We start from the raw sequence: 55,198 nt of genomic DNA, 5'->3' as shown, positions 1-55,198 counted from the left end.
AAGCAGCTGCCGAACCTGCCGCGCGAGAGTGGCCAGACCACTGTGGCGACGCCGGTCTTCGACGGTGCGCGTGAAGAGGAAATCACGGGCCTGCTCGATTCCACCAACGTCACCCGCGACGGCGACCGCCTGATCAACTCTTCCGGCAAGACCCGTCTGTTCGACGGCCGCTCCGGCGAGCCGTTCCCGGATCCGATCTCGGTCGGCTACATGTACATCCTGAAGCTCCACCACCTGGTGGACGACAAGATCCACGCCCGCTCCACCGGCCCGTACTCCATGATCACGCAGCAGCCGCTGGGTGGTAAGGCACAGTTCGGTGGCCAGCGCTTCGGTGAGATGGAAGTGTGGGCGCTCGAAGCTTACGGCGCCGCGTACACGCTCCAGGAACTGCTGACGATCAAGTCGGATGATATCCACGGTCGTGTGAAGGTCTACGAAGCCATCGTCAAGGGCGAGAACATCCCCGAGCCGGGCGTTCCTGAGTCCTTCAAGGTCTTGATCAAGGAAATGCAGTCGCTGTGCCTGAACGTGGAAGTGCTTTCCACGGACGGAACCACAATTGAAATGCGTGACTCTGATGACGCAGTCTTCACGGCTGCGGAAGAACTGGGCATCGATCTGTCTCGTGCAGAGCCCAGTTCCGTAGAAGAGGTTTAGCAGGGGGTTTACGACGGCGGGTTCGCACTCGCCGTCGTAAGCCACCTCCCTCTTCCCGTAACCCAAGACTTCAGAATTTAGAGAACAAGAGAGAACAGGGACCATATGTCCAGCGAATCCTCCTTCGGCCTCATGCAGATCGGCCTCGCCACCGCGGAAGACATCCGTGGCTGGTCGTACGGCGAGGTTAAGAAGCCGGAAACCATCAACTACCGCACGCTCAAGCCCGAGAAGGACGGCCTCTTCTGCGAGAAGATCTTCGGCCCGTCCCGCGACTGGGAATGCTACTGCGGTAAGTACAAGCGCGTGCGCTTCAAGGGCATCATCTGCGAGCGGTGTGGCGTTGAGGTCACCCGTGCGAAGGTCCGCCGTGAGCGCATGGGCCACATCGAACTCGCCGCCCCGGTCACGCACATCTGGTACTTCAAGGGTGTTCCCTCCCGCCTGGGCTACCTCCTTGACCTGGCACCGAAGGACCTCGAAAAGGTCATCTACTTCGCCGCCTACATGATCACGAGCGTCGACGCCGACAGCCGCCACGAAGAACTGCCCAACCTCCAGGTTGAGCACGACATCGAGAAGAAGCAGCTGATCGACAACCGCGACTCGGACATCGCCACGATCGCCCGCGACCTTGAGAACGAGCTTGCCCGTCTCGAAGGCGAAGGCGCGAAGGCTGCCGACAAGAAGAAGGCCCGCGACTCCGCTGACCGCCAGATGGCGAACGTCCGCAAGCGTGCCGACGCCGAAATCGAGCGCCTCGAGCAGGTCTGGGACCGCTTCAAGAACCTCAAGGTCGCCGACCTCGAAGGTGACGAAGGCCTGTACCGCGAACTGCGCGACCGCTACGGCATGTACTTCGAAGGCTCCATGGGTGCCGAGGCCATCAAGAAGCGTCTTGAGAACTTCGACATGCAGGCCGAGTCGGACATGCTGCGCGACATCATCGCCAACGGCAAGGGCCAGCGCAAGACCCGTGCCCTGAAGCGGCTCAAGGTGGTCAACGCGTTCCTGACGACCAACAACAGCCCGCTCGGCATGGTGCTGGACGCCGTCCCGGTGATCCCGCCGGAACTGCGCCCGATGGTCCAGCTGGACGGTGGCCGCTTCGCGACCTCCGACCTCAACGACCTCTACCGCCGCGTGATCAACCGCAACAACCGCCTCAAGCGCCTGCTTGACCTCGGTGCTCCGGAGATCATCGTCAACAACGAGAAGCGCATGCTTCAGGAAGCTGTTGACAGCCTCTTCGACAACGGCCGCCGCGGCCGTCCGGTCACCGGACCGGGCAACCGTCCGCTGAAGTCCCTGAGCGACATGCTCAAGGGCAAGCAGGGCCGTTTCCGCCAGAACCTCCTCGGCAAGCGCGTCGACTACTCCGGCCGTTCGGTCATCGTCGTCGGCCCGCAGCTGAAGCTGCACCAGTGTGGTCTGCCCAAGCAGATGGCCCTGGAGCTCTTCAAGCCGTTCGTGATGAAGCGCCTGGTGGACCTCAACCACGCCCAGAACATCAAGTCGGCCAAGCGCATGGTGGAGCGTTACCGTCCGCAGGTCTGGGACGTCCTCGAAGAGATCATCACCGAGCACCCCGTGCTGCTGAACCGTGCACCTACCCTGCACCGTCTCGGTATCCAGGCGTTCGAGCCGCAGCTTGTTGAAGGCAAGGCAATCCAGCTGCACCCGCTGGTTTGTGGCGCTTTCAACGCCGACTTCGACGGCGACCAGATGGCAGTCCACCTGCCGCTGAGCCCCGAGGCCCAGGCCGAGGCCCGCATCCTGATGCTCTCCTCGAACAACATCCTGAAGCCGTCTGACGGCCGCCCGGTGACCCTGCCGTCGCAGGATATGATCATCGGTCTCTACCACCTGACCACCAAGCGTGTCGGTTCAGCTGGCGAAGGCCGGATCTTCTCCTCGGTCGCGGAAGCCATCATGGCCTACGACCTTCACGAGCTGCACCTGAACTCCAAGGTCAAGATCCGGCTCGAGGGCTTCGTGCCCTACGCCGGCTGGGAAGCCCCGGAGGGCTGGGAGCCCGGTCAGATGGCACTGGTCGAGACCTCCCTCGGCCAGGTCATCTTCAACCAGACGCTGCCCGCGGATTACCCGTGGGTTGAGGATGTTGCCGACAAGGGCGAGCTGTCCCGGATCGTCAACGACCTCGCCGAGCGCTACCCGAAGGTGATCACGGCGGCAACGCTGGACAACCTGAAGGATGCCGGTTTCTACTGGGCCACCCGCTCCGGCGTGACCGTTGCCATCTCCGACATCGAGGTGCCCACGGACAAGCCGCGGATCCTCGCCGGTTACGAGACCATGGCCGCCAAGATCCAGGGCCAGTACGACAAGGGCCTGATCGACGACGACGAGCGTCGCCAGGAACTGATCGAGATCTGGAACAAGGCAACGAACGAGATCGCCCAGGCGATGCGTGACAGCCTGTCCCCGATGAACACGATCAACCGCATGGTGTCCTCGGGCGCACGTGGTAACTGGATGCAGGTCCGTCAGATCGCGGGTATCCGTGGCCTGGTGGCCAACCCTAAGGGTGAAATCATCCCGCGTCCGATCAAGTCCTCCTACCGCGAGGGCCTCTCGGTGCTGGAATACTTCATCGCCACGCACGGTGCCCGTAAGGGTCTGGCTGACACCGCCCTGCGTACCGCCAACTCGGGTTACCTGACCCGTCGTCTGGTGGACGTGTCGCAGGACGTCATTGTCCGCGAAGAGGACTGCGGTACCGAGCGCGGCCTGATGACCGCCATCGCGGTGGCCGACGCCAACGGCGTCCTCGTCCTGGACGAGAACGTCGAGAACAGCGCCTACGCCCGCACCCTGGCCGTCGACGTCGTCGACTCCAAGGGCAAGGTTCTGGCAGCTGCCGGCACCGACTGCGGCGACGTCGTCATTGCCGAACTGTTCGCAGCCGGCATCACCGAGGTCAAGGTCCGCTCCGTACTCACCTGTGAGTCCAGCGTCGGCACCTGCGCCCTGTGCTACGGCCGTTCGCTGGCCACTGGCAAGACCGTCGACATCGGTGAGGCCGTGGGCATCATTGCCGCGCAGTCCATCGGTGAGCCGGGTACCCAGCTGACCATGCGTACGTTCCACACCGGTGGTGCTGTTTCCGCCAGCGGTGGCGACGACATCACCCAGGGTCTGCCCCGTATCCAGGAGCTCTTCGAAGCCCGTACTCCGAAGGGTGTCGCACCGATTGCTGAAGCAGCCGGCCGCATCACCATCGAAGAGTCCGAGCGCCAGATGCGCCTGGTCATCACCCCGGATGACGGATCTGAAGAGATCGCCTACCCGGTGCTGCGCCGTTCACGTCTTCTCATCGAAGACGGCGATCACGTCAGCGTTGGCCAGAAGCTCATCAACGGCCCGGTCGACCCCAAGCAGGTGCTGCGCATCATGGGTCCCCGTGCCGCGCAGAAGTTCCTGGTGGACGAAGTCCAGGGCGTGTACCGCAGCCAGGGCATCGGTATCCACGACAAGCACGTCGAGGTTATCGTCCGCCAGATGCTGCGCCGCGTCACGGTCATCGAGTCCGGCGAATCGGACCTGCTGCCCGGCGAGCTCGCCGAACGCAGCCGTTTCGAAGAGGCCAACCGCCGCGTTGTGTCCGAGGGCAAGACGCCGGCATCCGGGCGTCCCGAGCTCATGGGCATCACCAAGGCGTCCCTGGCGACCGAGTCCTGGCTGTCCGCAGCTTCCTTCCAGGAGACCACCCGCGTCCTGACGCAGGCGGCCATGGAAGGCAAGAGCGATCCGCTGCTCGGCCTCAAGGAAAACGTCATCATCGGTAAGCTCATCCCGGCCGGCACGGGTCTCCCGCGCTACACCGAGGTCACCGTGGAACCCACTGAAGAAGCAAAGGCCAACCTGTTCACCGGCCCCAGCGCATTCAGTGACTTCTCCTACGACTCGCTGGGCGGCGACGGAGCTCCCGAGTTCCACGCCATCCCGCTGGATGACTACGATCTCGGCAGCGACTTCCGCTGAGCTGAGTGACTGACAGGCCCCGTTCCCACCTCGGTGGGGGCGGGGCCTTTCCAGTGGTAAAACCCCGCCGATTAAGGGCTGGGACCGGTCCGTGTTAGACTTGAGACTAATTGTTATTGTGGCAGTGGATGAGTGCGCCGGTTTGAGCCAGACAGCTTGCAGCTGAAAGGTTCAACCAGGACGACGTTTCCGGTTTGCAGGGTTCTTGTGCAACGTATGCCACATTTTCGCATGCCTAGGGGCAGTTCGGGTCGAAAGTCCTTGGACCCCGGCGTGCGGTCCGACTATTAAGGCTTCGCCTCAGCTGCTCTGGAGAGAACTTCAAAGCTCGGGCGGCGAGGCGCAGCGACAAGAGAGCGGCCGCCAACGGCCGCTCCGGATAAAACGGAGAACACGAGAGTGCCTACGATTAACCAGCTGGTCCGCAAGGGCCGCACGCCTAAGGTCAAAAAGACCAAGGCTCCCGCGCTTAACGGCAGCCCGATGCGCCGCGGTGTTTGCACCCGCGTTTACACGACGACCCCGAAGAAGCCGAACTCGGCTCTGCGTAAGGTTGCTCGCGTACGCCTCAACGGCGGCATTGAAGTCACCGCATACATCCCCGGTGTGGGCCACAACCTGCAGGAGCACTCCATTGTGCTCGTCCGCGGCGGCCGCGTGAAGGACCTTCCGGGTGTCCGCTACAAGATCGTCCGTGGCGCCCTCGATACCCAGGGTGTCAAGAACCGTAAGCAGGCTCGCAGCCGCTACGGCGCAAAGATGGAGAAGAAGTAATATGCCTCGCAAGGGTCCGGCCCCCAAGCGGCCGCTAGTTCTAGATCCCGTTTACGGCTCCCCACTGGTCACCCAGCTCATCAACAAGGTGCTGGTTGACGGCAAGAAGTCCACCGCAGAGCGCATCGTTTACGGTGCGCTCGAGGGTGCTCGCGCCAAGTCCGGCGGCGACCCCGTTGCAGCCCTCAAGAAGGCCATGGAGAACGTCAAGCCTTCGCTTGAGGTCCGCTCCCGCCGTGTTGGTGGCGCCACCTACCAGGTCCCCGTTGAGGTCAAGCCGGGCCGTTCCACGGCCCTCGCCCTCCGCTGGCTGGTTGGCTACTCCAAGGCCCGCCGCGAAAAGACCATGACCGAGCGCCTCCAGAACGAAATCCTGGATGCCTCGAACGGTCTCGGTGCCGCTGTGAAGCGTCGCGAAGACACCCACAAGATGGCCGAGTCCAACAAGGCCTTCGCACACTACCGCTGGTAATACTTCCCGGACGCCGCCGGCTCGACTGAGCCGGCGGCGAACGTGCAGTCCATCCGAAAGGGAGACACCGTGGCACAGGACGTGCTTACCGACCTTAGCAAGGTCCGCAATATCGGCATCATGGCCCACATCGATGCCGGCAAGACCACTACTACCGAGCGCATCCTCTTCTACACGGGTGTGAACCACAAGATCGGCGAAACGCACGACGGCGCTTCGACGACTGACTGGATGGAACAGGAAAAGGAACGCGGCATCACCATCACGTCTGCCGCCGTGACCTGCTTCTGGGAAAACAACCAGATCAACATCATCGACACCCCCGGCCACGTGGACTTCACGGTCGAGGTTGAGCGCTCCCTGCGCGTCCTCGACGGCGCAGTCGCCGTGTTCGACGGCAAGGAAGGCGTGGAGCCGCAGTCCGAGACTGTTTGGCGCCAGGCTGACAAGTACAACGTTCCGCGCATCTGCTTCGTCAACAAGATGGACAAGCTCGGCGCTGACTTCTACTTCACCGTCGACACCATCATCAGCCGCCTCGGTGCCAAGCCGCTCGTCATGCAGCTGCCGATCGGCGCCGAGAACGACTTCATCGGCGTCGTCGACCTCCTTTACATGCGTTCGCTGGTCTGGCCCGGCGACGCCAAGGGTGACGTCACCATGGGTGCCAAGTACGAGATCCGCGAGATCCCGGCTGACCTCCAGGCGAAGGCCGAAGAGTACCGCGCAACGCTCATTGAGACCGTTGCCGAGTCCTCCGAGGAACTCATGGAGAAGTACCTTGAGGGCGAAGAGATCAGCATCGATGAGCTCAAGGCCGGCATCCGCAAGATGACGATCAACTCTGAGATCTACCCGGTCTTCTGTGGTTCTGCATTCAAGAACCGCGGCGTTCAGCCCATGCTTGACGCTGTGGTGGACTACCTGCCGAACCCGCTCGACGTCCCGCCGATGATCGGTCACGATCCCCGCGACGAAGAGAAGGAGCTTACCCGTAAGCCCTCCTCTGAAGAGCCCTTCTCCGCACTGGCGTTCAAGATCGCCGCGCACCCCTTCTTCGGCCAGCTGACCTTCGTCCGCGTGTACTCCGGTCACGTGGAAGCAGGCTCGCAGGTGGTCAACTCCACCAAGGGCAAGAAGGAGCGCATCGGCAAGCTGTTCCAGATGCACGCCAACAAGGAAATGCCCGTCGAGGGCGCTACCGCCGGCCACATCTACGCAGCGATCGGCCTCAAGGACACCACCACGGGCGACACCCTGTGCGATCCGGCCAACCAGATTGTCCTCGAGTCCATGAGCTTCCCGGAGCCCGTGATCTCGGTTGCGATCGAGCCGAACACGAAGGGTGACCAGGAGAAGCTCTCCACGGCCATCCAGAAGCTCTCCGCTGAGGACCCGACCTTCCAGGTCTCCCTCAACGAGGACACCGGCCAGACCATCATCGCCGGCATGGGCGAGCTCCACCTGGACATCCTGGTGGACCGCATGCGCCGCGAATTCAAGGTCGAGGCAAACGTTGGCAAGCCGCAGGTTGCTTACCGCGAAACCATCAAGCGTGCTGTAGAGCGTCACGACTACACGCACAAGAAGCAGACCGGTGGTTCCGGCCAGTTCGCAAAGATCCAGATCGCGATCGAGCCGCTGGACACCTCAGGTGGCGAGCTGTACGAGTTCGAGAACAAGGTCACCGGTGGCCGCGTTCCGCGCGAGTACATCCCGTCGGTCGACGCCGGCATCCAGGATGCGCTTAACGACGGCGTCCTGGCCGGTTACCCGGTTGTCGGCATCAAGGCGACGCTGATTGACGGCGCTTACCACGATGTTGACTCCTCGGAAATGGCGTTCAAGATCGCCGGCCGTATGGCTTTCAAGGAAGCCGCACGCAAGGCGAACCCTGTCCTGCTCGAACCGCTGATGGATGTCGAGGTCCGCACCCCTGAGGAATACATGGGTGAAGTTATCGGTGACCTCAACTCCCGCCGTGGCCAGATGCAGTCCATGGAAGATGCCCAGGGCGTCAAGGTTATTCGCGCACACGTCCCGCTGTCCGGCATGTTCGGCTACATCGGTGACCTGCGCTCGAAGACCCAGGGCCGCGCTGTGTACTCCATGACGTTCAACAGCTACGCCGAGGTCCCGAAGGCAGTCGCCGACGAGATCATCCAGAAGAACCGCGGCGAGTAGTCTTCTAGACGCCTCGCAGCAACAAGAAACTCGGGTGCGTCTCCGCCAGCGGAGACACATCTGGTGCAAGTGGCCGGACTCCGGTCAGCTGTAGTCCGGCCCGGCCGGAGTTCGGCCGCCTGCACGAACAGGCTCTAGGCACTAGCATTAGTACCTGAATCTGCAATTTCATCAATCCAAAGCCCCCCAAGTAGACTTACTGGAGTTTCTGCCGCGACAAGCGCGGCCGAAGGGTAAGTCAATTTGAAAACGTTCTAGGAGGAACCTGTGGCAAAGGCAAAGTTCGAGCGGACTAAGCCGCACGTTAACATCGGTACCATTGGTCACGTTGACCACGGTAAGACGACGCTGACGGCCGCCATTTCCAAGGTGCTGTACGACAAGTACCCGACTCTCAACGAGAAGCGTGACTTCGCGTCGATTGACTCTGCTCCCGAAGAGCGTCAGCGCGGCATTACCATCAACATCTCCCACGTTGAGTACCAGACCGAGAAGCGCCACTACGCACACGTAGACGCTCCGGGTCACGCTGACTACATCAAGAACATGATCACCGGCGCTGCTCAGATGGACGGTGCAATCCTCGTGGTTGCCGCCACTGACGGCCCGATGGCTCAGACCCGCGAGCACGTTCTGCTCGCCCGCCAGGTTGGCGTTCCCTACCTGCTGGTCGCGCTGAACAAGGCTGACATGGTTGACGACGAAGAGCTCCTCGACCTCGTTGAAATGGAAGTTCGCGAGCTGCTCAGCTCGCAGGGCTTCGATGGCGACGAGGCTCCGGTTGTTCGCGTTTCCGGCCTGAAGGCCCTCGAAGGCGACCCCGTCTGGGTCAAGTCCGTTGAGGACCTCATGGCTGCTGTCGACGAGTCCGTTCCGGACCCCGTACGTGACCGTGACAAGCCCTTCCTGATGCCGATCGAAGATGTCTTCACGATCACCGGCCGTGGCACCGTTGTTACGGGCCGCGCCGAGCGTGGAACTCTCGCCATCAACTCCGAGGTCGAGATCGTCGGCATCCGCCCGGTCCAGAAGACTACGGTTACCGGTATCGAGATGTTCCACAAGCAGCTCGACGAAGCATGGGCCGGCGAGAACTGTGGCCTCCTGCTCCGCGGTCTGAAGCGCGACGATGTCGAGCGTGGCCAGGTTGTCGTCAAGCCGGGTTCCATCACCCCGCACACCGACTTCGAGGCTAACGTCTACATCCTCTCCAAGGACGAAGGCGGACGTCACAACCCGTTCTACTCCAACTACCGCCCGCAGTTCTACTTCCGCACCACGGACGTAACCGGCGTTATCACCCTGCCGGAAGGCACGGAAATGGTTATGCCCGGCGACAACACTGAGATGACCGTTGCGCTCATCCAGCCGATCGCAATGGAAGAGGGCCTCGGCTTCGCTATCCGCGAAGGCGGCCGCACCGTTGGTTCAGGACGCGTCACCAAGATCATCAAGTAATTACTTGCCGATCTGATGCTTTGCCCCTGATCAGCCAGCCGTCTGGCAGCTGAGAAGAGGATCGGGAACAGCCCCGCTGCACTTGCAGCGGGGCTGTTCCTTTTAAGTTCCTGATACCTTTGCAGGAAGGGAAGGGAGCTCACCATGGGCTGGTTCATTTTTCTGTTGATCGCCGCCGCGGTCGTCGTCGCGTTCTTTTGGGCGAAGAGGCACTTCCGCCAGGAGATCGAGCGCGCCAAGCGCATCAATAGGTCCAACCGCAACCAGTAGCAGCGGCCGGGCGGGGCTCAGGCCCGGCGTGCCCGCGCGAGGGCCTGGTACCAGTAGTACGAGTCTTTCGGCGTGCGCTTGAGGCTCGTGAAATCGACGTGCACCAGGCCGAAGCGCTGCGAGTAGCCGGCCGCCCATTCGAAGTTGTCCATCAGCGTCCAGACGTAATAGCCGAGCAGTTCGACGTCGTGGGCCACGCCCCCGGGGGAGGTCGCCTCCACCGCCTGGCTGAGGTGTGCGGCGAGGTAGCTGATCCGGCCGGCATCGGGAATGGGGCCGGTGACGTGGTCCGGTTCGGGGAAGCTCGCCCCGCTCTCGGTGATGTAGAGCGGCGGCAGCGAGGACCCGTACCGGTCCTTCAGCTCCCGGAGCAGGATCCCCAGATGGTCCGGAGCGACCGGCCAGCCGAATCCTGTGCGTTCATACTCCGGGAACGCGGCCATGTGGAACGGGACTTTCAGCATCGCCTCCGCGGTTGCCGAGGGGCTGTCAACGCCGCGTCCCGTGGCCACCTTCACGGGGTAGTAATAGTTCAGGCCGTAGAAATCCAGCGGCTGGTGGATCGTGGCCAGGTCCGCGTCGCTGATGCTCCGCATTGAACGGAACCACGGCCGGGCGATCAGCGGCAGCCGGGGAAAGCGGCCCAGGAGGATCGGGTCAGCGTAGAGCCGGTTCAGCACGAAGTCGAACACCCTGGCCAGCATCCTGTCTGTTGGCGAACCGGAAGCAGGCCGGACGGGGGAATGCAGGTTCGTGACGCCGACGGCGCCGGCGACGCCCTCCGCGCGCAGCGCCTGAACCGCCAGCCCGTGCCCCAGGAGCTGATGCCGCACCGACGGCAGGGCATCGAAGAGCAGGCCGCGGCCGGGTGCGTGGACGCCCAGGGCGTAGCCGTTCAGGGTAACCGAGGCGGGCTCGTTCAGCGTCACCCACTGCGCCACGCGGTCGCCGAACCGCTTGCCGGCGGCCGCGCTGTACTCGGCGAACCGTTCCGCCGTCGAACGGTTCATCCAGCCGCCCCGGTGCTCGAGGGGCAGCGGCGTATCCCAGTGGTAGAGAGTGGCCATGGGGGAGATGCCGGCGGCGAGGAGCCGGTCGATCAGGCGGTCGTAGAAGTCCAGCCCGGCCGCATTGAAGCGGCCGCTGCCCTCGGGCTGGACCCGCGGCCACGAGATCGAAAAGCGGTAGGAATCGATCCCGAGATCCCGCATCAGTTCGATGTCTTCCTCGGCGCGGTTGTAGTGGTCGCAGGCCACGGCGGGGGAGTGCCCGTGCAGGATGTTGCCGGGCTTTTCGGCAAAGGCGTCCCAGCCGGAGGGGCCGCGGCCGCCGGCGGCAAGGCTGCCCTCGATCTGGAAGGCCGCGGAGGAAACACCCAGGGTGAATCCCGGGCTCAGGCGTGCGGCGAGGGCCTGAACTGCTACAGAGTCCTGCACAGTCATGCCCCTATCATCCATTCGACGGCGATTCAGGACAATGGCCCTCCGGCAGTGATTGCACCGCCGTGCAGAGGGCTGATTCGCTTCTGCCCGCAAATTCCGGCATACTAGATGAGTTGTTCAAGCGCTCTTTCGCGTCCCGATCCGGATAATGCCGGATGCCAGGGTCCAAGTGAGAGACCAAACATAACCCACTCCCCATGGAATTGCGGACGCGTACGTGTGAAAACATGCGACACGCCCGACCGCGGGGGTCGGTTGCGTCGGCAGGTTGAGGAACCCGGATCCTTCCGGATTCAGCTTGTGCGGCGGGTGGTAGTCACGACTTCAAATGCTTCGGCAGCCATACAACTAGTAAGTGAACAGGGCAGCCCTAATCAGGGGAAGCACAGACTGAAAGAGAGTCAGGCGACATGGCGGGACAAAAAATCCGCATCCGGCTGAAGTCATATGACCACGAGGTCATTGACGTTTCAGCACGGAAGATCGTTGAGACGGTCACGCGCGCAGGCGCAACTGTAGTTGGCCCCGTGCCGCTGCCGACGGAGAAGAACGTTTACTGCGTTATTCGCTCTCCGCACAAGTACAAGGACAGCCGCGAGCACTTCGAAATGCGCACGCACAAGCGTCTTATCGACATCATCGACCCCACGCCCAAGGCTGTTGATTCGCTCATGCGTCTCGACCTGCCGGCCGACGTGAACATCGAAATCAAGCTGTAGGGAGGTGCTGAGAGACTATGACCGCAACCCGTAACGTAAAGGGCCTGCTGGGCACGAAGCTCGGCATGACCCAGGTCTGGGACGAGAACAACAAGCTCATCCCCGTCACTGTGGTCCAGGCTGACTCGAACGTCATCACGCAGCTGCGCAACGCAGAAACTGATGGCTATGTCGCCGTTCAGATCGGCTACGGCCAGATCGATCCCCGCAAGGTCACCAAGCCGCTGGCTGGTCACTTTGAAAAGGCAGGCGTCACGCCTCGCCGCCACGTCGTAGAACTGCGCACTGCAGATGCTGACTCTTACGAGCTGGGCCAGGAGCTCTCCGTAGAGCTCTTCGAAGCCGGCCAGAAGATCGACGTCGTTGGCACCACCAAGGGTAAGGGCTTCGCCGGTGTTATGAAGCGTCACGGCTTCCACGGCGTTGGAGCTTCCCACGGTGCCCACAAGAACCACCGTAAGCCCGGTTCAATCGGTGGCGCATCCACCCCGAGCCGCGTCTTCAAGGGCATGAAAATGGCCGGCCGCATGGGCGCCGTTCGTCACACCACGCTGAACCTCACGGTCCACGCGGTTGACGTCGAGAAGTCGCTGCTCCTGATCAAGGGCGCCGTTCCCGGCGCCCGCGGCCAGGTCGTACTCGTACGCACCGCCGTGAAGGGAGCCTAGTTCAATGACTAGCACTGTCAAGGTTGACCTGCCTGCAGAGATCTTCGACGTACAGACCAACGTGCCGCTGCTGCACCAGGTCGTCGTTGCCCAGCTCGCTGCTGCTCGCCAGGGTACCCACAAGACCAAGACCCGCGCCGAGGTTTCCGGTGCAGGTCGCAAGCCGTTCAAGCAGAAGGGCACCGGCCGCGCCCGTCAGGGTTCCATCCGTGCTCCTCACATGACCGGTGGTGGCGTTGTCCACGGCCCCACGCCGCGTGACTACAGCCAGCGCACCCCCAAGAAGATGATTGCTGCTGCACTGCGCGGCGCACTCTCGGACCGCGCCCGCAACGGCCGCGTCCACGTCGTTGCTGACCTGGTTGCCGGCTCCACGCCGTCCTCCAAGGAAGCACTGGCAACCCTGCGCGGAGTTTCCGAGCGCAAGAACCTGCTCGTTGTCATTGAGCGCGCCAACGATGTTGCTGCACTGTCCGTGCGCAACCTCGAGGAAGTTCACGTTCTGTACGCAGACCAGCTGAACACCTACGACGTTCTCGTTTCCGACGACGTAGTCTTCACCAAGGCTGCCTACGAAGCATTCGTTGCTGACAAGGTTGCAAAGAACGAGGAGGATGCCAAGTGAGTGCAGCCACCATCAAAGACCCGCGCGACGTCGTGCTTGCACCCGTTGTCTCGGAAAAGAGCTACGGCCTGATCGACGAGGGCAAGTACACCTTCCTGGTGGACCCCCGCTCGAACAAGACCGAGATCAAGCTGGCCGTGGAGAAGATTTTCTCCGTCAAGGTCGAATCGATCAACACCATCAACCGTGCCGGTAAGCGCAAGCGCACCAAATTCGGCTGGGGTACCCGCAAGAACACCAAGCGTGCAATTGTGAGCCTCAAAGAAGGCACTATCGACATCTTCGGCGGTCCGCTTTCATAGCGGAGACCACTTTAACGAGGAAATAAATTATGGGAATCCGTAAATACAAGCCGACTACCCCGGGCCGTCGCGGCTCGAGCGTAGCGGACTTCACTGAAATCACGCGGTCGACGCCGGAAAAGTCGTTGGTACGTCCCCTCCCGAAAAAGGGTGGCCGTAACAACTCCGGTAAGATCACGACCCGTCACAAGGGTGGTGGACACAAGCGCCAGTACCGTCTGATCGACTTCCGTCGCCACGACAAGGACGGCGTCAACGCCCGCGTTGCCGAAATCGAGTACGACCCGAACCGCACGGCTCGGATCGCCCTCCTGCACTACGTTGATGGCACCAAGCGTTACATCATCGCCCCGAACAAGCTGTCCCAGGGCGACTTCGTAGAGGCCGGCGCCGACGCTGACATCAAGCCCGGCAACAACCTTCCGCTGCGCAACATCCCGGTCGGTACCGTAATCCACGCAGTCGAACTGCGTCCGGGTGGCGGCGCCAAGATGGGCCGCTCCGCCGGCGCATCGATCCAGCTCGTTGCAAAGGAAGGCCGTTTCGCCCAGCTGCGTCTGCCTTCCGGCGAAATCCGCAACGTTGACGTGCGCTGCCGCGCAACCGTCGGCGAGGTCGGCAACGCCGAGCAGTCGAACATCAACTGGGGCAAGGCCGGCCGTATGCGGTGGAAGGGCGTTCGCCCGACCGTCCGTGGTGTCGCCATGAACCCGGTTGACCACCCCCACGGTGGTGGCGAGGGTAAGACGTCCGGTGGACGTCACCCCGTCAACCCGAACGGTAAGCGCGAAGGCCGCACCCGCCGTCCCAACAAAGAGAGCGACAAGCTTATTGTTCGTCGCCGTCGTACTGGCAAGAACAAGCGATAGGAGCCTGGACACATGCCACGCAGCCTGAAAAAAGGTCCTTTCGTTGACCAGCACCTCTTTGTAAAGGTAGCCAGGGAAAACGAAAAGGGCACCAAGAACGTCATCAAGACCTGGTCCCGCCGTTCGATGATCGTCCCCGACATGCTCGGCCACACGATCGCCGTACACGACGGACGCAAGCACATCCCCGTGTTTGTCACTGAGTCGATGGTCGGGCACAAGCTCGGCGAATTCGCTCCCACGCGGACATTCCGCGGCCATGTCAAGGACGACCGTAAGGGCAAGCGCCGCTAGGCGCCTGCACTTACGTCAAAGACGAGAGAAGGAAAGCAATGGAAGCCAAGGCAATTGCGCGTCACATCCGCGTAACGCCTATGAAGGCCCGGCGCGTCGTCAACCTTGTTCGTGGTAAGCAAGCGAATGAGGCTCTGGCAATTCTGAAGTTTGCCCCCCAGGCAGCTTCGGAGCCGGTATTCAAGGTAGTTCAGTCGGCAATCTCCAACGCCCGGGTCCTCGCGGACCGCGACGGCGTGGCGTTTGACGAAGGTGACCTCATCATCAGCGAAGCGTTTGTTGATGAAGGCCCGACCATGAAGCGGTTCCAGCCGCGAGCCCAGGGTCGTGCATTTCAGATCAAGAAGCGCACGAGCCACATCACCGTGGTAGTCGCTACCCCGGAGAAAGAGGAGGCTCGCTAAGTGGGACAGAAAGTTAACCCGCACGGGTTCCGACTCGGCATCACCACCGATCACGTATCGCACTGGTTCGCCGACAGCACCAAGGCCGGCCAGCGGTACAAGGACTTCGTTCGCGAAGACATCCGTATCCGCCAGCTCATGTCCACGGGCATGGAGCGCGCCGGTATCGCCAAGGTCGAAATCGAGCGCACCCGCGACCGTGTCCGCGTGGATATCCACACGGCACGTCCGGGCATCGTCATCGGCCGCCGCGGCGCTGAAGCAGACCGCATCCGCGGCGAGCTTGAGAAGCTCACGGGCAAGCAGGTTCAGCTGAACATCCTCGAGGTCAAGAACCCCGAGATGGAAGCCCAGCTTGTTGCCCAGGGCGTTGCAGAGCAGCTGACTTCCCGCGTGGCTTTCCGCCGTGCGATGAAGAAGGCCATGCAGTCCGCACAGCGCGCCGGTGCCAAGGGCATCCGGATCGCTTGCTCGGGTCGACTGGGCGGCGCAGAAATGTCCCGCTCGGAGTTCTACCGCGAAGGCCGTGTGCCCCTGCACACCCTGCGTGCGAACATCGACTACGGCTTCTACGAGGCCAAGACCACCTTCGGCCGCATCGGCGTGAAGGTCTGGATCTACAAGGGCGACGTCACTGCCAAGGAACTGGCTCAGCAGGCAGCTGCTGCTCCGTCCCGTGGCCGTGCCGGCGACCGCCCGGGCCGCCCGGGTGGCGCCGACCGTGGTGACCGCCGCCGTCGTCCCGACCGCCCCGCAGCCGAGGCAGCACCTGCCGCCGAAGCTCCGGCTGTCGAAGCCGGTGCCGCAGGCACGGCACAGTCAGTAGAAGGAGGACAGGCTTAAATGCTTATCCCACGTCGAGTCAAGCACCGTAAGCAGCACCACCCGGGTCGTTCCGGCGCTGCTACGGGCGGCACCCAGGTCTCCTTCGGTGAGTGGGGCATCCAGGCGCTGAGCCCGGCCTACGTCACGAACCGTCAGATCGAGTCTGCCCGTATCGCGATGACCCGCCACATCAAGCGTGGCGGAAAGGTCTGGATCAACATTTACCCGGACCGTCCGCTGACGAAGAAGCCGGCCGAAACCCGCATGGGTTCCGGTAAGGGTTCTCCGGAATGGTGGGTCTCAAACGTCAAGCCGGGCCGGGTTCTCTTCGAACTCTCCGGTGTCAGTGAAGAGGTAGCTCGCGAGGCCCTGCGCCTGGCAATCCACAAGCTGCCGTTGAAGGCACGCATTGTGCGTCGCGAAGGTGGTGAGTAGAAATGGCAGTAGGATCCAAGGAACTTGCATCCGCACAGCTGGACGGTTTCGACAACGAGCGTCTCGTTGAAGAACTCCGCAAGGCCAAGGAAGAGCTGTTCAACCTGCGTTTCCAGTCCGCCACCGGTCAGCTGGAGAACCACGGTCGTTTGCGCGCGGTAAAGAAGGACATCGCCCGCATCTACACCGTTCTCCGTGAGCGCGAACTCGGCATTCGTGCCGAGGTTGCCGCACCGGTTGTGGAAGCCAAGGAAGAGAAGAAGTCCAAGAAGGCTGCAACCAAGAAGGCTGAGAAGGCTGAAACGGTTGAATCCGAGGAGGATGCCAAGTGAGTGAAAAGGACGAGAACGTGACGGAAACTGTTTCCGACGCAGCCAAGGCTGACGAGCGCGGTTACCGTAAGACGAAGCGCGGCTACGTCGTCTCGGACAAGATGGAAAAGACCATCACTGTCCAGGTCGAAGACCGCGTGAAGCACGCCCTCTACGGCAAGGTCATCCGCCGCAACGCCAAGATCAAGGCTCACGACGAAGAGAACAGCGCCGGCATCGGCGACCTGGTGCTCCTCGCCGAGACCCGCCCGCTGTCCGCTACCAAGCGGTGGCGTCTGGTCGAGATCCTCGAGAAGGCCAAGTAACACCTGCACCTTTTTGTCTGGTGATACAGCGGAAGCCCTCGTTCCCCTTTGGGGGAGCGGGGGCTTCTGCGCTGCCGGCAGCCGCCGCAGCCGGCAGCCTGCGACCGGCGGCAGCCGTCTACCGTGCTCGTCACGCGAAGCAGCCTTTGGGGGGCTTACGACTGGGGGGCTTACGACGCCGGCGGGCCGGGTTCCCGGGGTGCGCGGCGGCGGGCGGGCCCAAAGCCTGTCCGGCGTGGCGGCGTGGCGGCTGCGCGGGAGGGGTGTGCGGGCTCCCTGGCTGTGATATGGGGATACGCCCAAAACGTGCTAAGATTTTGAGTTTGTATGGCGCCTTTTGCGCGCCGTCATCAACCTCGTAAACAATCGTGCCACGGCATAGTGCCCCCTTGCGCCCCGACTCGTCGGGAACCGCCTGGGAAGCAAATGTTTTTGGCACGGGCGTTTAGGCCTGGTCTGGCAAAATCCAGGCAGGTCAAGAGACACCCCGATCAACCGTTCCGCAAGGCTCATTCCGTAGGAAGATTTTCGGTCTGAGAACCAGCGCGACGCAAGGAGTAAATAGTGATTCAGCAGGAGTCGCGACTCAAGGTCGCCGACAACACGGGTGCTAAGGAAATCCTTACCATTCGCGTTCTCGGTGGATCTGGCCGTCGCTACGCAGGCATTGGCGACGTAATCGTCGCTACCGTCAAGGACGCAATTCCGGGCGGCAACGTAAAGAAGGGCGACGTCGTCAAGGCTGTCATCGTCCGTACCAAGAAGGAACGCCGCCGTGCGGATGGTTCCTACATCAAGTTTGACGAGAACGCAGCCGTCATCCTGAAGAACGACGGTGACCCCCGCGGTACCCGTATCTTCGGACCGGTTGGTCGTGAACTTCGCGACAAGAAGTTCATGAAGATCGTTTCTCTGGCTCCGGAGGTGCTCTAGTCCATGGCTAAGATCAAAAAGGGTGACCTCGTTCAGGTCATCACTGGCGCCAAGGCTGAGCGCGGCGGCGACAAGGGTAAGCAGGGCAAGGTTCTGCGCGTGTACCCGGAGACCAACCGCGTGTTGGTTGAAGGCATTAACCGCGTAACCAAGCACACCAAGGTCGGTCAGTCGCAGCGCGGCACCAAGACCGGTGGCATCGAGGTCGTCGAGGCTTCGATCCACATCTCCAACGTGGCTCTGGTTGACCCGTCCACCAAGAAGCCCACCCGCGTCGGTTTCCGCACCGAGACCGTTGAGCGCGATGGCGTGAAGCGTGACGTGCGCGTCCGCGTGGCCAAGAGCTCAGGGAAGGACATCTAATGACTGAGACTCTCGAGACTCCGGCAAGCAAGATCGTTCCTCGTCTGAAGACCAAGTACGCCGATTCCATCAAGAACACGCTGACTGAGGAATTCAAGTACCAGAACGTCAACCAGGTTCCCCGCCTGGTGAAGGTCGTTGTGAACATGGGTGTTGGAGATGCCGCCAAGGACTCCAAGCTGATCGACGGCGCTGTCCGCGATCTGACCCTGATCACCGGCCAGAAGCCGCAGGTAACCAAGGCCCGCAAGTCGATCGCACAGTTCAAGCTGCGCGAAGGCATGCCGATCGGTGCACACGCAACTCTGCGTGGGGACCGCATGTGGGAATTCCTGGACCGTCTGGTCACGCTGGCCCTGCCGCGTATCCGCGACTTCCGTGGCCTCAGCGGCAAGCAGTTCGATGGCAACGGCAACTACACCTTCGGTCTGACCGAGCAGGTTATGTTCCACGAGATCGACCAGGATTCCATTGACCGCGTTCGCGGTATGGACATCACCGTCGTGACCACTGCCAAGACCGACGACGAAGGCCGCGCGCTGCTGAAGGCGCTTGGCTTCCCGTTCAAGACCGAAGACTAATCTAGCTACGTAAAAGGTCCGCCCGCGCTCCTTTCCGAATTCTGTTCGGGACAACCAGCACGGCGGAAACCGTTATGAGGAAGGGCAAGAGCCCACATGACAATGACAGATCCCGTCGCAGACATGCTTACGCGTCTGCGCAACGCTAACTCGGCATACCACGATTCCGTGACCATGCCGTACAGCAAGCTCAAGGCACGCGTTGCCGACATCCTGAAGGCTGAAGGTTACATCGCCTCCTGGAAAGAAGAAGACGCTGAGGTTGGCAAGAAGCTGACCCTCGAGCTCAAGTTCGGTCCGAACCGCGAGCGTTCAATCGCTGGCGTTCGTCGTATTTCCAAGCCGGGACTGCGCGTTTACGCAAAGTCCACCAACCTGCCGCACGTGCTCGGTGGCCTGGGTGTCGCAATCCTGTCCACCTCTTCCGGCCTCTTGACTGACAAGCAGGCCGGCAAGAAGGGCGTGGGCGGCGAAGTCCTCGCTTACGTCTGGTAACGGGAAAGGAAGAGAATAATGTCACGTATTGGACGTCTCCCCATCACCGTTCCTGCCGGCGTTGAGGTCAAGGTTGACGGCTCTGTCGTCAGCGTCAAGGGTTCCAAAGGCGAGCTGAGCCACACTGTGGCCAGCCCGATCGAGGTTTCCCTGGAAGATGGCACCCTGACTGTCGCCCGCCCGAACGACGAGCGCGCCTCACGTTCGCTGCACGGCCTGACCCGCACCCTGATCGCCAACATGATCCAGGGTGTCACCGCAGGCTACGAGAAGAAGCTTGAGATTGTCGGTACCGGTTACCGCGTCCAGGCCAAGGGTTCTGACCTGGAGTTCGCTCTGGGCTACAGCCACCCGGTCAACGTCTCGGCACCGAACGGCATCACCTTTGCAGTTGAGACCCCGACCAAGCTCTCTGTTTCAGGTATCTCCAAGCAGCAGGTCGGCGAGGTTGCTGCCAACATTCGCAAGCTGCGGAAGCCGGACCCCTACAAGGGCAAGGGCATCCGTTACGCAGGCGAAGTCATCCGCCGCAAGGTCGGAAAGGCTGGTAAGTAACCATGGCGATCGCAATTAACAAGAAGCGTACGAACAAGAGCAAGTCTGCCCAGCGCAGCCGCCGCCAGCTTCGTATCCGCAAGCGCATCTCCGGAACGGCTGTACGCCCGCGTCTGGTCGTCAACCGCTCCGCACGTCACGTATTCGTCCAGGTTGTCGATGACACCAAGGGCCTGACCGTGGCAAGCGCCTCCACACTGGAAGCCGACCTTCGTGCATTCGACGGTGACAAGACCGCCAAGGCCAAGCGCGTTGGCGAACTGGTCGCCGAGCGTGCCAAGGCTGCCGGTATCGAAGCAGTTGTCTTCGACCGCGGTGGTAACAAGTACCACGGCCGGATCGCCGCCGTCGCTGACGGCGCACGTGAAGGTGGGCTGGCACTGTGACCGAAAATAACGAAAAGGACATTCAGGTGACTGAAGCTGTAGCTGCTCCGGCAACTGAGACCGCTGCGCCTGCTACCACTGACGACCGCCGTGGTGGCGCTCGTCGTGGCGAGCGTGGCGACCGCGGCCAGGGCCGTGGCGACCGTGGCGGCCGTGGTGGCCGTGACGGCGGCCGCGAGGCCGAGAAGAGCCAGTTCGTAGAGCGCGTCGTAACCATCAACCGCGTTTCCAAGGTCGTCAAGGGTGGTCGTCGCTTCAGCTTCACCGCCCTCGTCGTCGTCGGTGACGGCAACGGCATGGTCGGCGTCGGCTACGGCAAGGCAAAGGAAGTTCCTGCCGCTATCGCGAAGGGCGTTGAAGAGGCCAAGAAGTCCTTCTTCCGCGTTCCCCGCATCGGCAGCACTATCCCCCACCGCGTTCAGGGTGAGGCCGCCGCAGGCGTCGTCATGCTGCGCCCGGCTTCCGCCGGTACCGGTGTTATCGCCGGTGGCCCGGTCCGTGCAGTACTGGAGTGCGTGGGCATCCACGACATCCTCTCCAAGTCGCTCGGTTCTTCCAACGCCATCAACATCGTTCACGCGACCGTTGACGCGCTGAAGCGCCTCGAAGAGCCGGCAGCAGTGGCAGCACGCCGCGGCCTCCCGCTCGACGAGATCGCCCCGCCGGCAATGGTCAAGGCGCTCCTGAACCAGAAGGCAGGTGTCTGAGTCATGGCTAAGAACGTGCTTGTCTCCGACGCAAAGTTGGAGATCACTCAGATCAAGTCCGCCATTGGCGGCAAGCAGAACCAGCGCGACACCCTGCGGTCCCTCGGCCTGAAGCGGATCGGACACACCGTTGTCCGCACCGCCGACGCCGTGACCGTCGGGATGCTCAACACGGTTCCGCACCTGGTAAAGGTAGAGGAGGCGAAGTAAATGGCAGAGAAGAACACCGCCGAAAAGGCACAGGGCGCCGCTGAGAAGCAGAACGCACTGAAGGTTCACCACCTGCGTCCCGCCCCGGGTGCCAAGACCGCCAAGACCCGTGTTGGTCGTGGTGAAGGTTCCAAGGGTAAGACCGCTGGTCGCGGTACCAAGGGTACGAAGGCCCGCTACCAGATCAAGGCTGGCTTTGCCGGCGGCCAGCTGCCGCTGCACATGCGCCTGCCGAAGCTGCGCGGCTTCAAGAACCCGTTCCGGGTTGAGTACCAGGTTGTAAACCTGGACAAGCTCAACGAGCTGTTCCCGGAAGGTGGCGCTGTCACCGTGGAGAACCTGGTCGAAAAGGGTGCCGTTCGCAAGAACCAGCCCGTCAAGGTGCTGGGCACCGGCGACATCACCGTCAAGGTTGACGTCACCGTCCACGCATTCTCGGCCAGCGCTGCTGACAAGATTGCTGCAGCAGGCGGAAGCACCACCGCCCTCTAACGAGGCGGCGGGGCAGTTGCCCGTTGTTGAAACTCCCGGTACCAGGGGCTCAGGCCCCCGGTGCCGGGAGTTTTTTTCATTTTCCGGGCCCCGCCGATTGTTCGCGGGGCGCATCCACCCGTTAGACTCGGTTGTTGGGTTTATTTGACCTGTCTCACACGACTTTACTTATTACTCAGGAGGACGCTTGCTTAGCGCATTTGGCCGGGCCTTTCGCACGCCTGATCTGCGACGCAAGTTGTTGTTCACGCTGGGAATCATCACTATCTTCCGCTTGGGTGCCTTCATCCCCTCGCCTGGTGTGAGCTACCAGAATGTCCAGCAATGCTTGCACAACGGTCAGACCTCGGGCGGGATCTACCAGCTCGTCAACCTGTTCAGCGGCGGTGCATTGCTGCAGGTGTCCATCTTTGCCCTCGGCATCATGCCGTACATCACCGCCAGCATCATCGTCCAGCTGCTCCGGGTGGTCATTCCCCGCTTCCAGCAGCTGTACGAGGAGGGCGCGTCAGGGCAGTCAAAGCTGACCCAGTACACCCGCTACCTCACGATCGCACTTGGCCTGCTCAATGCCACGACACTGGTGTCGCTGGCACGCTCCGGCCAGCTGCTGCCTAACTGCCAGCTGCCCATCATCCCGGACAGCTCGATCGTCACCACGGTCCTGATCATCATCACGCTCACGGCCGGCACAGGCCTGATCATGTGGATGGGCGAGCTCGTGACGGAAAAGGGCGTCGGCAACGGCATGTCCCTGCTGATCTTCACGTCCATCGCCGCAGGCTTCCCCGGCTCGCTCGGTGCGATCTGGAAGGCCCAGGGCCCCGGCACGTTCTTCCTGGTCCTGATCATCGGCCTGCTCACCGTAGCGCTCGTGGTCTTCGTGGAGCAGTCCCAGCGCCGGATCCCGGTGCAGTACGCCAAGCGGATGATCGGCCGCCGCACGGTCGGCGGAACCAGCACTTACATCCCCATCAAGGTGAACATGGCCGGCGTCGTGCCCGTCATCTTTGCCTCGTCCATGCTCTACCTGCCGGGGCTGATCTCACAGTTCAACCAGCCCAAGGCCGGCGAGCCGGTACAGCCCTGGGTTGAGTGGATCAACAACAACCTCACCAAGGGCGACCACCCGATCTATATGGCACTGTATTTCGCCATGATTGTGTTTTTCACCTACTTCTATGTTGCGATTACTTTCAACCCCGAAGAGGTCTCGGACAACATGAAGAAGTACGGCGGCTTCATTCCGGGCATCCGCGCCGGCAAGCCGACCGCGGACTATCTTCAGTACGTCCTATCCCGGATCACCCTGCCCGGCGCCTTCTACCTCGGCTTCGTGGCATTGATCCCGCTGGTTGCACTGGTCCTGATTAACGCGAACCAGAACTTCCCGTTCGGCGGCACCTCGATCCTGATCATGGTGGGCGTCGGTCTGGAGACCGTGAAGCAGATTGATGCGCAACTACAGCAACGTCACTACGAAGGGCTTTTGCGATGACGAGAATGTTGATTATCGGACCTCCCGGGTCCGGCAAGGGAACGCAGGCGGAACGCATTTCAGAACGCCTCGGCGTCGTTGCGATCTCCACCGGAGACATCTTCCGCGCCAACGTCAAGGGTGAGACTCCGCTCGGCGTCGAAGCCAAGAAGTACATGGACGCCGGCGACTTCGTCCCGGACAGCGTCACCAACAAGATGGTGCGCGACCGCCTCAATGAGGACGACGTCGAGGCAGGCTTCCTGCTCGACGGGTACCCGCGCACCACCGCGCAGGTGGACTACCTCGAAGACATCCTCGCCGGCGCTGACCAGAAGCTCGACGTCGTGCTCCAGCTCACCGCTGACGACGAGGAGCTGGTTACCCGCCTCCTGGGCCGTGCCAAGGAAACTGGCCGCAGCGACGATAACGAAGGCGTTATCCGTCACCGGCTGGACCTGTACCACGAGCAGACCGAACCTGTGGTGGCCAAGTATGCCGAACGCGGCATCCTGACCCAGGTGGACGGCATCGGTGCCATCGACGAAGTCACCGAGCGCGTCATGGAAGCGATCAAGTCGGCCCAGGCCGCCTGATCCTCACCCCCTGATCCACGCATGCTCATTGCGGCTGACGCAGAACAGAGACGCAGTGCAGAAGGGCGCGTTCCGTACCATCGGGTACGGGACGCGCCCTTCGGCGTTGGGCGGCACCGCAGCGAGCCCGTTCCGAACCGTTGAACCGGTACGGGAGAATAGAGCTTGAAGACTTGGGTTGATGACCCATGGTGGAGGCCCGGGATCCAGCCCGCCCGGACCGCGAGAGAAAATTTTGAGGTAGCGATGGCATTCGGCCAGGCACGCATTGAATACAAGACCAACGCCCAGATGCGCACGATGCACGAGGCCGGACTGGTCCTGAGCCGGGCACTGGATGCAGCGGTGGCCGCCGCGGCCCCCGGCGTCACCACTGCCCGGCTGGATGAGGTCTTCGCCGCCGTGCTCCAGGACGCCGGCGCCAAGTCCAACTTCCTCGGCTACCACGGGTTCCCGGCCACGATCTGCACCTCGGTGAACGAAGAAGTGGTGCACGGCATCCCCGGCGGCCGGGTCCTGGCGGACGGCGACATCATCTCGATCGACGGCGGTGCGATCGTGGACGGCTGGCACTCCGATTCGGCGCGGACCGTGATTGTCGGCACCGCCGATCCCGAAGACGTTCGCCTCTCCGAGGTTACCGAGGAAGCCATGTGGCGTGGCATCGCAGCCCTGGCCACCGGGAAATTCGTGGGCGATATCGGCAACGCCGTGGACGACTACGTCTCCTCCGTGCCGGGCAAACCGCTGGGCATCCTGGAGGACTATGTAGGGCACGGAATCGGCTCCGAGATGCACATGGCGCCGGACGTGCTGAACTACCGCACCGGCCACCGCGGGCCGAAGATCCGCCCGGGGCTGTGCCTCGCAATCGAGCCCATGCTGGTCCGGGGCAGCATCGAGACCGCAATCCTGGACGACGACTGGACCGTCGTCACCACGGATGGCAAGCGCTCCTGCCAGTGGGAGCACTCGGTGGCCGTGCACGAGAAGGGGATCTGGGTCCTCTCGGCACCTGACGGCGGAGCGGCGAAACTGGCGCCGCTCGGCGTCGTGCCCGTCCCGATTCCCTAGGCCCGAACTACAAGGCGACTCGCGGGATTTCTGGCGACGCTCAAAATCCCTGGCGACACCGGAATACGGTAGCGCCAGGGATTTTGCGTGTCGCAGGTCAGCCGGGGCGCACAATGGAGCCATGGGAGCAACAGGAGCCATCACAGACGTGGCCGGCATCCGGATAGGCCATGTCCAGAAGTCCGGCGACGGCTGGCTGAGCGGAGTGACTGTGGTTCTCCCGCCGCCAGGCACCGTCGGCTCCGTCGACGTCCGGGGCGGCGGGCCTGCGACGCATGAGACGGACTCACTGGATCCCACCACGCTGTCCCAGACCGTGGACGCCGTGGTCCTGACCGGGGGCAGCGCCTTTGGCCTCGCAGCCGCGGGCGGCGCCATGCGCTGGTGCGAGGAGAACGGCCGAGGCTTCACGGTCCCCGGCGGGCTTGTTCCGATAGTGCCGGCGGCCGCGATTTTCGATCTGGGCCGCGGCGGCGATTTCTCCGCCCGCCCCGGAGAGGCGATGGGCTACGCGGCGACGGCCGCCGCCGCCGGGCAGCCGGAAGGGCACGACGTCGAACGCGGCAACGTCGGCGCCGGCACAGGAGCGGCAATCGGCAGGGGCACGTACAAAGGGGGAGTGGGCACAGCCTCCCTCACCCTAGAAAACGGGGTGACCGTCGGCGCCATTGCGGTCGTCAACGCGCTCGGACTGCCGTGGGGCACATCGCCGCAGCAGGCGGAACCCGGCAGCGTGCGTCTAAGCGACGAAGGAGCGAGCACGCAGAGGGTTTCGGCTGTTGGGGCGGGAGGTGAGGCCGAAGCCGCAGACTACGGCGTTGGCGGTACGCCCCCGCCGCTCAACACCACGCTCGTCGTCGTCGCCACGGACGCCGTCCTGGACAAGGCGGACTGCAAACGCACCGCCTCGGCGGCCCATGCCGGACTGGCCCGGGCTTTGAATCCAAGCCACACCCTCGCCGACGGCGATACCGTGTTCGCGCTGGCGACGGGCGCCGTCGCGCTTGACCGCAGCACCCCGGCGGCCCGGCAGGTCAGCCTCATTACCCTGCAGAGCGCGGCCGCCGACGTCGTCCGGCTGGCCATCCTCGACGGGATCTCGCAGGCGGAGGCAGTGACGACGGCGGCCGGGACGCTAGGTGCGTACGGACGCTGAGTGCGCTACGATGGGCGGATTTAACTTCGGATTTAACAATCGGGCCGCGATGGCGTAGTGTTGTCTGTTGGTTGTCTGCCCCGTTGTGCCCTTTTGGGGTCGGGTGGCACCAGCCAATCAATCAAAAACGTCCGCGGTCATGACCGGTGCAAACCGGGAGGCTGCGGCAACAACAGTTAGCGGAGGGTATGGCCAAGAAGGACGGGGTCATTGAGATCGAGGGCGTTGTGACCGAGGCGCTGCCCAATGCGATGTTTCGCGTTGAGCTCACCAACAAGCACATCGTTCTGGCACACATCTCTGGAAAGATGCGCCAGCACTACATCAGGATCCTCCCCGAGGACCGCGTAGTGGTGGAGCTGAGCCCTTACGACCTGACACGTGGTCGTATCGTCTACCGCTACAAGTAAACACTGGGCGGCCAGGGCAACAGCCGAGGGCCGGTCCAGCTGACCAACTGCAACACGCAAAGGAACGCCATGAAGGTCAAGCCGAGCGTCAAGCAGATCTGCGAAAAGTGCAAAGTGATCCGCCGTAATGGCCGGGTCATGGTGATCTGCGAGAACCCGCGCCACAAGCAGCGCCAGGGCTAATTTCCTTCACAGGAAATCCTGGGTTGCTAACCCACGCAAGTAAATAAAGGCAGCACAAGCTGAACTGGGACGTATGAGCCCGGACAGCTAACCCCCGGTCGGAGGCTGGGGCCGCACTGAACATGCGGGTGTACTGCCTACGACCTCCGGTTTATACAAGGAGTACTGCCAATATGGCTCGTCTCGCTGGCGTAGACATTCCCCGCGAAAAGCGGCTGGAAATTGCGCTTACTTACATCTACGGCGTGGGCAAGACCCGTGCACACGAAACCCTGGCTGCTACCGGCATCAGCGCTGACGTTCGGGTCAAGGACCTGACCGACGCGCAGCTGGTTGAGCTGCGTGACTACATTGAAGGCAACTACAAGGTTGAGGGTGACCTTCGCCGCGAAGTAGCCGCTGATATCCGCCGCAAGGTTGAAATCGGCAGCTACGAAGGTATTCGCCACCGCAAGGGCCTGCCAGTGCGCGGTCAGCGTACGAAGACGAACGCGCGTACCCGCAAGGGTCCGAAGCGCACCGTCGCAGGCAAGAAGAAGGCCCGTTAATCCCTGAGGGATTAACTCGGTTTTCCCCCGATAACTTTCTGTAGGAGAAAAAATGCCCCCGAAGACTCGTGGCGCGGTTCGCAAGCCGCGTAAGAAGGACAAGAAGAATATCGCGCTGGGCCAGGCGCACATCAAGAGCACCTTTAACAACACCATCGTGTCCATCACGGACCCGAACGGTGCTGTCATCTCCTGGGCTTCGTCCGGTGAGGTTGGCTTCAAGGGCTCGCGTAAGTCCACCCCGTTCGCTGCCCAGATGGCCGCCGAAGCCGCCGCAAAGCGTGCACAGGAGCACGGCATGCGCAAGGTTGACGTGTTCGTCAAGGGACCGGGTTCCGGACGCGAAACCGCCATCCGCTCGCTGCAGGCCGCTGGCCTCGAGGTTGGCTCCATCCAGGACGTCACCCCCAGCGCCCACAACGGCTGCCGTCCGCCGAAGCGCCGCCGCGTCTAAGGCTTTCCAGCGCCCAGGAGCTTGCCCGGACCCTCACCGGTCCGGGCAGGCCCGGCCGCGTTAAGTCTTCAGACCGATCTTTCCACCACCTGTGTTGCGTCATATAGCGGATGCTCGCCGAAAGGAAACCTAAGTGCTCATTGCACAGCGCCCCACCCTCTCCGAAGAGGTCGTCTCCGAAAACCGCTCACGGTTCATCATCGAACCGCTGGAGCCGGGCTTTGGTTACACCCTCGGAAACTCCCTCCGCCGTACCCTGCTCTCCTCCATCCCCGGTGCCTCTGTAACGAGCATCCGGATCGATGGCGTGCTGCACGAGTTCACCACGGTTCCGGGTGTCAAGGAAGATGTCACTGAGATCATCCTGAACATCAAGAACCTGTCGGTTTCCTCCGAGCACGACGAGCCGGTTGTTGCTTACCTGCGCAAGCAGGGACCGGGAGTCGTCACCGCCGCGGACATCGCTCCGCCGGCCGGCGTCGAATTCCACAACCCGGATCTGCACATTGCCACGCTGAACTCGAAGGGCAAGTTCGAACTCGAACTGACCATCGAGCGCGGTCGCGGCTACGTTTCGGCAGCTCAGAACAAGTCCGGCGACTCCGAGATCGGCCGCATCCCGGTCGACTCGATCTACTCGCCGGTTCTGAAGGTTACTTTCCGCGTGGAAGCTACCCGTGTTGAGCAGCGCACTGACTTCGACAAGCTCATTGTCGACGTCGAGACCAAGCAGGCAATCGCCCCGCGCGACGCCGTTGCTTCGGCAGGTACCACCCTGGTGGAACTGTTCGGTCTGGCCCGCGAGCTGAACACCGCAGCTGAAGGTATCGAGATCGGTCCGTCGCCGACGGACGCTGCCCTGGCAGCCGACATGGCACTGCCGATCGAGGATCTGGACCTGACGGTCCGTTCCTACAACTGCCTCAAGCGTGAGGGCATCCACACCGTGGGTGAACTCGTTGCCCGCTCCGAGGCTGACCTCATGGACATCCGCAACTTCGGCGCGAAGTCCATTGATGAGGTCAAGGCCAAGCTGGTCGAACTGGGCCTGTCCCTCAAGGACTCCCCTCCCGGTTTCGATCTCGCAGCACGTGCCGCAGCCATCGAAGAGGACGACGCCGCGTTCAGCGACGACGAGCTCTAACCAACAGATCTTGGCCGGCTGGCTGGATGCACCTTGGTGTGCGCAGCCCAACGGCTTCCAATGAGGAGAAACTATAATGCCTACCCCCGCTAAGGGTCCGCGCCTCGGAGGCGGAGCGGCTCACGAGCGTCTTATGCTCGCGAACCTGTCCGCCGCACTTTTCGAGCACAAGCGGATCACCACCACGGTGACCAAGGCCAAGCGCCTGAAGCCGTACGCCGAGCGCCTGGTGACTTTCGCCAAGCGTGGCGACCTCGCGTCCCGCCGTCGTGTACTCGGCCTGATCAGCAACAAGGGCGTCGTCCACGAGCTGTTCACCGACATTGCACAGGCAGTGGAAAACCGCGATGGCGGCTACACCCGCATCACCAAGATCGGCAACCGCAAGGGCGACAACGCTCCCATGGCTGTCATCGAACTGGTTCTCGAGCCGGTTTCCGCAAAGCAGGCCGTGGTAGCCGAGGCTACCTCTGCTGCCAAGCGGGACGCTGACAAGAAGGACGCCGAAGAGGCCGACGCAGCTCCGGTTGCCGAGACCGAAGAGGCTGCTGAGACCGAAGAGGCTCCGGTCGCTGAGACCGAAGCCGCTACCGAAGAGGCTCCGGCCGCTGAGGAAGCAGCCGCTGAGTCTGAGAAGGACGCGAAGTAATTCGCTAAATCTTTCTTATAGACTTAAGTCTATGAACGAGCTCAAACCCGCTGCCCCCCTCTTGGGGGGCGGCGGGTTTTTGCGTATCCGGCTGGATGTGGCGTACGACGGCGGCCCGTTCAGCGGGTGGGCCGTGCAGCCGGGACTGCGCACCGTCCAGGGCGTCCTGGAGGAGGCCCTCGCGCTGCTGATCCGCCGCCCCGTCCGGGTTACGGTTGCCGGGCGCACCGACGCCGGGGTGCACGCCCGCGGCCAGGTGGTCCACCTGGACCTCAGCGAGGCGGAGTGGCTGGGCCTGAACCGGGGCGCCGAACTGGATCCCGCCGTCGCCCTGCTCCGCCGTATCCGCGGTGCCTTGAGCCGTGGCCTGGGCGACCTCAGCGGCGCCATCGAGGTGCACCGGGTGAGCGTGGCACCAGTTGGCTTCGATGCCCGGTTCTCCGCCCTCTGGCGCCGCTATTCGTACCGGATAGCGGACGGCCCCGCGCTGTGGGACCCGCTGGGACGCGCCTCGACCCTGTGGCACAAGGTTCCGCTGGACGTCGGGCTCCTCAACGAGGGCGCCGCGCCGCTGCTGGGCCTGCAGGACTTCCGCTCGTACTGCAAGCCCCGCGAGGGGGCCACGACCATCCGTGAACTGCAGCGCTTCGAATTCGCGCGCGGCGCGGACGGCGTCATTGTCGTCACCGTTCAGGCTGACGCGTTCTGCCACAACATGGTCCGCTCCCTGGTGGGCTCGGCGTTGTACGTGGGGGAGGGCGAAGAGGTCCCGGAATGGCTCTACGAGCGGCTCCTCGCCCGGCAGCGCGACGCCCGCTCCGTGCTCGCAGCCCCGCACCCGCTGGTGCTCGAGGAAGTGGCCTACCCGACAGAGAGCGGCATGCTGGCCCGGGCCGAACTGACGCGGGCACTGCGGGCCTAAACTGCGCCACCGATTTTCCCCACCTTTGCCGGAGCGAGGCCGCTCTACGCCGGCGGGTCGGCGCAACACGCGGGCGTCGGCCACCAAAGGTGGGGAAACTTCGACGCCACCACAGCCATGTGGGCACGAAAAGGCGGTGGGCGTGCGGGCCTAAATTAGGCGGGAAGCTCGAGGGTGAAGGTGCTGCCGTGGCCCGGACTGGTGCGGCACGAGATGGATCCGCCGTGCCCTTCCACGATGGCCTTGGTGATGGACAGCCCCAGGCCGGCGCCCGGAATGGATCCGTCCCGGACGGCCGGGCTGCGGAAGAAACGGGTGAAGACCCGCCCGGCGTCGGCGGCGGTCATGCCCATCCCGGTGTCCTCGACGTGAAGGCGCACCAGGCCGTCGCCGGAGCTGGCGGAGACCCGCACCGATCCGCCGTCGGGCGAGTACTTGATCGCGTTGGAAACGAGGTTGTCCAGGGCCTGGCTGATCCGGAGCGGGTCCACGTGGGCCCAGAGCGGACCCTGGACGTCCGTGGCGAGGCAGACGCGGGACGCCTGGGCGTGGGCCTGGGCCGAGCCGAGGCTCGCCTCCACGATGCCGGCGAGGTCGGTGCGGCGCGGATGGACATGGACCGCGGCGCTGGCGGACATGAGAAGATCCGAGACCAGGGCCAGCAGCCGCTCCGCGTTGCGCTGCGCCACTTCGACGCGGCGGACCACCGGACTGTCCAGGCCCTCGGTGTCGGCGAGCACCAGGTCCAGGTTGCCGATGATGGACGTCAACGGCGTGCGGAATTCGTGGGAGACAGTGGAGACGACCTCGTCCTTCGCTGCGAGGGCGTCCACCAGGCCGGTGACCTCGTTGAAGACCACCACGGCGCCGCGGAAGTCGCCGGCGTCGTTCTTCAGGGGCCGGGCCCCGGTAGAGACCACGCGGCTGGCCGCTTCCTCACCGAAGCAGACAAGGTAGTCGGCAAACGACTCGCCGGCCAGCGCCCGCCGGATGGGACGGCGCTCCAGCGGCAGGGGGGTGCTTCGGTCCTGCCCGGTCAGCAGGAGCCGGCCCTCTTCCTCCGGCAGTACTTCCCCCGCCGGTTCGGCCGTAGGATGGGGCGCCGCGGCCGCGGATTCCTCGAGTTCGGCCTGCCACGTGTTCGTCAGCAGCCGGCGGCCGCTGGCGTCCACTGCCACGATCCCGACGTCGACGGTGTCGAGAATGGTGTTCAGGAGCCGTTCGCGCTCCCGGCTGTCCGCGAGCAGGACCTCCAGCTCGGCTTCCTTGGACTTGATCCGCCGCTGCTCGCGCCGCAGGCGCGCCCGCGCGAAACGCATGGCGAGGGAGACCGCGAGCATCATCAGGGGCACCAGCAGGGCTTCGGCTGTGCGGGCCGCAAGCGGTGCCGGCCGGTCCGCCAGGAGCCAGGGCAGGGCGGCCAGGAGGGGCACCGAGAAACTCAGTGAAAGGCTCGCGGGGGCGGAGAGCCTGGACGCCGAAATCCACACCACGGGCAAGACGGAGAGCACACCTGGATCCGGCAGCCCGGCGGAGGTGCCGTCCCGGAGCAGCCCAATCGCAACCAGGTCCAGGACAGGGATGACGAGCGGCGCCAACGGCCCAAAACGCTGCCAGGGGACCAGTACGCAGGCCACGAGGAGGGCGGCCTGCAGGGCAAAGGCGTACCGGCACAGGATGCTGTCCGGAAGGCCGGGCCAGGCGGCCGGGGCAGCCATGACGATTGCGGCCAGCATCACGGCCAGCGGCAACTGGCAGACGAGGACCCGCCCGCGCGGCCCCAAAGCCTTCCCGTGTCGATCCATACTTCGGATCAGCCGCTGTCTAAGCAAAGACGCCGTGCCCCCTTCCCGTTGCTCCAGTTTTACACCCTGTGTCACGCAAATTTGACATAAATCGAAGTTTTGCCATTTCTGTTACCGGGCAGCCGCGAATTTGCCCCTTAGGGTGGGTATTCTGACATTGCTGGTGGGGGCCGGCGAGATAATTGCTGCCGCCGCATCCGCGAACGGCAGCGTAGCGTGTCACATGAGGGGGGCCATGACCGACATGGGAGTCGCCGTCGTTGTAGAAGACGACGAAGATGTTCGGAACCTTGTCGAAGCCGTATTGAGCCAGGCAGGGTTCGAAGTCCACTCGGCGGCCGGCGGACGTGAAGGGGTCGACGTCGTCAGGGCACGGGAGGCAAGCGTGGTCACCCTCGATGTCGGGCTTCCCGACATCGACGGTTTCGAGGTGCTGCGCCGGATCCGGCAGTTCAGTGACGCGTACGTGGTCATGCTGACAGCGCGAACCGACGAACTGGACACCCTGACGGCGTTTCATACCGGGGCTGATGATTTCCTGGCGAAGCCATTCCGGCCGCGGGAGCTGCGCGCCCGTGTGGGTGCCATGATGCGCCGGCCCCGGCAGGACCTCGGCGCCGCGGACGGATCCGCGGTGGATTCTGGGGCGGCCGCCGCCCCGGTAGCGTCCCAGAGTCCGGTGCTGCACCACAACGGCCTGGACCTGAACCCCGAGACCCGGTCCGTGAGTGTCGACGGCGTGGCGGTCAGCCTGACCCGCAGTGAGTTTGACCTCCTGCAGGCGCTCCTGAAGGGCGCCGGCGCCGTGCGGTCCAAGACCGAGCTGGTGCGCGTGGTCCGGGGCGATTACTACCGGGCGGACGCCTACATCAGCGAATCCGACGAACGCGCCGTCGAGGTGCATATCGGCAACCTGCGGAGGAAACTCGGCGAGGACCCCGTGCAGCCGCGCTGGCTGCAGACCGTCCGCGGCGTGGGCTACCGGCTGTCGCCGGCGCGGTAGCCCCTGGAGGGGCTTCCGGCGCCCGGCGCCCGGGAAACCTGTAGGCGGCAGCGGTCCCGCCGGTCCTAGCTGTCCCACAGGACGTAGCTGAACTGGAGCTCGTCGACGGTTTCCCCGCCGCGCGCGGCGACGTCGCGCAGGAGCGACAGTGCGCGGCCAATGTCTCCGGCCCTGAGTGCGTTCTCCAGTTCGCCGGCGAGCTGGGCCAGGCGCAGGCCTCCGACCATGGCCGAGGACGTCTTCAGGCTCAGCACAGCGTCCATCGAGCCCGCGAGATCCCCGCGTTCGAGGGCCGAGGCCAGCGAGCGGTAGCGCTGGTCCCACATCCGGGTGTAGTCCCTGGCAAATCCCTTCGCCACGGCCGGATTTTCCAGCTGTGCACCCAGGTCCTGAAGCGCGGCAGGGTCCACGAGCGGGGCCGCCGGCAGGTCCTCGGGGAGGACCTCCGGGAAGACCTCTGGGAAGGCCGCTGCCGCGCTGGATGCCGTGAGGGCAGGCGCCGGCAGTCCCGGAGAGGTGGTGGGAGCGAGGGCAATGCCCGCATCTCCGTCGTCGGGGCAAGCGCTTGGAAGGGACATGTGACCACGCTACTTGCTGATGCGGCCGATGCCTTGCAGCCCGGTCTATCCTGCGGAAACCCTGAGGCTTTCCCGAGGGGAACCAATCCCTGCCGCTGGTGCCGGCCGTGGCCGTGTCGGCGGCCGTTTACTGGCCACTGAACGTGTCGATGGCGTTGATGACGGCCGGGCCCAGGATGGCGATGAAAAGCACGGGGAAGATGAAGAACAGCAGGGGAAACAGGATGGTGACGGGCAGCTTCATGGCCTTCTCCTCGGCCCGTTGCCGGCGCTTGACCCGCATGACCTTCGCCTGCACCCGCAACACCCGGCTGATGGCAATGCCGTAGGTGTCGGCCTGGACCACGGCCTGGACGAAGCTGCGCAGCTCGGGCACGTTGGTCCGTTCCGCCAGTGCCACGTATGACTCGCGCCGGCTGCGCCCTACCTGCATGTCCTGCAGGGTCCGGATAAGTTCCTCCGCCAGGGGGCCCTTGCCGTTCTCGCCGGCCCGGGCCATGGCGCCTTCGAAGCCCAGGCCCGCTTCCACGGAGATCAGCATCTGGTCCAGCGTGTTGGCCAGTTCCAGCTGCATGGTCTTCTGGCGTTCCTGCCCTCTGCTGTAGAGCAGGAGGTCGGGGATGAAGTAGCCGAGCAGGAACACAAAGATTCCCACGAGCTTGAGGACCGGCGTCGGGCTGTTGGCGCTGATCCAGAAGCCCAGCAGGGCGCCCAGCAGCCCAAGGAGCGGCTTGGCCGCGAGCACGCGGCCCAACGGCAGTGACGCGGGGCGCCCGGCGAGGGACAACAGCCGGTCCAGTTTGCGGACGTACGCCGGGGGAGTCAGCCGGTAGCCGGCCCGTTCCAGCAGGCTGCTGCGCTCCCGATGGGTGAGCTCGGCCGGGTCGGTGCCATGCGCGAGCATCTCCCGCATGGCGCGCTGTGACCTCCGGTCGACGGAGAGCAGCGACCACGCCAGATAGCCGAGCGGCAACGCCACCAGCAGCGTGGCAAGTAGTACAGCAGGTGCCATAGCCGCCTCAGAACTTCAGGTCGATGATTTTTCGCATCCACAGCCCGCCAATGGTCATGAGGATGACGGAGGCCGCCATCATGCCCCAGCCCAGCGGGTGCGTGAACATCGGGTTCATGTAGCCGGGATTGACCAGCATCAGCATCACCACGATCCCGATCGGCATGGCCATGAGGATGTACGCGGAAAACTTTCCCTCGGCTGCGAGGGATTTGATGTGTCCTTTGATCTCACTGCGCTCGCGGATGGTCTCGTTGACCTGGTCCAGGACTTCGGCCAGGTTCCCGCCCACTTCGCGGTTGATCTGGATGGCCTGGGCGATCCAGACGAAGTCCTCGTTCCGCATCCGGTCCGCGGTGTCGCTCAGGGAGTCCAGGAGGTCCCGGCCCAGGCTGGTCTCCGTAACCACGCGGCGCATCTCTTCCGACGTCGGGCTTTGGGATTCGGACGCGGCGGCGTCAATGGCGCGCATGATGCTGTGCCCGGCCCGGAGGCCGCCGGAAAGCAGCTGCAGGGTATCGCCGAGCTGCTGGTCGAACTTGGTGCGGCGCTTGCCGGCCAGGATGCGGAGCACGAGGTGGCCCACGACCGGAGCCAGGAGCACCAGCAGGACCGCCAGCAACGGCCCCGCGACGACGAACCCGGCGAGGCCCCCCGCAACCGCTCCGGCCAGGAGCAGGACGTAGAAGTCGGCCTGGCCCAGGCGCAGGCCGGCCTGTTCCAGCGACTCGCGGTTGAAGAGCCGGACTTTGCGGCCGGAAAAGAATCCGTCGACCAGGTGGACGGCCGAGCCGGCGAACCGCGTCAGCTGCGAGTCGGCCTGGCCCTGGACGGGCCTGCGCCGGTCCAGGGGGACACTGGCCCCGCCGGGGGAGAGCAGCGCGAATCCCAGGACCACCACTGCGCTGAAAAGCAGGCCGACGCCGATGGGCAGGAGAGTCATGGACAGATCACGCCCTTCCGGCCGGGGTCAGCGGAGCAGCAAACACAGCGGGGGAGACGTGGATGCCCAGGTCCTCGAAACGGTCGATGAAACGCGGACGGATGCCGGTGGGGACCGGCCTGCCGAGGAACCGGCCGTGGGCGTCGACGCCGGCGGCGTAGTCGAACACGAAGGCATCCTGGAGCGTGACGATGTCGCCCTCCATGCCCTGGACCTCAGTGACGTGGGTGATCCGCCGGGTGCCGTCCCGCAGCCGGGAGATCTGGATAATCAGGTTGACGGCCGAGGCGATCTGTTCCCGGATGGCGCGCAGCGGCAGGTCCATGCCGGCCATGAGCACCAGCGTCTCCAGACGGGCCACGGCGTCCCGGGGCGAGTTGGAGTGCACTGTCGAGAGCGACCCGTCGTGGCCTGTGTTCATGGCCTGGAGCATGTCCAGCGATTCGCCGCCGCGGACCTCGCCCACCACGATCCGGTCCGGTCGCATGCGCAGGGAGTTCCGCAGCAGTTCGCGGATGGTCACCTCGCCCTTGCCCTCAGTGTTCGACGGCCGGCTTTCCAGCCGCACCACGTGTTCCTGCTGGATCTGGAGTTCGACGGCGTCCTCGATCGTCACGATCCGCTCGTCGTGGGGCAGGAACGAGGAAAGGACATTCAGCAGTGTCGTTTTGCCGGTGCCGGTGCCGCCCGAGACGATGATGTTGAGCTTGGCCTTCACGCAGGCGTTCAGCAGTTCCGCCATTTCCGGCGTCAACGTGCCGAACTCGATGAGGTTCCGGACAGTCAGCGGCACCTTGCTGAACTTTCGGATGGTCAGCGACGAACCGCCGACGGCGAGCGGCGGGATAACGGCATTGACGCGGGACCCGTCCTCGAGCCGAGCATCCACGAGGGGCGAGGACTCATCGATGCGCCGGCCCACTTTGGAAACGATGCGCTCGATCACCTTGCGGAGGTGGTCCTCGGAGCTGAACCGCGACTCCGTCAAGGTCAGTTTGCCGTTGCGTTCCACGTAGATCTGGTCCATCCGGTTGACCATGATTTCCGTGACGGCGGGATCGTCCAGGAGGCGCTGCAACGGGCCGTAGCCCAGGACGTCGTCGGCCACGTCGCGGACCAGCCGGGAGCGCTCTTCGGCGGACAGGGGGACCTGTTCGGCGTCGATGATGCGCGTCAGCTCCTCCCGCGCGGAGGTGCGGAGGTCCTCTTCCGTGGTTGCCGAATCGTTGAAGCGGGTTCCCATGCGCTCGAACAACGCAGTGGCGGCCCGCTGTTTGAGGGCGGCGAAAGCGTCGACGGGCTGCTGGCCCCGGGCGCGGGAGTCCTGGTGCTCCGGGAAAGCCGGCAGCGGTGGGCGGTCAGTCTTCTGGAGCACGACGGCGGCCGGCGCTGCCGCCGTCGTCGCGCTTCCTCCGGTGGGGGACATGGCCAACGGAGATGCGGCCTGCGGGGATTCGGCCCGTGGGGCGGACGCAATCGTTCCCTCGGCGGAGCGGAGCCGTTCGGACAGTTTCATCAGACCACCACCCGGCGGTGCAGCTTCTTCTGGGCGGTGGCGCGCCAGGCGGGATCGAACCGGTTGACGAGCTGTTTCAGTCCCTTGATGGCAGGATCTTTGCGTCCGTCCTGGAGGACCGGGATGCCGCGGTTGGTGGAGAACGCCACTGCCTTGGACCGCGGGATGCTGACGTCCACGGGCGCGCCGATGGTCGCCTCGACGTCCTGGACGCTCAACCCGGACTTCGAGTCCGCCATGTTCAGCACCACGTGGCGGGTCTCGGGCAGCAGGTCCAGGCGCCGGAGGATATCCAGGCCGGAGCGCAGCCCGCGGATACTCGGCACGTCCATGGCAGTCACCCAGACGGCGTCGGTGCACTGCTCGAGGGCGGCCAGCCCGACCTCCGGGAGCCCGGGTGCGGTGTCGACCACGACGTATTGGAACTGTTCGGCCAGTTGTTCTAGCAGGCGCGTGACCTGCTGGGGTGTGATGTCGTCGGCCTCCTCGGGCGTCCGGGGGGCGCAGAGGGCGTAGATGCTCCCGGGATGGACGGTGAGGAAGGCTTTGAGGACGAGGGAATCCTGGCTGGCCGCGGACGAGACGGCGTCGGTCACGGTGTGCTCCGGGTGCAGGTACAGGCCTGAGGCCACGTCCCCGAACTGCAGGTCCAGGTCCACAATGACCACGCCCATGGGCGCCACTTTGCCCAGCCCGATGGCGATGTTGGTGGCGATCGTGGTTTTGCCGACCCCGCCTTTGGGGGAGAAGACGCCGATCACCAACCCCCTGGCGCTGTCAGGCTGGCTGGCCGCCGTGGTTCGGTTGCGGGTGGCGAACGACTGGCAGGCCCGCTCCAGCAGCACCCGGATCTGGGCCGGGTCCGCCGCCGGGCTGAGGATGTCGCGGATGCCGGCCCGCATGGCCAGCAGGACGAAGTTCGGATCGGCCTCGCCGACCAGGATGACGCTGAGCTCGGGAAGCTGGACGTCGAATACCGTCGCCAGGCGCAGGGCGTCCTCCACCGGCACATCCGGTCCCAGGATCAGGACCTCGGGCCGTTCCTGGTTGAGGCTGGCGAAGAGCTCCGCCGGGTTCGCGGGATTGACGAACGCGAAGGTCTGCAGGCCGCCCGGAAGGCCGCCGGCCAGGGCCTGGCGGACGCGGGCATCGAAATCAGTGTTCGGCGAAATCAGGACAAAGCGGCTCATTTGTACACCTCTGGTCGCGTTACGATGCCGGGGCGGCCGCTGTCCGTGGCGTTGAGCGGTTCCTTGCTCAGCCAGATGCTGGCCGATTCCGTGAAGTTTGCGGCATAGACAATCTTTGTGGCGTCCATATCATTCACGGCAACAGTGACGATCATGGAGCCGGTGGGCAGCGTCGTGTCCTCGGCATCCGCGGGGGAGCCGGCGGCAGAGGGCTGCGGGGACGGAGCCACCACCGGGGCGCGCTGGACAGCCGTCACGAGAGCCTTGTGTACCGTCAGCTGGGTAGTCTCTTTGTCTGCCTTCGCCTCGAGGCCGCCGTCCTTGAGGTTGATGAAGACACCCACATGGTCGCCCGCCGCGAGACGGCCGCCGACGAGCCGCTGGGGCTCGAGCTGGAAGGAAACCTCCTGCAGGCCCTTAGGCACTTCAACCGCTCCGCTCGCCTTTAGTGCCTCCGGCTCAATCAGCCGCTCGGCGACGAGCTGTTCGCCGGGGAGGAGGTCGACGGCGGTGACTTTGCCGGCCAGCCCGTCCAGGTTCGTGAGAGCCGACTTCGTGACGGCTTTTCCGGGAAGGTCCTGGCTGGTCACGAATGCTTTCAGGGCCGCGACCGACGTGCCGGCCGGCACAGCTTTGGACACCACGAGAACGGTGACGGGCTGCAGGCCCTGCACCGCCCTGCTGTCGGCGCCCTGCGCGTAGCTGACTACCAGGATGGCTCCGACGACGGCCAGCACCAGGGCCGCGATTCCTGCCAATAAGCGTGACTTCACTGTTAGGGCACTCCAATGGTAAGGCGGACTATTGAGGTCCCGTAGTCCGGTGCTGCGCCGAGTTCGAAGGCGTCGGACAGAGAGACATATCGGACGAAATAGCCCCTGATGGTCTTGTTCTTGAGCGTCCCGCCTAATGACCAGCTGTTAGAGGCAAAGTGGTAACCAGTGACATGGAAGGCGGCAAATCCCTTCACGTAGTACTTGCCGCTGGAGCCGTTGCCGGTGGCCACGTCGTACAGCGGGAAAAGGACTGTTTGGTCGTTCATCTTGCTCAAGTCCGCAGCGGTGCATTCGCCTGGTGCGCTCGCGCCCGTGTTGCTGGAGAACCAAACGCCAGAGTTGTTTGCTTGTCCGGCTGACAGGGTGACTCCGCATTTTGCATCGCTGTCCGAAATCCAGCCGAAGCCACCCGGGATCTCGCCACAGCCGCCGGAATCCATGTCCAGGACCTGTTCAGCGCCAGCCAGCGAGCCTGGCGTCAGGTTGAGTTTGCATTGGGCAATGGCCAAGGGCAGAAGGATGGTGCCGGTGGACGGCGTGCCCCACTGCACTCGGGACGTGGCTGTTACTTCGGCGCTTGAAAAACCCAAGGCACGGGCAAAGAAGAGGGAAACCCGGTTGGGCGTCTTTCCTGCTTCCTGGGCCCCCACCGTTACTTTCACGGTGCGGGCGGCCTTGTCCAGAACGAGGGCCGCAATGTTGCTTGCGCCGTCGCGGGCATTACCGTTGGCGAGGCTCCTGGCGAGTGGGGACGTGGTGGAGCAGTTGACGTCGTTGATGTTCTTGGCGCACTTTTGGGCGACCATGAGCGCCACTGCATCCGAGCCGTTCTGATCCTGGGTCCGCTCGGCATAGAGCATGCCGACGTCCACGGCCAGGGCGGTGAAGCCGAGCAAGGTCACCATGAGGATGGCGACCAGGACGCTGATGGCCCCGCGCTCGCCGTCGGCGGTTGTCGTTCCTAGCCTCCGCACAGCATGACTCCTTTGCTTTCCATGGGGAACGGGCCCGCGATGCCGGTCATCGTGGAAAGCGAATAGGTGATCTTGAAGGTCACCTGGGTTCCGGTGGTGCATGTGGCAGGACTGATGGTGATGTTGGTGTCGGCCAGCGCCGGTTTCAATGCTGTGGCCGAATTCTTGGCCGCCGTCCGTGCGGCGGTGGGGCTGTTGCCGATGGCCATGAAGCGGACGCCCTCGCGGGCTGCGGCCGAGAGGGTGATCTGGGCGTTGTAGGCCCGCCCGAATTCCGTGATGCCAAGCAGCAGCATGACCAAAATGGGCGCAAGAAGAGCGAATTCCACGGCGACGGCGCCCCGTTCCGATGTTTTGGACATGGGCGCCTTCCTGCGATGGTTGCCTGAGACGGCTATGTGGTGGCGGCTCGATGCCGCCACCACATAGTCATTGGCCGAGGAGCCGAGCCTGGATTAGGGTGCGGCGGGAGCGCATGCGCCGGTCGTGCTGCCGCTTACTTGGCATTGCACTTTGGTGAATGTGTCGTTCAGCGTGCCACCAAGGAGACCAACGGCAACGATGATCGCGACGGCGATGAGCGCGACCATGATGCCGTATTCGACGGCGGTAGCACCGCGCTGATCTCTGCGAAGGCGGACGGCGAAACTGGAGAGAATGGAACGCATTGGGGACTCCTGAGCGAGTAGGACGGCTGGTCCTGCACCAGCACTGAGGGAAACGTAGCAAGTACCGACACGCCGATGATTCGGCTTTGACGCATCCTGTGCCAAGGCTTCCCAAACTGCACGTTTCCTGTACATTCCCTGCGCCCATACTGCGCACGATATGCGACTTTTCCTTCCACCCGCGGCAAAATGGGAGGACCCCCTTGGCTCTGGTCCTAGGGGGTCCGGTATCGGGGCCTTCCGGCCCGGGTCCACGGCTTCCGGCGCTGGCCGGGCAACCGGCCAGCCAGAAACTCAGTCAGGAATGCGCATGAGACGGGAGTGGGAGCTGATTGCATTGATCGCTGAGACGAAGATCGGCCCGAGGTCCTCACCGTTGGCGGCGCAGAAGAAGTAATCTCCGTCAGTGTTCTCAGCAGTTGTTTGCGCCGCCGTCCCGCAAGCGTTGCTGGCGCTGGGGACCCCCGGAGACTTTTCAGACGCAGCGGCAGCGAGGACATCGCGCACGAACGATGAGCTGCCGCCCCCGCATCGGGCCGAAGCCGCCGCGTTGTACGCGACCGTGATGATCAGGATTCCCCTCGCCTTAGCGTCGGCCGCGACGGCCTTCAGGTTGCTGCAGGCCGTTGGACCGTCGGAACTCTTGATGTCGCCGGAGCTGCCTACGGAGGTGGATCCTCCGTTGCCTGTCTCGTTCGGCTGACCGTCTGTCTCCAGGATGATGGCCTTACGGGGCGTCCCTGCACGCGTCGGCAGACTAGCCAGGTTGTTGTTGTTGTTCAGGTTAAGCAGATACCGGGCGGCGGCCTTCATCGGCGAGGCGAGGTACGTGCCGGTGCTCGATGAAGGCAGGCATTGAACACCTTTGATGAGCGGGCTGCTGTTATTGATCGCGGAGGCGCCCGAAGTGGTGTAGTCGTTCGAGAATGCTACGGGAATCCAGGTGGCATCAGCGGCCGTGACGGAGCCCGAGGCGGTGGTGCTGCAGCCGGAGGTGGAGCTGCTGGGGCCGATGGTGCCCAGCGCCACGTACTGCTGCTCCTTCGTCATCGTTGAGAGCGTGCTCTGAATGGCGGTCTTCATATTGGTGAGGTCAGTGGAGCTCATACTGCTGGTCCGGTCGGCGACCAGCGCGATATCCATGGGGTTCGGGACAAGGGTGCCGCACGAGCCCTTGCACGCGTTGGCGGCAAGCGGACCGGTGTTTCCGGACCCGACCCCGATTGCCGGGGCGAACAGGTAGGGGACGTCTTTGTCATCGGTCACGGTGATCGTGTTACAAGTCCGGCCTGCTCCCGTAATGCATGGAATCGCACAGATCGTCTCGTTGCATTTGGCCCCGGCGGTGGTCCCCGGATTGCACACACCAGGGACTTGACCGCTGGCCACGGTCTTGGTGGCCCCGGTGGAAGCGACCACGCACCAGAACGTGACCGCCGGGTCCGCCTGGGCGTCGTTTGCCTTGGCGTAGGCAACAGCGGCAGCCCGGGCGGCGACGGGGTCGTCCGGGAGCGAGGTAGCACCAGCGAGCGCGGCGGCATCCAAGGCGTTGCTGAGCTGCTGGTGCTCGTAGACCAGCCGGCCAACATCCATGGCCATGGCCAGCACCCCAAAGAGCACGGGAACCAGCAAGGCAAAGAGGACCGCGGTGGCGCCCCGCTCATTGGACTTCCGGTCCCCTCGACCCATATTGCTCATTCGCATCCCATCTTGACGTACCTGATCCTCGCGATCCTGGCGCGATCCTGGCGTTACGGAGTGCATGATCCACCAGCCCAGTTCTGTGAACCCGACATCACGGCCACGGTCCCTTCCATTTTCATGACGGCTTTGGCCTCGAAGACCCCGGTCAGGGCCCAGGCGTAGAAGCCCGACAAAGACGACTGCGGATAGCGCAGGCAGACGACCATGACGCCGGGCGCGCCTCCGGAGGTGTCTACGACGAACTTCACCTGGAGCTTGGTGTTGTCCAATTCGCGTCCCCTGGCATTGTTGGCGGATGCGATGACGTTGCCTTCGGTCACACCCTGCCGGGCGCTCTCGCGCGCGGCGGCCTGCAAATTGATGCTTTGGCCGAAAGCCATCCCAAAGTCGATCACTCCCAGGAGCATGGACAGGAGCAGGGGAACAACGAGGGCGAATTCAACGGCTGCCGCTCCGCGCTGCCGGTCAGATCGCTTCCGGCGATTTGCGGCGTGCGGCGCGCGGCGTGCGGCCATGCCGCGCCGGCGGTTTGGCTGTAGCTGGAAAATCCTTAACAAACGCATGGCCCCTCGCTGTTCCGGTTAAGACCTCTGATGGGTTGGACGATTCCCGGGCTAGAAGGCACCGGTGAAGTTCTTCATGACGCTGATGACGGCGGGGCCGATGATAACGATGAAGAGCACCGGAAGGATGCAGAACATCAGTGGAAACAGCACCTTCACGGGCAGCTTCATGGCCTTCTCCTCCGCGCGCTGGCGCCGTTTGATGCGCATCTGCTTCGCTTGGGTGCGGAGGATGGTGGCGAGGGCAATGCCGTACTGGTCCGCCTGCACCACGGAGCGGACAAAACTCCGCAGATCCGGTGAGCCGGTCCGTGCGGACATGGCCAGGTAGGCTTCCTTGCGGCTTCGCCCGACCTGCATGTCCTGGAGTGTGCGGACGAGCTCTTCGGCCAATGGTCCCTTGCCGTTCTGGCCTGCACGGGCCATGGCAGCTTCGAATCCCAACCCGGCTTCGACCGAGATCAGCATCTGGTCCAGCGTGTTGGGCAACTCCATGTCGATTGCCTTTTGGCGCTCCGCTCCGCGGCCGTGGATAAGGATGTCCGGAATGAAATACGCCAGCACCGGCAGCAGGACCAGCACCAGGACCATGATGCCGGTCGGGGACTTTGCCGCGAACATGATGCTGACGAATGCTGCCACGAGTGCCAGCGCCGGCTTGGCAATCAGAAGGCGTTCCAGGGGGATGCCGGGAGGACGTCCCGCCTTCGCAAGGAGATTGTCCAGCCACCCCGCGTATCCCCTGGGCGTCACCCGCACGCCCAAGCCCGCCAGGCCCTTCGACCCGGCCGATGCGGCGCCGTCGTCCACCACACGGACACCCCGCCCGAGGTTGCTTCGGACGGCAGCCAGCCCCTGACGGTCCACTGAAATGAATGACCAGACCATCGCGGACATTGGAACGACGATGAGTCCGATGATTAACCACGCCGTTACACTCATGGCGATCCTTCCTAGAACTTGATCTTTACGACGCGGCTCAGCCACCAGGAACCGATGGCCAGCAGCACCACGGAGAGGCCGATCATTACCCAGCCAAGAAAGTTGGTGTACAAACCGCTGATGTAGTCCGGACTCGACACGCTGAGGTAGAGGAACATTCCTACGGGAAGGGCTACCAGGATGTACGCCGAGAGTTTGCCTTCGGCGCTCAGGGCCTGAACCTGCCCCTTGATCTCGGATCGCTCACGGATTGTTTCTCCCACGTGATCGAGAACCTCCGCCAGGTCACCGCCCACCTCGCGGTGGATTTCGATGGCCTGCCCAGTCCAGTCGAAATCGTCACTCTTGAGGCGCCGGGCGGCGTCAGCCATTGAATCCTTCAGGTCGCGGCCCAGCCTTGTTTCATTGACCAACCTGGCAAATTCATCGGATGTAGGGGATTCCGCCTCCTGTGACACGGCGTCAATTGAACGCAGTAGGCTGTGTCCGGCACGGAGCCCTCCGGCCAGCATCTGCAAAGTGTCACCCAGCTGATCCTCGAATTTTGCCCGTCGGCGGCCGGCCATGATGTTCAGGACCAGCATCGCGATGACGGGCGTGAGCAACGCGAGAAGAAGCCCAATCACGATGCTTCCCATGACGAACCCGAGGAGGCCAACGGTGACGGCAACGCAGCAAATAAGGAGGACGAAATCAGCCTGCCGAAGGCGCAGGCCTGCCCGCTCCAGGGATTCCTTGGTGCCGAAGCTGGCATTTCGGCCGACGCGGCGGTCCACGAACGCCAGGGCAGAGTCCGTCACGCGAGTGAGGGCTGACGGCCCTTCGGCGACGCCTGGCCGCCGGCGGGACAACGCGATGCCGGACTTGCCAACGCCCAAGGTCGAAAACAGCACGACGGCGAGTGCCACAAGGCACAGCCCAATGCCGAGGGCGAAATACAAGGGGTTTGTTGTGTTCACCTGTAGCCACCCCCGGGGTGCACGCTTCCGAATACGGACGGTGACAAATGGATGCCAAGGTCGGCGAAGTGGTCGACGAACCGCGGCCGTACTCCGGTAGGCGTCGGGCTTCCGAGGAACCGGCCGTTGGCGTCCGTCCCGGCGCTGTAGTCGAAGACGAACGCATCCTGGAGGGTGACAATGTCCCCTTCCATTCCCTGGACTTCGGTGACGTGCGTGACGCGGCGGGTCCCGTCCCTAAGCCGGGAGATATGGACGATGAGGTTGACGGCCGAGGCAATCTGTTCCCTGATTGCCTTCAGCGGCAGCTCCATTCCGGCCATGAGTACGAGCGTTTCAAGGCGGGCTACCGCATCACGGGGAGAGTTGGCGTGGACGGTGGAGATCGAACCGTCGTGGCCCGTGTTCATGGCCTGCAGCATGTCGAGCGACTCACCGCCGCGGACTTCGCCGATCACAATCCGGTCCGGACGCATGCGAAGCGAATTTCGGACCAGTTCCCTGATGGAGACCTCGCCCTTGCCTTCGATGTTGCGCGGCCGGCTTTCAAGCCGCACTACGTGCTCCTGTTGCAGCTGGAGTTCCACGGCGTCTTCGATGGTGACGATCCGTTCATCAGCCGGCAGGAACGACGACAGGACATTCAGCAGCGTGGTCTTCCCCGTGCCGGTACCTCCGGAAACCAGGATGTTCAGCCGGGCAAGGACGCATGCCTGCAGCAGCTCCGCCATTTCCGGGGACAGCGTCCCGAACGAAATGAGGTTGTCGACGGTCAGGGGGACCTGCCCAAACTTTCGGATCGTCAGCGATGAGCCGTTGACGGCAAGCGGGGGGATTATCGCGTTGACGCGCGATCCGTCGGTGAGCCGGGCATCCACCATCGGCGATGACTCGTCGATCCGCCGGCCGACCTTTGTGACGATGCGTTCAATAATCCTGCGCAGGTGTTCTTCCGAGCTGAATCGCGCAGTGGTCAGGAAGAGCTTGCCATCGCGTTCGACATAGACCTTGTCCGGCCCGTTGACCATGACTTCAGTGACCGCCGCGTCATTCAGGAATTTCTGCAGCGGCCCAAGTCCCAGGACGTCGTCCATGATCTCCTGGACAAGGCGGTGCCTTTCGGGCGCCGTCAGCGGAATCTCGTCTTCTTCCACGATCGCCCGGAGCTCATCCTTGACGTACTTCTGGAGTTCGGCCTCGTCCAGGGCCGCATCGGTGATGCGGCTGCCCATGCGTTCGTAGAGGGCGGCCCCCGCGCGATCCTTGACGGCGTTCAGGGCGTCGCTAGGTTCCGCGCCTGGGGCCCGGTGCTCCGCTACGGTGACCAGCGAGTCGCCTGCATCCGTTGCGATGCCGGCCCACGGCCCGCTGGTGTCGCGGTGCTTTCCGGCGGATTCTGTGGCTACTCCCCGGAGGGATTCCAAACGCTCGGCGAGGTTCATTGGACTACCGCCCTTCCTTTAAGGTCCTTGTTGGGGCGCGGCTCCCTGTCGGTGCTGATCCTTTCCACAAGTCGGCGAAGCGCCTTTGTGAACGGATCCCTGGCGCCCTCCTGCAGCAGGGGAACGCCTTTGTTGGTGGAATATGGCACGACGCGTGACCGCGGCAGGACCACGTCCACAGGGCCGCCGATGACGGCTTCAACATCATTCAACGTGAGCCCCGACCGCCGGTCCGCGAAATTGAGGATCAAGTGGCGGTTCGCGGGAACGAGGTCGAGTTCGTCCAGGACGTTGAATCCGGCACGAAGTCCCCGAATGCTGGGTATGTCCATCCCGCACACCCACACCGCGTCCGTAGCCAGTTCCAACGTCGCCAGCACGTGTTCGCCAAGTCCGGGCGCCGAATCGACTACGACGTACCGGAACTCGTTGGATAGCTGACTCAAGAGGCGCCCGACCTGTTCGCCCGATATCTGGTCGGCTTCCGTGGGGTTGAGCGGAGCGCACAGCGCGTAGATTCCTGAGGAGTGGAGAGTCAGGTAGGACTTCAGCACCACGCTGTCCTGCACTGCCGCCCCGACCACGGCGTCAGACAACGTCCTCTCGGGTTCCAGCAGCAACCCCGACGCAACGTCTCCGAACTGGAGGTCCAGGTCAACCACCACGACGTCCGCGGGGGATTCCTTTCCCAACCCCACGGCAAGGTTGGTGGTGATCGTTGTTTTTCCGACTCCGCCTTTGGGAGACATGACCGCGATGATGCGGCCGCTCATTGGCTGTCCTTCGAGGGCGCTGCCCAGCCCCCGACGCCGGCTGGCCGCAGCGAGGCTCGCCCGCTCCAACAAGCTGCGAATGGTGCCCACATCCGAACCCGGTGGCAGCAGGTCCCTGATGCCGGCCCGCATGGCGGGCAGCGCGACTTCCGCTTCGTCTCCGGTCACGAGCACGATACTGATTTCCGGATACTGGAGATCGAAGAGACTGGCCAGGCGGATGGCGTCGTCCATTGGCAGGCCGGGCCCCAGCAGGATCACTTCGACCAGGTCGCCGCCGAGCACCCGCAGCACATCATCCGGACCGGGCGGAAGGAAATCTGCCACGATGGCATGGAATGTGCCGTGCAAGCTTGCAGCGGCCTGCCTTACGCGTCGTTCAAAATCATGATCCGAGGTGATCAGTACGAAGCGGCTCATCGGAACAGCTCCGGCTTCTTGACGATCAGAGGCGCACCTTCTGTAGCGGTGGCGGGATCTTTCGTCAGCCACAGGCTCCCGAAATGGGCCCCAAAGGCGATCTTGGCGGCATCAGCGTCATTCCGGGCGAAAGTTACCAGCAACTGTCCTGTGGGCAGCTCGGTGTTGGCCTGTTCGGCGGCGTCGGCACCTGTGGCCGTTTCCGTCTTCGCGACGGAACGCTGCACGCTGGTCACCAGGACTTTGCGGAACACCTCCTGGCCGGTTTCCACATCAGGAGCGTCTTTCAGCGCACCCTTGTCGAAGAGGACGACGATGCCTACGGTATCGCCGGCGGAGATGCGCCCGCCGACCACCCGCTGCGCCTCCAGTTGTACGGAGATCTCCTGCATACCCTTGGGTACAGCGACCGATCCCGGTGCTGAGAGAGTGGCAGGATCTGCCAGCCGCGCGCCCAACAGTGGCTCGCCGGGCAGGAGTTCGACGGACGTCACTTTTCCATCCATCCCGTCGAGGCTTTTCAGTGCCCCGTTCGGGACCGAGGCCGCAGGGAGGGCGGTCAGCTTGACGGCCGACTTGATCGTTTCAATGCCAGAACCCTGGGGTACCTGTTGTTGCACTACCAATACATCGACGGGGTTCAGGCCCTCTTGGGCCCTAGCCTCAGTTCCTTGAACGTACGAGACCAGAAGCAGTGTGCCAGCTATCGCAAGCACAAGTGCGACGATGCCTCCCAGCAGGCGTGTTTTCACTTTCATGCCTTTCAATGACGGCTCAGGACTTAAGCGAGCCAATTTTCCAAGTTGGATGCCTGCGGCTCCGTAGCTCGTGGGGCCCCATCGGGCCGGCCTCCGTGCGCGAAACGCGACCGACGGAGCTGCCGACGAGACCGTTGTCGGCGTGCTTCCTGTCTTGCGCTGCTTCTGTTGCCGGGCATCGCGTCGCGGCCATGGAAGGCGGCCGCCGACATGTCGTCCCTTGCGGGAAGTGCGATCCAGTGTTGAAAGCCAAAGGGCGGGTGCGGTGGCAGCGGATCTGTCTTCCGAACTGCCGCCGCCCCGCCCTCGGGCTTTTGTGGCTGGTTTAGAGCTCTCCCGAGATCTTGGTGAAAGCCGTGTTGATTTGCGTGCCCAGAGTGGAGACGATGACGACGATAACCGCTGCGATCAGGGCGACCAGCAGCCCGTATTCCACTGCGGTTGCGCCCTTCTCATCGCCAATGAACTTGTTCTTGACGCCGGCGACGAAAGCGAGCATTGAGACCATGAGACCAGTCATTTTATTTTCCTTTTTCAGAGTTGTGAATAAAGAACGAATTTCCGGCAAATCCCCTTTGCCTATTTACTGGAGCTTCGTTGAAACAACATTTGCACGGCCGTTATCGTCGGCGCAATGAATGCGGATACTCGACTTTTGGAAGGAAAATGTGGGCATCACCTGCCCGCAAATGAGAGGTGTACTCAGTTTCGAAGTAGGGGCAGGGCTTGACTACTTGGTTTGATAAGCGGTCTTACTGAAACGTCGCCCGTGGCCGGGCGGAGGCTACCTAGGGCAACAGCAAGATAACGGCCAGGCCGGCTGCCAGCATGGAGGGCCCGTAGGCCACTTCCTTTGGCTTGTTTCCGCGGTTTTTCAGCATAATGACGGCCGAGGCGAGGCCTCCGGCGACGAATCCCAGTGCTCCGCCGTAGAACAAGTGGGACCAGCCTAGGTAGCCCAAGTACAGGCCAAGTGGCGCGGCGAGCTTCACATCACCCATTCCCAGGCTGTTTCGGCTGGTCAGGGCAAGAAAGAGGTACAAAACGAACAAAATCAAGGCGCCGGCAGCTCCGCGTAGCAGGCTACCTGCCTCGCCGGACACCCCGGCAGCGGCCCCGAGTAACACAATTCCGACCACCAACAGGGGTAAAACCATCCGGTTCGGCAGTAAGTGGTGCAAAAGGTCGATTCGCGTCAGCTGGACGCCGGTAACCGCCAGCAAGATATAGGCGGGCAGCTCCGGGGAGGCACCGAACCGCCATGCCAATAGAACGGACAGCGCGAAGGTGGCCGCCGCCGTCGTAAGCCTCATGCGTGCCGGCAGGGGTCCGTCCAGGCGGGGGAGCGTGCGCTGAATGAGGAACTGGGCCAGCAGGGACAGGGATGCGCCGGCGAGGCCAACACTGGCTATGAAGGCAATGAAGGGCAATCCGGTGAGCGGCCCGGCCGGCTGCGCAAGGAGCAGGGAGACGGTGCCGGTGGCGGCGGGATCGGACACGGTTCCTCCAGGGGATGCGACGGGCCGGCACGGGGCTGTCTGACGAAACTGAGAGCAGGCAGGATGCATCCGGACACCCCATTTTGACCCAAGAGGCCGCCGTCGGCTATTCTTGGTAGTCGTTGTGCGTGTCCTATCTCGATGGTGCGTGCCCGCTGAGAATCCGGTTGCAGGATAACTACTCAACGTGCACATTCGAGACCTCAGGATGACTGGTTACATGGAGCCCTCACCTCTGTTCCGGTAGCGCATAGATAGTAGGTGCACCGTAAGAGTGACGCCTAAAACAAGAACGCCAGAACAAGAACGAGGCAAACACCGTGCGTACGTACACCCCGAAGCCCGGCGATATCAACCGCCAGTGGCACGTCATTGACGCCACCGACGTTGTCCTTGGTCGTCTCGCCAGCCAGACCGCAATCCTGCTGCGCGGCAAGCACAAGGCCACCTTTGCGTCCCACATGGACATGGGCGACTTCGTCATCATCATCAACGCTGAAAAGGTAGCCCTTACCGGCGCCAAGCTGGAGCAGAAGCGCGCATACCGCCACTCCGGCTACCCGGGCGGCCTGACCTCCGTCAACTACGCGGAGCTGCTTGAGTCCAACCCGGTTCGCGCCGTGGAAAAGGCCATCAAGGGCATGCTCCCGAAGAACTCCCTCGCTGCGCAGCAGCTGGGCAAGCTGAAGGTGTACCGCGGTGCAGAGCACCCCCACGCCGCCCAGCAGCCCAAGACTTTCGAAATCACCCAGGTCGCCCAGTAGTCCTGGCCACCAACCAACTTTTTATCAAGGAGAATCGTGGCTCAGAACGAAGAACTGACCACCGAAGCCGTTGAGGCTGAGGAAAACCTGACCAGCTACACCTCGGAGAGCGGTGCTGCGGAAGCAGCTGCGCCGAAGAAGGAACGCCCGGCACTGACCGTTGCCGGCGCTGCAGTTGGCCGTCGTAAGGAAGCCGTTGCGCGCGTTCGCGTTGTGCCCGGCTCCGGCAAGTGGACCATCAACGGCCGCGAGCTGGCGAACTACTTCCCGAACAAGCTGCACCAGCAGGACGTCAACGAGCCCTTCAAGATCCTCGATCTTGACGGCGCCTACGACGTCATTGCCCGCATCCACGGTGGCGGCATCTCCGGCCAGGCCGGTGCCCTGCGCCTCGGCATCGCCCGTTCGCTGAACGAGATCGACACCGAGAACAACCGCGCCACCCTGAAGAAGGCCGGTTACCTGCGCCGCGACGCTCGCGTCATCGAGCGCAAGAAGGCCGGTCTCAAGAAGGCCCGCAAGGCTCAGCAGTACTCGAAGCGTTAATCCCGCTTGGGGCGCAAAGCGCCCCTCCGAAAGCCCGTTCCGCCACTCGGCGGGACGGGCTTTCGCCGTTTCAAGGGCCCCTTATTTGGTGAGTTGGAAGTACTGCGCCCCGTCGATGTCCTCGGCTACGAATCGCTGCCTGATCCATTCGACGATTCGAGCTGACTCACCGTGGCCTTCAAGCGTGAGGGGCGGCAGACCCTGGATCACGACAGATCCCACACGCCCCTCCTCTACCAGGACTTTGAACTGCTCGAGGGTCGGGAAAGGGTCTGTGCCGTCGAAGCCGCCGAGTGGCAGCACTGCACGGCCCAGCTCCAGTTGATAGTTGGCCGCCGACTCTGAACCCACCACGGCTGCCGCCCATGCAGCGGACGACGGAGTCCCACGGAGTCGCGCCAGCAGCTCCGCTGACGGCAGATCTCCGAACATGACCGAATTGTAGCTTGATGGCGTGTCAGGGGAAGCGCGATTCCGGTCATCGGACCGGTTTCCGAAGATACTGGGCCCAGCGATAACACCTGCTCCGTTATGGGGGCTTAGAACTGTGTTCAGGGACCAGATGACGGGGCCGGTGAACAAAGTGGCGATGAGTAGGGCCGCCGTCGTCTTTGCCACTCCGGGGCCGGGTGGCCGAACCAGGACCCCCGCGAGGACTAGTCCCCACATGGAGAGCATGGCGACTGGAAGCCACGGGAATTCCTCCATCGAACGAGAAGCGGAGATGAAGGCGAAAATCATGCTTGCGATCATCGTGAGGCCAGTCAGAATGCGGGTTCTGACCCGTTGCAGGCCGCGTAGGAAGTGCAACAAAGCAAGAGCAGCCAGGAAGCACAACGGCGGAACCGCGGTGAGTACATAGTAGGAATGCACGATTCCTGACATGAAGGCGAGCACGGTTGCGGTGCAGGCAAACCAGACGCAGCAAGCCAGGAGAAGTGCGCGGGCAGCTGGCCGTCCCTGGCGCCCCCAAAGAAACCAGGCGCCGAGGCATAGTCCCGCAACCGCCAGGGGAAGAAGCCAGCCGGCTTGCCCGGAGAACTGCGGCTGAAGGAAGCGCTGGAAGCCGCCGTCCAGTTTGTCCGTCGTCCAGGCTGCATCCGCGCTCATGGTTCTACTGGCGTCCTCGCCAGTGAGGCGGTCCAGCCCGTTGTATCCCAATGTCAGTTCGATGACGCTATTGTTCCTGGAGCCACCAATGAAGGGTCGGTTGGCGGGGTCGGTGAACTGAACAGCCAGCAGCCACCATCCCCCCGTCACGGCGGCTGCCCCGAGCGCAGCCAACAGGTGCAGGAAACGTCTCACCGCCGGAGTGCGTGCAAAGACCAAGTAAGTCAACCCTACCGACGGAAGGACCAAGAGAACTTGGAGTTGTTTGGTAAGGAACGCCGCGCCGGTTAGAACTCCCGCCAGCAGTAGCCAGCGAATCCTGGAGCTGTCCACTGCCTCCAAGGTCAAATAGACAATGCCAATCATGAGCAGCGTAAACAGCGCGTCTGGGTTGTTGTAGCGGAACATCACCGTGGCAACTGGAATGACTGCCAGGAATGTGCCGGACAAAAGTGATGTCGGGGCATCGAAGCGCTTGCGGACCATGCGGTAGAGGAGATACACGCTGATGACGCCCATGACGGCCTGGGGGAGGAGCAAACTCCAGGAGTTGAGCCCGAACATCCGGACCGAAAGTGACATGACCCAGAGGCTGAGCGGGGGCTTGTCCACGCTTATGGCGTTGCTCGGATCGGACGAACCGAATAGGAAAGCCGTCCAGTCGAGCGAGCCGGACATCGCAGCCGCTGAATAGAACGAGTTCGCCCACCCGTTACGGTCGAGCCCCCAGGTGTAGAGCAGCGTTGTGCAAGTAAGAAGAATCAGCAGTGCCGGCCGCTCCCAGACTGGATCCGCCAACTGGCCGCGAAGAATCTTGGCCACAAGTGCCGGCGTCCGGTGCTGTGGCCTGACGCCGCGTGTACCGGTTGCACCCGCGGTGTCAGCTGCGACGCGGCTCACTGGGCTGCTCCTTGGGCCGGCGCCAGGGCGAGTGCGGCGGTCCGGCCGCCGCTGCGGCTGTCGCGGAATACCCAGACTCGCAGCAGCACGAATCTCATCAGGGTTGCGAGAATATTTGCCCCGGTAAGGATTATCAGTTCAAGGTTCGGAGGGGCGTCGGTGTTGACCGTGTGGAGGATGGCCAGCGACGACGACGTCATGGTCCACGCGAGCAGGAACACGACCAGACCTTGGATTTGCTGTGTGAATAGCTTGACCGGCCCGCTAATGCCAAACGTAAAACGGCGGTTGGCCGCTGTGTTGCCGATGGCGGTCAGCAACAGGGCCATGAAATTGGCCTGCTGCGCACCGAACGGCGCCTGAAGGACAAGGTACAGCAGCGCAAAGGCGATTGTGGATAGCGCCCCGACGATTCCGAACCGGAGTACTTGGCCAAAGAAGCTGGGCCGTCCCGGAGGGGCGATCGGCCTGCGACCCAGTTCTGCATAGATGGCTTGAACCGGGATGGTCCCCTTGAAAAGAGCTCCGGCAACGCGGACCAAACCACGCAGATCATCCAACGCAGTCTGTTTGATATCGACTCGGCTGTCGGGGTCGTCAATCCAGTCCACGGGAATTTCGTGGATCCGCAGGCCGGAGCGCTCGGCGATGATCAGCATTTCCGTGTCGAAGAACCAGCCGTTGTCCTCGATGTGGGGGAGAAGCCTCCTGGCGACGTCAGCGCGGAGGGCTTTGAATCCACATTGGGCGTCGGAGAACTTCACCTGCAGAGTCCGTCGGAGCAGATAGTTGTAGGACCGTGAAATGAACTCGCGCTTTGGCCCGCGGCTCACCCGGGAACTCTGCCCCAGTCTGGTGCCGATGGAAATGTCCGAGTGGCCCGACAGTAGCGGAGCTACAAGTGGGGGCAAGGCGGCGAGGTCCGTTGACAAATCGACATCGAGGTATGCGACGACGTTGGCCGTGGATGCGCTCCACGCATCCCTCAGCGCGAACCCGCGTCCCTTGACCTCAAGCCTTCGGTGAACAACATTTGGCAACTGCGCCGCTAAGCGTTGGGCAATAGTCGAAGTATTGTCCGTGCTTGCATTGTCCGCAATCGTAATTTGCCACGTCGAAGGCATTTCTTGCGATAAGTAATTCGCGAGCTTAGTGATGCTGCTTTCGAGCACGGCCTGTTCATTAAAGACCGGTACTACGATTTCGAGCGCCAAGCCCCCAGAGCTAGGTTTCATGCCACGAAGCCTAAACGCATCCTGGAAAAGGCAGTAGGTTTTTGGGGAAAGTAGAGTACAAGAAACTTCAAAACCAAGTAGTCTCCCGATCTTTCAGCCTGACTTGGGTCGGCCCGGGCTGGGTAGAGGCTTCCTCGAATATTGGCAATGGAATGGGGTAGGTTCGCCGGATAGCGGCATACCGCGTGAACGAAGGGGGGATCGTATGCCGGAGCCCGGTGTCGAGGTCGTCTGGGGTGCGCTGTCGAGGGCGTGGCGGAAGGCCCAGTACGAAGAATTGTGGCTGCAGTTCCGGCCGCGCGGGTCGAAGGATGCCTTTGACGCGGTCGAGGCCTCGGTCCAGGCCGCGAACCAGGAGGTCGAGGACGCCGGGTGGGGCGACGACGTATTTACCGAGGGGGTCTCGGACTCCGATGCCGGACCGGTGGCGCTGATGAGCAGGGCCGGCCCCGAGGAGGGCGTCCGCGCATGGCTGGATGCCTTCGGCCGGCACTTGCAGGCCTTGGGGAAGGCCGGGAGAGTAACCGGCTCTCCGCGGTTGGTGGTGAATTCGGGCTCGTGTCTTTAGACGCGAGGGGCCCGTAGCCCTGYTGTGATGGATGTTCTTGACGCATTCATCGATGACAGGACTACGAGCCTTGACCGAGCTTACTTCCCGGCGCCCCGACGCTGCCACCGCCATCTTCAACCTGCCTGACTACCGCGTTCTTGAAACAGAGATTCTGGGYTTCGGCCAGCGC

64 protein-coding genes (1 of these 64 cut by a window edge) are annotated in these 55,198 nt (G+C 63.3%); 42 read left to right on the top strand and 22 right to left on the bottom strand.

Going from position 1 to position 55,198, the window contains the following annotated elements:
• From rpoB to AC1DN2_RS18610, 7 genes are all read left to right on the top strand, one after another.
• Positions 1–660: the 3' portion of a DNA-directed RNA polymerase subunit beta gene (gene rpoB / locus AC1DN2_RS18640; RefSeq protein ID WP_028275121.1), read on the top strand. The gene continues 2,856 nt to the left of window position 1, outside the view; 660 of the gene's 3,516 nt are visible here — the last part of the coding sequence; its start codon lies beyond the left edge, outside the window; the stop codon is at positions 658–660.
• A gap of 105 nt (positions 661–765) precedes the next feature.
• Positions 766–4,665: a DNA-directed RNA polymerase subunit beta' gene (locus AC1DN2_RS18635; RefSeq protein WP_223913813.1), complete on the top strand. Its 3,900-nt coding sequence runs from the start codon at positions 766–768 to the stop codon at positions 4,663–4,665.
• 399 nt (positions 4,666–5,064) lie between these two features.
• Positions 5,065–5,439 (top strand): 30S ribosomal protein S12, encoded by a 375-nt coding sequence (gene rpsL / locus AC1DN2_RS18630; RefSeq protein ID WP_018773658.1) that lies wholly within the window; start codon positions 5,065–5,067, stop codon positions 5,437–5,439.
• Between the two features lies 1 nt (position 5,440).
• A complete protein-coding gene (gene rpsG / locus AC1DN2_RS18625; RefSeq protein WP_011692813.1) occupies positions 5,441–5,911 on the top strand; it encodes a 30S ribosomal protein S7 in 471 nt (156 codons plus the stop codon).
• A gap of 69 nt (positions 5,912–5,980) precedes the next feature.
• Entirely contained in the window at positions 5,981–8,095 is a 2,115-nt protein-coding gene (gene fusA / locus AC1DN2_RS18620) for an elongation factor G (protein WP_079550516.1), read from the top strand.
• A 267-nt stretch (positions 8,096–8,362) separates the two neighbouring features.
• Positions 8,363–9,553, top strand: a complete 1,191-nt coding sequence (tuf, locus tag AC1DN2_RS18615) for an elongation factor Tu (protein ID WP_018773660.1) — start codon at positions 8,363–8,365, stop codon at positions 9,551–9,553.
• A 144-nt stretch (positions 9,554–9,697) separates the two neighbouring features.
• A complete protein-coding gene (locus tag AC1DN2_RS18610) occupies positions 9,698–9,823 on the top strand; it encodes a hypothetical protein (RefSeq protein ID WP_256860042.1) in 126 nt (41 codons plus the stop codon).
• A gap of 17 nt (positions 9,824–9,840) precedes the next feature.
• Here the strand turns inward: AC1DN2_RS18610 and AC1DN2_RS18605 are convergent, their stop codons facing one another.
• On the bottom strand, positions 9,841–11,265 hold the full coding sequence (locus AC1DN2_RS18605) for a GH1 family beta-glucosidase (protein WP_476851484.1): 1,425 nt from the start codon (positions 11,263–11,265) through the stop codon (positions 9,841–9,843).
• Positions 11,266–11,675: 410 nt separating this feature from the next.
• On the opposite strand from AC1DN2_RS18605, the gene rpsJ reads away from it, so the two are divergent.
• The 31 genes from rpsJ (at position 11,676) to AC1DN2_RS18450 (ending at position 30,378) form a co-directional block, all read left to right on the top strand.
• Entirely contained in the window at positions 11,676–11,984 is a 309-nt protein-coding gene (gene rpsJ / locus AC1DN2_RS18600) for a 30S ribosomal protein S10 (protein ID WP_003803825.1), read from the top strand.
• A 17-nt stretch (positions 11,985–12,001) separates the two neighbouring features.
• Positions 12,002–12,652: a 50S ribosomal protein L3 gene (gene rplC, locus AC1DN2_RS18595; RefSeq protein WP_003803812.1), complete on the top strand. Its 651-nt coding sequence runs from the start codon at positions 12,002–12,004 to the stop codon at positions 12,650–12,652.
• Between the two features lie 4 nt (positions 12,653–12,656).
• Complete coding sequence (rplD, locus tag AC1DN2_RS18590) at positions 12,657–13,277, top strand: 50S ribosomal protein L4 (protein ID WP_028275117.1); 621 nt, start codon at positions 12,657–12,659, stop codon at positions 13,275–13,277.
• Positions 13,274–13,579, top strand: coding sequence for a 50S ribosomal protein L23 (gene rplW, locus AC1DN2_RS18585; protein ID WP_018773664.1), 306 nt, complete (start codon positions 13,274–13,276; stop codon positions 13,577–13,579). Before rplD ends, rplW begins: the two co-directional genes overlap by 4 nt.
• 29 nt (positions 13,580–13,608) lie before the next feature.
• Positions 13,609–14,448 (top strand): 50S ribosomal protein L2, encoded by an 840-nt coding sequence (gene rplB / locus AC1DN2_RS18580; protein ID WP_026266473.1) that lies wholly within the window; start codon positions 13,609–13,611, stop codon positions 14,446–14,448.
• Between the two features lie 12 nt (positions 14,449–14,460).
• Positions 14,461–14,742, top strand: a complete 282-nt coding sequence (gene rpsS / locus AC1DN2_RS18575) for a 30S ribosomal protein S19 (RefSeq protein WP_018773666.1) — start codon at positions 14,461–14,463, stop codon at positions 14,740–14,742.
• Between the two features lie 38 nt (positions 14,743–14,780).
• On the top strand, positions 14,781–15,146 hold the full coding sequence (gene rplV / locus AC1DN2_RS18570) for a 50S ribosomal protein L22 (RefSeq protein ID WP_003803798.1): 366 nt from the start codon (positions 14,781–14,783) through the stop codon (positions 15,144–15,146).
• Positions 15,147–15,989: a 30S ribosomal protein S3 gene (gene rpsC / locus AC1DN2_RS18565; RefSeq protein ID WP_028275116.1), complete on the top strand. Its 843-nt coding sequence runs from the start codon at positions 15,147–15,149 to the stop codon at positions 15,987–15,989.
• On the top strand, positions 15,990–16,406 hold the full coding sequence (gene rplP / locus AC1DN2_RS18560) for a 50S ribosomal protein L16 (protein ID WP_018773668.1): 417 nt from the start codon (positions 15,990–15,992) through the stop codon (positions 16,404–16,406).
• A 2-nt stretch (positions 16,407–16,408) separates the two neighbouring features.
• Positions 16,409–16,738 carry a 50S ribosomal protein L29 gene (rpmC, locus tag AC1DN2_RS18555; protein WP_018773669.1) on the top strand — a complete coding sequence of 110 codons (330 nt, stop codon included), beginning with the start codon at positions 16,409–16,411 and terminating at the stop codon, positions 16,736–16,738.
• Positions 16,735–17,043, top strand: a complete 309-nt coding sequence (gene rpsQ, locus AC1DN2_RS18550) for a 30S ribosomal protein S17 (RefSeq protein WP_018773670.1) — start codon at positions 16,735–16,737, stop codon at positions 17,041–17,043. Before rpmC ends, rpsQ begins: the two co-directional genes overlap by 4 nt.
• A 564-nt stretch (positions 17,044–17,607) precedes the next feature.
• Positions 17,608–17,976 (top strand): 50S ribosomal protein L14, encoded by a 369-nt coding sequence (gene rplN / locus AC1DN2_RS18545; protein ID WP_003803789.1) that lies wholly within the window; start codon positions 17,608–17,610, stop codon positions 17,974–17,976.
• 3 nt (positions 17,977–17,979) lie between these two features.
• A complete protein-coding gene (gene rplX, locus AC1DN2_RS18540) occupies positions 17,980–18,339 on the top strand; it encodes a 50S ribosomal protein L24 (protein ID WP_028275000.1) in 360 nt (119 codons plus the stop codon).
• Complete coding sequence (gene rplE, locus AC1DN2_RS18535) at positions 18,339–18,920, top strand: 50S ribosomal protein L5 (protein ID WP_018773672.1); 582 nt, start codon at positions 18,339–18,341, stop codon at positions 18,918–18,920. Before rplX ends, rplE begins: the two co-directional genes overlap by 1 nt.
• Before the next feature lie 96 nt (positions 18,921–19,016).
• Entirely contained in the window at positions 19,017–19,415 is a 399-nt protein-coding gene (gene rpsH / locus AC1DN2_RS18530; protein ID WP_018773673.1) for a 30S ribosomal protein S8, read from the top strand.
• 18 nt (positions 19,416–19,433) lie between these two features.
• Entirely contained in the window at positions 19,434–19,970 is a 537-nt protein-coding gene (rplF, locus tag AC1DN2_RS18525; RefSeq protein WP_011692797.1) for a 50S ribosomal protein L6, read from the top strand.
• Positions 19,971–19,972: 2 nt separating this feature from the next.
• Positions 19,973–20,356 (top strand): 50S ribosomal protein L18, encoded by a 384-nt coding sequence (gene rplR, locus AC1DN2_RS18520; RefSeq protein ID WP_018773674.1) that lies wholly within the window; start codon positions 19,973–19,975, stop codon positions 20,354–20,356.
• Positions 20,357–20,382: 26 nt separating this feature from the next.
• Positions 20,383–21,063 (top strand): 30S ribosomal protein S5, encoded by a 681-nt coding sequence (gene rpsE, locus AC1DN2_RS18515; RefSeq protein WP_173403037.1) that lies wholly within the window; start codon positions 20,383–20,385, stop codon positions 21,061–21,063.
• A 3-nt stretch (positions 21,064–21,066) separates the two neighbouring features.
• On the top strand, positions 21,067–21,273 hold the full coding sequence (gene rpmD, locus AC1DN2_RS18510; protein ID WP_018773676.1) for a 50S ribosomal protein L30: 207 nt from the start codon (positions 21,067–21,069) through the stop codon (positions 21,271–21,273).
• Positions 21,274–21,765, top strand: a complete 492-nt coding sequence (rplO, locus tag AC1DN2_RS18505) for a 50S ribosomal protein L15 (protein WP_018773677.1) — start codon at positions 21,274–21,276, stop codon at positions 21,763–21,765.
• Positions 21,766–21,952: 187 nt separating this feature from the next.
• On the top strand, positions 21,953–23,263 hold the full coding sequence (gene secY, locus AC1DN2_RS18500) for a preprotein translocase subunit SecY (protein ID WP_476851483.1): 1,311 nt from the start codon (positions 21,953–21,955) through the stop codon (positions 23,261–23,263).
• Between the two features lie 5 nt (positions 23,264–23,268).
• Positions 23,269–23,838 carry an adenylate kinase gene (locus AC1DN2_RS18495; RefSeq protein WP_173403039.1) on the top strand — a complete coding sequence of 190 codons (570 nt, stop codon included), beginning with the start codon at positions 23,269–23,271 and terminating at the stop codon, positions 23,836–23,838.
• A gap of 246 nt (positions 23,839–24,084) precedes the next feature.
• Complete coding sequence (map, locus tag AC1DN2_RS18490) at positions 24,085–24,912, top strand: type I methionyl aminopeptidase (protein WP_476851482.1); 828 nt, start codon at positions 24,085–24,087, stop codon at positions 24,910–24,912.
• Between the two features lie 121 nt (positions 24,913–25,033).
• Entirely contained in the window at positions 25,034–26,068 is a 1,035-nt protein-coding gene (locus AC1DN2_RS18485) for a P1 family peptidase (RefSeq protein WP_476851481.1), read from the top strand.
• Positions 26,069–26,256: 188 nt separating this feature from the next.
• A complete protein-coding gene (gene infA / locus AC1DN2_RS18480) occupies positions 26,257–26,478 on the top strand; it encodes a translation initiation factor IF-1 (protein ID WP_009358723.1) in 222 nt (73 codons plus the stop codon).
• Between the two features lie 69 nt (positions 26,479–26,547).
• A complete protein-coding gene (rpmJ, locus tag AC1DN2_RS18475) occupies positions 26,548–26,661 on the top strand; it encodes a 50S ribosomal protein L36 (RefSeq protein WP_009358722.1) in 114 nt (37 codons plus the stop codon).
• A 173-nt stretch (positions 26,662–26,834) separates the two neighbouring features.
• Complete coding sequence (gene rpsM, locus AC1DN2_RS18470; protein ID WP_028275004.1) at positions 26,835–27,209, top strand: 30S ribosomal protein S13; 375 nt, start codon at positions 26,835–26,837, stop codon at positions 27,207–27,209.
• A gap of 52 nt (positions 27,210–27,261) precedes the next feature.
• On the top strand, positions 27,262–27,663 hold the full coding sequence (gene rpsK / locus AC1DN2_RS18465; protein ID WP_018773682.1) for a 30S ribosomal protein S11: 402 nt from the start codon (positions 27,262–27,264) through the stop codon (positions 27,661–27,663).
• A 133-nt stretch (positions 27,664–27,796) separates the two neighbouring features.
• Complete coding sequence (locus tag AC1DN2_RS18460; RefSeq protein ID WP_018773683.1) at positions 27,797–28,807, top strand: DNA-directed RNA polymerase subunit alpha; 1,011 nt, start codon at positions 27,797–27,799, stop codon at positions 28,805–28,807.
• A 76-nt stretch (positions 28,808–28,883) separates the two neighbouring features.
• Positions 28,884–29,456 (top strand): 50S ribosomal protein L17, encoded by a 573-nt coding sequence (gene rplQ / locus AC1DN2_RS18455; RefSeq protein ID WP_476851480.1) that lies wholly within the window; start codon positions 28,884–28,886, stop codon positions 29,454–29,456.
• Positions 29,457–29,487: 31 nt separating this feature from the next.
• Positions 29,488–30,378 carry a tRNA pseudouridine synthase A gene (locus tag AC1DN2_RS18450; RefSeq protein ID WP_476851479.1) on the top strand — a complete coding sequence of 297 codons (891 nt, stop codon included), beginning with the start codon at positions 29,488–29,490 and terminating at the stop codon, positions 30,376–30,378.
• Between the two features lie 155 nt (positions 30,379–30,533).
• On the opposite strand, the gene AC1DN2_RS18445 is transcribed toward AC1DN2_RS18450, so the two are convergent.
• Positions 30,534–32,183, bottom strand: a complete 1,650-nt coding sequence (locus tag AC1DN2_RS18445) for a sensor histidine kinase (RefSeq protein WP_476851478.1) — start codon at positions 32,181–32,183, stop codon at positions 30,534–30,536.
• Positions 32,184–32,418: 235 nt separating this feature from the next.
• On the opposite strand from AC1DN2_RS18445, the gene AC1DN2_RS18440 reads away from it, so the two are divergent.
• Complete coding sequence (locus tag AC1DN2_RS18440; protein ID WP_476851477.1) at positions 32,419–33,186, top strand: response regulator transcription factor; 768 nt, start codon at positions 32,419–32,421, stop codon at positions 33,184–33,186.
• Between the two features lie 65 nt (positions 33,187–33,251).
• Here AC1DN2_RS18440 and AC1DN2_RS18435 read toward each other — a convergent pair whose 3' ends face one another.
• The 18 genes from AC1DN2_RS18435 to AC1DN2_RS18350 all read right to left on the bottom strand — a co-directional run bounded on the left by AC1DN2_RS18435 (position 33,252) and on the right by AC1DN2_RS18350 (position 49,903).
• Positions 33,252–33,764: an Hpt domain-containing protein gene (locus tag AC1DN2_RS18435; RefSeq protein ID WP_476851476.1), complete on the bottom strand. Its 513-nt coding sequence runs from the start codon at positions 33,762–33,764 to the stop codon at positions 33,252–33,254.
• A gap of 127 nt (positions 33,765–33,891) precedes the next feature.
• On the bottom strand, positions 33,892–34,776 hold the full coding sequence (locus AC1DN2_RS18430; RefSeq protein WP_476851475.1) for a type II secretion system F family protein: 885 nt from the start codon (positions 34,774–34,776) through the stop codon (positions 33,892–33,894).
• A gap of 7 nt (positions 34,777–34,783) precedes the next feature.
• Positions 34,784–35,719 carry a type II secretion system F family protein gene (locus tag AC1DN2_RS18425; RefSeq protein ID WP_476851474.1) on the bottom strand — a complete coding sequence of 312 codons (936 nt, stop codon included), beginning with the start codon at positions 35,717–35,719 and terminating at the stop codon, positions 34,784–34,786.
• A gap of 7 nt (positions 35,720–35,726) precedes the next feature.
• Positions 35,727–37,235 carry a CpaF family protein gene (locus AC1DN2_RS18420; protein WP_476851473.1) on the bottom strand — a complete coding sequence of 503 codons (1,509 nt, stop codon included), beginning with the start codon at positions 37,233–37,235 and terminating at the stop codon, positions 35,727–35,729.
• Positions 37,235–38,425, bottom strand: coding sequence for a CpaE/TadZ family protein (locus AC1DN2_RS18415; RefSeq protein WP_476851472.1), 1,191 nt, complete (start codon positions 38,423–38,425; stop codon positions 37,235–37,237). The genes AC1DN2_RS18420 and AC1DN2_RS18415 overlap by 1 nt, the downstream gene beginning before the upstream one ends.
• On the bottom strand, positions 38,422–39,198 hold the full coding sequence (gene cpaB / locus AC1DN2_RS18410) for a Flp pilus assembly protein CpaB (RefSeq protein WP_476851471.1): 777 nt from the start codon (positions 39,196–39,198) through the stop codon (positions 38,422–38,424). The genes AC1DN2_RS18415 and cpaB (AC1DN2_RS18410) overlap by 4 nt, the downstream gene beginning before the upstream one ends.
• A 2-nt stretch (positions 39,199–39,200) precedes the next feature.
• Complete coding sequence (locus tag AC1DN2_RS18405; RefSeq protein WP_476851470.1) at positions 39,201–40,175, bottom strand: pilus assembly protein TadG-related protein; 975 nt, start codon at positions 40,173–40,175, stop codon at positions 39,201–39,203.
• On the bottom strand, positions 40,163–40,537 hold the full coding sequence (locus tag AC1DN2_RS18400; protein ID WP_476851469.1) for a TadE/TadG family type IV pilus assembly protein: 375 nt from the start codon (positions 40,535–40,537) through the stop codon (positions 40,163–40,165). Before AC1DN2_RS18400 ends, AC1DN2_RS18405 begins: the two co-directional genes overlap by 13 nt.
• 93 nt (positions 40,538–40,630) lie before the next feature.
• Positions 40,631–40,843 (bottom strand): Flp family type IVb pilin, encoded by a 213-nt coding sequence (locus AC1DN2_RS18395; RefSeq protein ID WP_476851468.1) that lies wholly within the window; start codon positions 40,841–40,843, stop codon positions 40,631–40,633.
• Positions 40,844–41,137: 294 nt separating this feature from the next.
• A complete protein-coding gene (locus tag AC1DN2_RS18390) occupies positions 41,138–42,541 on the bottom strand; it encodes a pilus assembly protein TadG-related protein (RefSeq protein WP_476851467.1) in 1,404 nt (467 codons plus the stop codon).
• A gap of 53 nt (positions 42,542–42,594) precedes the next feature.
• Positions 42,595–43,062 (bottom strand): TadE/TadG family type IV pilus assembly protein, encoded by a 468-nt coding sequence (locus AC1DN2_RS18385; protein WP_476851466.1) that lies wholly within the window; start codon positions 43,060–43,062, stop codon positions 42,595–42,597.
• 99 nt (positions 43,063–43,161) lie between these two features.
• Positions 43,162–44,052: a type II secretion system F family protein gene (locus AC1DN2_RS18380; protein WP_476851465.1), complete on the bottom strand. Its 891-nt coding sequence runs from the start codon at positions 44,050–44,052 to the stop codon at positions 43,162–43,164.
• 11 nt (positions 44,053–44,063) lie between these two features.
• Positions 44,064–45,011 carry a type II secretion system F family protein gene (locus AC1DN2_RS18375; protein WP_476851464.1) on the bottom strand — a complete coding sequence of 316 codons (948 nt, stop codon included), beginning with the start codon at positions 45,009–45,011 and terminating at the stop codon, positions 44,064–44,066.
• Entirely contained in the window at positions 45,008–46,453 is a 1,446-nt protein-coding gene (locus AC1DN2_RS18370) for a CpaF family protein (RefSeq protein ID WP_476851463.1), read from the bottom strand. The genes AC1DN2_RS18375 and AC1DN2_RS18370 overlap by 4 nt, the downstream gene beginning before the upstream one ends.
• Complete coding sequence (locus AC1DN2_RS18365) at positions 46,450–47,646, bottom strand: CpaE/TadZ family protein (RefSeq protein WP_476851462.1); 1,197 nt, start codon at positions 47,644–47,646, stop codon at positions 46,450–46,452. The genes AC1DN2_RS18370 and AC1DN2_RS18365 overlap by 4 nt, the downstream gene beginning before the upstream one ends.
• Positions 47,643–48,404: a Flp pilus assembly protein CpaB gene (cpaB, locus tag AC1DN2_RS18360; RefSeq protein ID WP_476851461.1), complete on the bottom strand. Its 762-nt coding sequence runs from the start codon at positions 48,402–48,404 to the stop codon at positions 47,643–47,645. The genes AC1DN2_RS18365 and cpaB (AC1DN2_RS18360) overlap by 4 nt, the downstream gene beginning before the upstream one ends.
• Positions 48,405–48,729: 325 nt before the next feature.
• Entirely contained in the window at positions 48,730–48,924 is a 195-nt protein-coding gene (locus AC1DN2_RS18355; protein WP_476851460.1) for a Flp family type IVb pilin, read from the bottom strand.
• Positions 48,925–49,192: 268 nt separating this feature from the next.
• Positions 49,193–49,903 (bottom strand): prepilin peptidase, encoded by a 711-nt coding sequence (locus tag AC1DN2_RS18350; RefSeq protein ID WP_476851459.1) that lies wholly within the window; start codon positions 49,901–49,903, stop codon positions 49,193–49,195.
• A 320-nt stretch (positions 49,904–50,223) separates the two neighbouring features.
• On the opposite strand from AC1DN2_RS18350, the gene rplM reads away from it, so the two are divergent.
• The gene (rplM, locus tag AC1DN2_RS18345; protein ID WP_015937805.1) at positions 50,224–50,667 is read left to right on the top strand and encodes a 50S ribosomal protein L13; all 444 of its coding nucleotides are present in this window, start codon (positions 50,224–50,226) and stop codon (positions 50,665–50,667) included.
• A gap of 36 nt (positions 50,668–50,703) precedes the next feature.
• The gene (gene rpsI, locus AC1DN2_RS18340; RefSeq protein ID WP_018773707.1) at positions 50,704–51,213 is read left to right on the top strand and encodes a 30S ribosomal protein S9; all 510 of its coding nucleotides are present in this window, start codon (positions 50,704–50,706) and stop codon (positions 51,211–51,213) included.
• Positions 51,214–51,294: 81 nt separating this feature from the next.
• On the opposite strand, the gene AC1DN2_RS18335 is transcribed toward rpsI, so the two are convergent.
• Both AC1DN2_RS18335 and AC1DN2_RS18330 read right to left on the bottom strand, forming a co-directional pair.
• Complete coding sequence (locus AC1DN2_RS18335) at positions 51,295–53,223, bottom strand: glycosyltransferase family 39 protein (RefSeq protein ID WP_476851458.1); 1,929 nt, start codon at positions 53,221–53,223, stop codon at positions 51,295–51,297.
• Positions 53,220–54,437 carry a bifunctional glycosyltransferase family 2/GtrA family protein gene (locus AC1DN2_RS18330; RefSeq protein ID WP_476851457.1) on the bottom strand — a complete coding sequence of 406 codons (1,218 nt, stop codon included), beginning with the start codon at positions 54,435–54,437 and terminating at the stop codon, positions 53,220–53,222. The genes AC1DN2_RS18335 and AC1DN2_RS18330 overlap by 4 nt, the downstream gene beginning before the upstream one ends.
• Positions 54,438–54,663: 226 nt before the next feature.
• Between AC1DN2_RS18330 and AC1DN2_RS18325 the strand changes: the two genes are divergently transcribed.
• On the top strand, positions 54,664–55,026 hold the full coding sequence (locus AC1DN2_RS18325) for a hypothetical protein (protein ID WP_476851456.1): 363 nt from the start codon (positions 54,664–54,666) through the stop codon (positions 55,024–55,026).
• Positions 55,027–55,198: the final 172 nt, after the last annotated feature.

The sequence above is a fragment of the Arthrobacter sp. 01L42 genome, assembly GCF_056400005.1.
Note: the sequence above shows the minus strand (reverse complement) of the source record. Positions and strands in the feature narration are given on the sequence as shown.

What these genes read in the sequence shown, in the direction of transcription:
- AC1DN2_RS18635 (WP_223913813.1), top strand. Translation starts at nt 766, where the DNA reads ATGTCCAGCGAATCCTCCTTCGGCCTCATGCAGATCGGCCTCGCCACC.
- rpsG (WP_011692813.1), top strand. Translation starts at nt 5,441, where the DNA reads ATGCCTCGCAAGGGTCCGGCCCCCAAGCGGCCGCTAGTTCTAGATCCC.
- AC1DN2_RS18610 (WP_256860042.1), top strand. Translation starts at nt 9,698, where the DNA reads ATGGGCTGGTTCATTTTTCTGTTGATCGCCGCCGCGGTCGTCGTCGCG.
- AC1DN2_RS18605 (WP_476851484.1), bottom strand. Translation starts at nt 11,265, where the DNA reads ATGACTGTGCAGGACTCTGTAGCAGTTCAGGCCCTCGCCGCACGCCTG.
- rpsJ (WP_003803825.1), top strand. Translation starts at nt 11,676, where the DNA reads ATGGCGGGACAAAAAATCCGCATCCGGCTGAAGTCATATGACCACGAG.
- rplC (WP_003803812.1), top strand. Translation starts at nt 12,002, where the DNA reads ATGACCGCAACCCGTAACGTAAAGGGCCTGCTGGGCACGAAGCTCGGC.
- rplD (WP_028275117.1), top strand. Translation starts at nt 12,657, where the DNA reads ATGACTAGCACTGTCAAGGTTGACCTGCCTGCAGAGATCTTCGACGTA.
- rplB (WP_026266473.1), top strand. Translation starts at nt 13,609, where the DNA reads ATGGGAATCCGTAAATACAAGCCGACTACCCCGGGCCGTCGCGGCTCG.
- rpsS (WP_018773666.1), top strand. Translation starts at nt 14,461, where the DNA reads ATGCCACGCAGCCTGAAAAAAGGTCCTTTCGTTGACCAGCACCTCTTT.
- rplV (WP_003803798.1), top strand. Translation starts at nt 14,781, where the DNA reads ATGGAAGCCAAGGCAATTGCGCGTCACATCCGCGTAACGCCTATGAAG.
- rplP (WP_018773668.1), top strand. Translation starts at nt 15,990, where the DNA reads ATGCTTATCCCACGTCGAGTCAAGCACCGTAAGCAGCACCACCCGGGT.
- rpmC (WP_018773669.1), top strand. Translation starts at nt 16,409, where the DNA reads ATGGCAGTAGGATCCAAGGAACTTGCATCCGCACAGCTGGACGGTTTC.
- rplX (WP_028275000.1), top strand. Translation starts at nt 17,980, where the DNA reads ATGGCTAAGATCAAAAAGGGTGACCTCGTTCAGGTCATCACTGGCGCC.
- rplE (WP_018773672.1), top strand. Translation starts at nt 18,339, where the DNA reads ATGACTGAGACTCTCGAGACTCCGGCAAGCAAGATCGTTCCTCGTCTG.
- rpsH (WP_018773673.1), top strand. Translation starts at nt 19,017, where the DNA reads ATGACAATGACAGATCCCGTCGCAGACATGCTTACGCGTCTGCGCAAC.
- rplF (WP_011692797.1), top strand. Translation starts at nt 19,434, where the DNA reads ATGTCACGTATTGGACGTCTCCCCATCACCGTTCCTGCCGGCGTTGAG.
- rplR (WP_018773674.1), top strand. Translation starts at nt 19,973, where the DNA reads ATGGCGATCGCAATTAACAAGAAGCGTACGAACAAGAGCAAGTCTGCC.
- rpmD (WP_018773676.1), top strand. Translation starts at nt 21,067, where the DNA reads ATGGCTAAGAACGTGCTTGTCTCCGACGCAAAGTTGGAGATCACTCAG.
- rplO (WP_018773677.1), top strand. Translation starts at nt 21,274, where the DNA reads ATGGCAGAGAAGAACACCGCCGAAAAGGCACAGGGCGCCGCTGAGAAG.
- AC1DN2_RS18495 (WP_173403039.1), top strand. Translation starts at nt 23,269, where the DNA reads ATGTTGATTATCGGACCTCCCGGGTCCGGCAAGGGAACGCAGGCGGAA.
- map (WP_476851482.1), top strand. Translation starts at nt 24,085, where the DNA reads ATGGCATTCGGCCAGGCACGCATTGAATACAAGACCAACGCCCAGATG.
- AC1DN2_RS18485 (WP_476851481.1), top strand. Translation starts at nt 25,034, where the DNA reads ATGGGAGCAACAGGAGCCATCACAGACGTGGCCGGCATCCGGATAGGC.
- infA (WP_009358723.1), top strand. Translation starts at nt 26,257, where the DNA reads ATGGCCAAGAAGGACGGGGTCATTGAGATCGAGGGCGTTGTGACCGAG.
- rpmJ (WP_009358722.1), top strand. Translation starts at nt 26,548, where the DNA reads ATGAAGGTCAAGCCGAGCGTCAAGCAGATCTGCGAAAAGTGCAAAGTG.
- rpsM (WP_028275004.1), top strand. Translation starts at nt 26,835, where the DNA reads ATGGCTCGTCTCGCTGGCGTAGACATTCCCCGCGAAAAGCGGCTGGAA.
- rpsK (WP_018773682.1), top strand. Translation starts at nt 27,262, where the DNA reads ATGCCCCCGAAGACTCGTGGCGCGGTTCGCAAGCCGCGTAAGAAGGAC.
- rplQ (WP_476851480.1), top strand. Translation starts at nt 28,884, where the DNA reads ATGCCTACCCCCGCTAAGGGTCCGCGCCTCGGAGGCGGAGCGGCTCAC.
- AC1DN2_RS18450 (WP_476851479.1), top strand. Translation starts at nt 29,488, where the DNA reads ATGAACGAGCTCAAACCCGCTGCCCCCCTCTTGGGGGGCGGCGGGTTT.
- AC1DN2_RS18445 (WP_476851478.1), bottom strand. Translation starts at nt 32,183, where the DNA reads ATGGATCGACACGGGAAGGCTTTGGGGCCGCGCGGGCGGGTCCTCGTC.
- AC1DN2_RS18440 (WP_476851477.1), top strand. Translation starts at nt 32,419, where the DNA reads ATGACCGACATGGGAGTCGCCGTCGTTGTAGAAGACGACGAAGATGTT.
- AC1DN2_RS18435 (WP_476851476.1), bottom strand. Translation starts at nt 33,764, where the DNA reads ATGTCCCTTCCAAGCGCTTGCCCCGACGACGGAGATGCGGGCATTGCC.
- AC1DN2_RS18430 (WP_476851475.1), bottom strand. Translation starts at nt 34,776, where the DNA reads ATGGCACCTGCTGTACTACTTGCCACGCTGCTGGTGGCGTTGCCGCTC.
- AC1DN2_RS18425 (WP_476851474.1), bottom strand. Translation starts at nt 35,719, where the DNA reads ATGACTCTCCTGCCCATCGGCGTCGGCCTGCTTTTCAGCGCAGTGGTG.
- AC1DN2_RS18420 (WP_476851473.1), bottom strand. Translation starts at nt 37,235, where the DNA reads ATGAAACTGTCCGAACGGCTCCGCTCCGCCGAGGGAACGATTGCGTCC.
- AC1DN2_RS18415 (WP_476851472.1), bottom strand. Translation starts at nt 38,425, where the DNA reads ATGAGCCGCTTTGTCCTGATTTCGCCGAACACTGATTTCGATGCCCGC.
- AC1DN2_RS18400 (WP_476851469.1), bottom strand. Translation starts at nt 40,537, where the DNA reads ATGTCCAAAACATCGGAACGGGGCGCCGTCGCCGTGGAATTCGCTCTT.
- AC1DN2_RS18395 (WP_476851468.1), bottom strand. Translation starts at nt 40,843, where the DNA reads ATGCGTTCCATTCTCTCCAGTTTCGCCGTCCGCCTTCGCAGAGATCAG.
- AC1DN2_RS18390 (WP_476851467.1), bottom strand. Translation starts at nt 42,541, where the DNA reads ATGAGCAATATGGGTCGAGGGGACCGGAAGTCCAATGAGCGGGGCGCC.
- AC1DN2_RS18385 (WP_476851466.1), bottom strand. Translation starts at nt 43,062, where the DNA reads ATGGCCGCACGCCGCGCGCCGCACGCCGCAAATCGCCGGAAGCGATCT.
- AC1DN2_RS18380 (WP_476851465.1), bottom strand. Translation starts at nt 44,052, where the DNA reads ATGAGTGTAACGGCGTGGTTAATCATCGGACTCATCGTCGTTCCAATG.
- AC1DN2_RS18370 (WP_476851463.1), bottom strand. Translation starts at nt 46,453, where the DNA reads ATGAACCTCGCCGAGCGTTTGGAATCCCTCCGGGGAGTAGCCACAGAA.
- AC1DN2_RS18365 (WP_476851462.1), bottom strand. Translation starts at nt 47,646, where the DNA reads ATGAGCCGCTTCGTACTGATCACCTCGGATCATGATTTTGAACGACGC.
- cpaB (WP_476851461.1), bottom strand. Translation starts at nt 48,404, where the DNA reads ATGAAAGTGAAAACACGCCTGCTGGGAGGCATCGTCGCACTTGTGCTT.
- AC1DN2_RS18355 (WP_476851460.1), bottom strand. Translation starts at nt 48,924, where the DNA reads ATGACTGGTCTCATGGTCTCAATGCTCGCTTTCGTCGCCGGCGTCAAG.
- AC1DN2_RS18325 (WP_476851456.1), top strand. Translation starts at nt 54,664, where the DNA reads ATGCCGGAGCCCGGTGTCGAGGTCGTCTGGGGTGCGCTGTCGAGGGCG.